Origin of the sequence: Agromyces sp. Marseille-Q5079 (assembly GCF_051016555.1) — a bacterium.
Taxonomy (GTDB): Bacteria; Actinomycetota; Actinomycetes; order Actinomycetales; family Microbacteriaceae; genus Agromyces.
Map to the genome: position 1 here is coordinate 1 of NZ_JBPEJF010000013.1, position 56,178 is coordinate 56,178.

The following is a 56,178-nucleotide window of genomic DNA, read 5'->3' on the forward strand; positions in this document are numbered from 1 at the left end:
CGCGGGGTGCGGGCACGCCTGGGGGTGCGGACGGCGGGGGGCGGATGGGTGGCGGGCGGTGGCGCGGCGTCGGCCGCGGCATCCGGTTCTCTGGTCATCGTCATCGTCTGGTCCATCGTCGGGGGGGGGCGAACGGGTGATGCAGGGTGGTGGTCTCGATACGCCGCGCCTCCCGACCGCCGCGGGGAGGTCGACGGCCGGGCGGCGCGAGCGTATCGAGACCGGGCGACTACTGGTCGAGCAGCGCCTGCGCGTCGACGTCGGCCTTCTCGAGGAGGGCGTCGATGTCGGCGTTCTCATCGGTGAGCACGGCCTGCACGACGGTGTCGAGCAGGGCGTAGACCTCCTGCGTCTTGCCCTTCGGCTCGCCCACGGGGGTCTGGTCCCACACGCCCTCGATGAAGGGGGTCATCTGGTCGCGCGGCACGTTGATGTACGGCTCGATCCAGGTGAGCGACTCCTCGTAGGTCTCGCGGTCGAGCACCGGCAGCACGGGGGTCCCGACGGCCTGGTCGCTCTCGGAGAGCGTCTTCGCGTCGAGCACCGCGGCGTCCTCGTCGAGGAGCTTCTGCATGTAGTACCAGTCGATCCAGGTGACCGCCGCGGCCTTCGTCTCGTCGTCGACCGTGGGGCTCACGACCGCGATGTCGCCGCCGCCGAGCGTGCCTCCGCCGTTCTCGACGGGCACGACGGTGAGGCCGTAGTCGTCGGGGTTCAGCGAGAAGTCGCGCACGAGCGCCGTGTAGACGTCGGAGCCCGAGGAGTACATGCCGATGTTGCCGGCGGCGAACTCCTGGTTGATGGTGCCCCAGTCGAGCAGCATGTTCGAGCCGAGCGAGTCGTCCTCCCAGCGCAGGTCGTGGAGGAACTGCAGCGCCGACTTCGTGCCGTCGTTCGCGATGGTCGACGTGTACGTGCCGTCGCCGTTGTCCTCCTGGATGGCGCCGCCGCGCGCGACGGTGGCCGCGGTGAGCTGCCATCCGCCCGTGTTGTTCTGCGTCATCTCCATGAAGCCCGCCTTGCCGGTCTTCTCGGAGATCGTCTTGGCGGCCTCGCGGACCTCGTCCCACGTGGTGGGCGGGTTCTCGGGATCGAGCCCGGCCGCCTCGAAGAGCGTGCGGTTGTAGTGCAGGCCCATCGCGTAGGCCTGGCGCGGGAAGCCGAAGATGCGTCCGTCGGCGTCCGTGACCTCGTTGAGGATGATCGGGTTGAACTTGTCGGTGTAGCCGAGCTCCTCGATCTCATCGGTCAGGTCCGTGAGCTGCCCGTTCTCGAGCAGCGTCTTCGAATCGGTGAACGGGACCGTGAACACGTCGGGGAGGCTTCCGCCGGCGAGCTGCACGGCGAAGGTCGGGCCCTCCCATTCGTACTCGACGCCGATGATGTCGATGTCGGGGTGTTCCTTCTCGAACTGCTTCTCCTGGTCGGCGAAGGCCGTGTACGCGGCCTCGTCGGCCCCGGGCGGGAACGTCGCGACGCGCAGCTCGGTCTTGCCGCTGTCGTCGCCACCTCCCGCACTGCAGGCGGCGAGTGCGCCCACCATCGCGAATGCGGCGAGGCCGGCGATCGCGACTGTTCTTGGTGACTTCATTGTCCAGTCCTTTCGGTGCTGTGTGGTGCGGTGTGGTGAGGGATGCCGCGGCAGGTGGATGCCGGCGGCCTCGACGGTCAGGCTGGTCGGTGGAGCCAGGCCGTGGAGTCTGGGGGCAGGAGCCCGCCGACGAGCGGCGCACTGCTGAGGAGGATGCGGTCGTGGTCGGGAAGCGCGACCGCTGCGCCGGACAGGTTCGTCACGTTCACGATGTCGTCGCCGCGCCGGAACGCGAGCACGCCCGGCTCGCTCGGGAGCCACGCCATCGAGCCGTCGCCGAGCGAGCGCTCGCGCTTGCGGATGCGCAGCGCCAGCCGGTAGAGCCAGAGCATCGAGCCCGGGTCGGCCTCCTGGGCCTGCACGGTGAGCGTCGACCAGTCCGCCGGCTGCGGCAGCCACGGTGAGACGGATGCCGCTCCCGCGACGGCCGGCGGGCTGAAGCCGAACGGCGCCTCGGTGCCGCGCCATGGCAGCGGCACGCGGCATCCGTCGCGCCCGGGGTCGACGCCGCCCGAGCGGAAGTGCATCGGGTCCTCGAGCACGTCGCGAGGGAGGTCGACCTCGGGCAGTCCGAGCTCGTCGCCCTGGTAGAGGTAGAGCGACCCCGGCAGGGCGGCCGTGAGCAGGGCGGCCGCGCGGGCGCGCCGACGGCCGAGCTCGACGTCGGTCGGGGTGTCGAACCGCTTCTTCGCGAACGCGAAGCTGGAGTCCTCGCGGCCGTACCTCGTGACCGGTCGGGTCACGTCGTGGTTGGAGAGCACCCACGTGCTCGGCGCGCCCACGGGGGCGTGCGCCGCGAGCATGAGGTCGATCGAGGCGCGGAGCTCGTCGGCGCGCCACGGACGTGTCATGAAGTCGAAGTTGAACGCGGTGTGCATCTCGTCGGGGCGGAGGTAGGCCGCGAAGCGGGCGGCATCCGGAACCCAGACCTCGCCGACGAGCACGCGCGTGCCCTCGTAGGAGTCGGCGATGCGACGCCAGGCGCGGTAGACGTCGTGCACCTCGTCGCGGTCCTCGGTGGGGTGCTGGCCGGGTGCGACCTGCTCGGGCACCTCGGGCAACTCGGGGTCCTTGATGAGCAGGCCCGCGGAGTCGATGCGCACGCCCGCGACGCCGCGGTCGAACCAGAACCGCAGCACGTCCTCGTGCTCGGCGCGCACGTCGGGGTGGTTCCAGTTGAGGTCGGGCTGCTCGGGCGTGAACAGGTGCAGGTACCACTCCCCCGGCGTGCCGTCGGGGTTCGTGGTGCGGGTCCACGTGTCGCCCTGGAAGTTCGAGATCCAGCTCGTCGGCATCTCGTCGCCGTTCGGACCCTTGCCCGGGTGGAACCAGAAGCGCTCCCGCTCCGGCGACCCCGGACCGGCGGCGAGTGCGGCCTGGAACCAGGCGTGCTCGCTCGAGATGTGGTTGGGGACGATGTCGATGATCGTGCGGATGCCGAGGTCGAGCGCCTCGCTGATGAGCTGCTCCGCGTCCTCGAGGGTGCCGAACGCGGGGTGGATGTCGCGGTAGTCGGAGACGTCGTACCCGCCGTCGGCGAGGGGCGACGGGTACCAGGGGTTGAACCAGAGCGCGTCGACGCCGAGTTCCTTGAGGTACCCGAGGCGGCTGCGCACGCCCCGGAGGTCGCCGGTACCGTCGCCGTCGGAGTCCGCGAAGCTCCGCACGTACACCTGGTAGATGACGGCGCTGCGCCACCACAGCGGGTCGTCGCCCGGCAGCGACGGGGCTGCCGGTCCGTGTTCCGTGAGTGGCGTGGTCACGCTGGTGGTCTCCTCTGCGACGGGCGATGTGACGGCGAGCGCCGCGTCGGGGAGACGACGGCGTCCATGTCCGTCAACGTATTGAGAGCAACAGAATGATGCAACTATTCAACAACTGAACAAAAATTTGCGATGATTTGCGCTCAATTGCGACACAGGCTTGCGAGATCCGCGCAAGCGACGGTCGAGCGCGACGCAGGAGCTCATCGAGACCCGTCGGCGCCGCTCAGCTCGAGACGGCCCGGCGGCCGCCTCGACCGACGCGGGTCTACGCGACGGGCGCCGTGCGGGGCGCGGGCGCCGTCGAGGCGCGCACCACGAGCTCGGGCGCGAAGAACACCTCGTCGCCGATGCTGCGCTCGCTCGACATCTGCCGCATGAGCAGCTCGATGATCATCTTGCCCATGGCCTCGATCGGCTGGCGCACGGTCGTCAGCGGCGGCTCCGTGCAGTTCATGAGCGCCGAGTCGTCGTAGCCGATCACCGAGACGTCCTCGGGCACCCGCAGGCCCGCGCGCCGAACGGCGCGCACCGCGCCGAGCGCCATCGGATCGCTCGCGCAGACGATGCCCGTGACGCCCGCGGCGATGAGCTTCGTCGCCGCCGTCTGGCCGGACTCGAGCGAGTAGAGCGAGTGCACGATGCGATCGTCGCCGAGCTCGATGCCGTGGCGCTCGGCCATGCGCAGGGCGGCCGCGTGCTTGCGCTGCGACGGGATGTGGTCGCGCGGCCCGAGCAGGATGCCGATGCGCTGGTGCCCGAGCTGGAGCAGGTGCCCGAAGGCCTGCTCCATCGACGTGGCGTCGTCGCACGAGACCGTGGCGAAGCCGAGGTCGTCGATGGGCGCGTTCACGAGCACGGTCGGCAGGTTGAGCTCGCGGAGCCGTTCGTAGTGGTCGTGGTTGACGTCGGCCTGCGCGTAGGCGCCGCCCGCGAAGATCACGCCGGACACCTGCTGGTGCAGGAGCAGCTCGACGTAGTCGGCCTCGGAGATGCCGCCGGCCGTCTGGATGCAGAGCACCGGCGTGTACCCGTTCTGCGCGAGCCCGCCGCCGATCGACTCCGCGAGCGCGGGGAAGATCGGGTTCTGGAGTTCGGGCATCACGAGGCCGACGAGCCTGGCGCGCTCCCCGCGCAGCTTGGTGGGACGTTCGTACCCCAGCACGTCGAGCGCGGTCAGCACGGCGTCACGGGTCGAGGCCGAGACGCCCGGCTTTCCGTTCAGCACCCGGCTGACGGTGGCTTCGCTGACTCCGACCTTGCGCGCGACATCCGCGAGTCTCCTCGACATGGCGCCATGCTATCCGCACAGCGCAAGAACTCGACAGTGTCGTGGGGCGCACCGATGTCGGTTACAGTCTCGTCATGGGCAAGCTCATCTACAACTCGTCCCCCCGCGAGCTCGATATCGACGACCGAGTCCTCGCGCACCTCCGCGTCGCGATCCTGAACAAGCTGCGCCGCAGCGAGAGCTTCTCGATGACGTGGGAGCACGGACTCGTGAACGGCAGCGGCCGCACCACGTTCTGGATCCACGAGTCGATCCCGCTGCAGTTCGTCTTCAGCGGCAATCGGTCGCCGAAGCTCAACCGGCTCTGGATCGAGCAGTTGCTCCTCACGGCCAACAGCACGTCGGGCCTGCAGTACGTTCCGGAGCCCGACGAGGACGACCCGATCGACGCCGACTAGCCGTCGACGTCAGGCTGGCGACGTCAGGCCGCCGGCTCAGGCGGAGTCGCCCTCCAGGGTCGTGTCGACCTCCTGGACGTCGACGCCCACCTGCACCGGCTGGTCGGCGATCGTCGGGATCGGGTTGGTGTCGAGGTGCTCGGGCACGAGGCGGATGCCGCCCGTGCTGTTCGCCGAGCGCATGAGCTCCTCGATCCAGTCGCGGCTGAGTTCGGGCGACTCGGGCTCGTCGAAGACGAAGCGGAGCGGGATCGACGGATGCAGCCAGAGCGTGCTGCGCCCGCGCGGCTGGTCGTCGGCGTGCTGCCACGAGAGCGTGAAGCTCTCACCCCGACGGAGCTTCGTCGTGATTGCGACCTTGACGTGCGCGAGTGCACGATCCTCGATGCCGATCGGGGTGCCTGAATCGCCGTAGTAGAGGGTTCCCACACCAGAATCATAGATCGGCGCACACCCGGCCGCGTCATTCCTCGGGGACGTCTCGTCCGGGTTGCTCCCGAACTCCGGACACACGACGGCGCGGGCACCCCGAAGGGGGCCCGCGCCCGTCAAGTTCTCGCGTCTATCAGACGGTCTTCTTGCCGCCGAGGAAACGCAGCAGCCACACGATGAGTGCGATGACCAGCAGAACGATGCCGACCCACAGCAGGAAGTTCAGCGACTGCACGAATCCGCCCGTGAACAGCAGGATGATGGCGACGATGGCGATGATGGCGACGAGGATGTTCATGATCTCTCCTTCTCATGATCCGCAGCCCGGGTAATGGCTTGCGGACGGTCGGCCTCCACCTGATCTGCGATCGGCGGAACCTCGGGGCGGATGCGCTCCGTGGACTCCACGTTAGGGCGGGCGACGGATTCGCCGCTCGGGGTTGACCACTGTCCGATCGACCTGCTAGTCGGGCGGGTCTCGCGTTCGCGCCCACGCGCCATCCATCGTTGTCAACCCCGGGCACAGGTCCGGTCGATCGACGTAGCGTGGGCACGGATCGCAGGGAGATCCGACCATGCTGAATACGAGACTGATCGATCCGACCACGAAGCACACGACAGATCCGTTCCCCCGGCAGGAACAGGATCCGCCGGGCCTGACCGCCAGGATGGCGCCGCAACCCGACCATGGGGAGCAGAGCTATCGGGGCAGCGGACGGCTGCACGGGCGCAGAGCGCTCATCACCGGCGGGGACTCCGGCATCGGTCGCGCGGTCGCGATCGCCTTCGCCCGCGAGGGCGCGCAGGTCGCCATCTCGTACCTGCCGAGCGAGCAGGCCGACGCGGACGACACCGCGACCTGGATCGCCGACGCCGGCCGCGATCCGCTGCTGCTGCCCGGCGACCTCCAGAGCGAGCAGCACTGCATCGACCTCGTGCGTGAGACGGATGCCGCGTTCGGGGGCATCGACCTGCTCGTGCTGAACGCCGCGCACCAGCGCGACCGCGGCGGCATCGAGCACATCCCGACCGACGACTTCGAGCGCGTCATGCGGGTGAACCTCTTCGCACCGGTGTTCCTCGCGCGGGCCGCCGTGCCGCACATGGAGGCCGGCTCGTCGATCATCACGACGTCGTCGATCCAGGGCTTCGACCCGTCGTCCGAGCTCGTCGACTACGCCATGACGAAGGCGGCCCTCGTCGCGTTCACGAAGGCGCTCGCCGAGGAACTCGGGCCGCGCGGCATCCGCGTGAACGCCGTCGCGCCCGGGCCGATCTGGACCCCGCTGATCCCGGCGACGGGGTGGCCCGACCACCTGCCCGACTTCGGGCACGACACGCCGCTCGGCCGCGCGGGCCAGCCCGCCGAGCTCGCCGGCGCCTACGTCTACCTCGCCTCGGACGACGCGTCGTACGTCTCGGGTGCGGTGCTGCCCGTCACGGGCGGCCGAGGACTCTGAGCACGAGAGCCGTCACCGAGGGAGAGGGGAACCGGACATGCCAGGGCGCGGGAACGCATCGCTGAAGGATCCAGAGCTCTACGAGGAACTTCGCGACGACGGGGCTTCGAAGGAGAAGGCCGCACGCATCTCGAACGCGGCGGCCGCGCAGGGCCGCAGCGCCATCGGACGCAAGGGCGGCAGGAGCAGCGACTACGAGGACTGGACCGTCGCCGACCTGAGGACGCGTGCGAAGGAACTCGGACTCACGGGCTACAGCGGCAAGCGCAAGGCCGAGCTCATCTCGGCCCTGCGCGAGCACTGAGTCGGATGCCGCGGCTGCGGCACGTCGAGCCGTACGTCGCACCCGGGTACGCCCGGGTGCGACGCGGTCGCGGGTTCGGATACGTGCACGCCGACGGCGGCTCCGCCGGTCCTGTCGAGCGTGCGCGGATCGCGGACCTCGCCATCCCGCCGGCCTGGAGCGACGTCTGGATCGCGGATGCCCCGAACGCCCACATCCTGGCTGTGGGAGTCGATGCCGCCGGGCGACGCCAGTACCTCTACCACCCGGCCTGGCGCGAGGCGCAGGACGCCCTGAAGTTCGATCGCATGCTCGAGCTCGCCCGAGTGCTGCCCGAGGCGCGACGCCTGGTCGAGCGCGACCTCGCCCTCCCGGAGCTCCCGCGCGAGCGGGTCCTCGCGGCGGCGTTCCGCACCCTCGACGCCGGCGCGATCCGGGTGGGCTCGGAGGAATCGCTCGCGGGCTTCCGCAGCCGCGGCCTCACGACGCTGCTCGTGCGCAACGCGGCGGTCGACGGGGAGGCGGTGCGTCTCCGCTTCCGGGCGAAGGGCGGCATCCGGCAGGATCTCAGCATCCCCGATGCCGGGCTCGTCGCCTTCGTCGATCGAACCCGTGAACGCGCCGCGGCGGCGCGGCTGTTCGCGTGGCTCGAAGGGCGCAGGGCTCGCGCGCTCGGCCCCGCCGACGTGAACGAGCACGTGCGCGAGCGCACCGGCGGGGACTTCACCGCGAAGGACTTCCGCACCCTGCGCGGCACCGTTGCAGCGGCCGAGCGCCTCGCCGAGCTCGGGCCGACCACCACCGCCAGGGCTCGACGCGACGCGGAGCGCGAGGCGATCGAGCGCGCGAGCGAGGTGCTCGGGAACACGCCCACGATCGCGAAGGGCAGCTACGTCGATCCGCGCGTGGTCGCGGCGTACGAGCAAGGTCGGACGCTCTCGCTGCGGGGTTCGCGGGAGCGGGCGCTGCTCGACCTGCTCGGCGACGACGGATGACCGGCTGACGGGGTCGGGTCGCGCCGACGCGCGGCATCCGACCGTCACGCCTCCCGCGCGACCTCGTCGGGCGACTTGTCGGGCCGCAGCCCCCGCCAGCGCGGATGCCGCGCGACGCCCGTGCTCGTCCACTCGGCGAGCTCGATCTCGCCGACGATCGCGGGATCGACCCAGACGGCGTCGGCGGCATCCGCGTCGGGCACGGCGACGAACGGCGACGTGTCGCGCCGAGCCGCATCGAGGCGCACGAGGAGGCGTTCCGTCTCGAGTTCGCGCAGCCCGCTGCCGACCCGCCCGGCGTACTCGAGGCCGTGCGCGCCGGGGATGCCGACGAGCAGCGAGCGGATGCGACCGGTGCGCGATCCGGAGCCCTTGCGGTACCCGCCGACGACGACCTCCTGCGTGCGCGTGAGCTTGAGCTTCAGCCACTGCTCCGACCGGGTCCCGGGCTGGTAGGTCGACTCGGGCCGCTTCGCGACGAGCCCCTCGAGGCCGAGGCGCCGCGCCTCCTCGAGCGCCGCCTCGGGCGTCCCCTCGGCGAGCGCGGGCACCTCGACCGGCACGCCGCTGCCGGGGCGGATGAGACGTTCGAGCCGGCGTCTCCGCTCGCGGTACGGGGCATCCGTCACGTCGTCGCCCGCGATCTCGAGCACGTCGAACAGCAGTAGGCGCACCGGCGCGGATGCCGCGAGTCGCTGCGCCTCGCGGGTGCGGGTGAGGTTCATGCGGGACTGCAGCAGCTCGAAGCTCGGCCGCCCGTCGTCGTCGAGCGCGACGACCTCGCCGTCGACGAGCGCGTCGCCGCGGAGGGCGCCCGGCAGCCCCGCGAGCTCGGGATACCGCGCGGTCACGTCGTTGCCGTTCCGGCTGATGATGCGGAGGCCCCCGCCGTCGACCCGGGCGAGCACCCGGATGCCGTCCCACTTGTGCTCGAGCGCCCAGTCGCCGCGGGCGAGGAGGCCGAGCGTGCCCGGCGAGGCCAGCATCGGGCGAACGGTGATGGACTCGACGTCGGCGGGTGGGACCGCCGCCGGTCGAGGAGGCGCCCCGGCGCCGTCTCGAGGCCCAGCGTCCGATGGTCTCGATGCGCTCGCTTCGCTCTCTCCTCGACCGACTGATTCGACCTCCGCCGGCGGCCGCTGGTCCTTCATGCGATGCATGAGCCAGGTGCTCTTCTCGCCCTCGCCGTCGGTGCGGATCAGCGCCAGCCGCACCGCGCCCAACGGGCCGCCGGGCCGCCCCTGCACGTCGACGATGACCTCGTCGTCACGCCACTTCTCGACCGCGAACGTGCCCGAGTCCCAGATGGTCACCGAGCCGGCGCCGTACTCCCCCGCCGGGATGGTGCCCTCGAACCCGCCGTACTCCATGGGATGGTCCTCGGTCTGCACCGCGAGGTGGTTCACACCGGGATCGTCGGGAACGCCCTTCGGCACCGCCCAGCTCTTCAGCACGCCGTCGCGCTCGAGGCGGAAGTCGAAGTGCAGGCGCCTCGCGTGATGCTCCTGGATCACGAACCGCGGCGCTCCCCCGCTGGACTCGCCCCAGCTGGAGCCCGGCATGGGTTCCGGGGTCGCACCGTGGGTGCGCATCGACAGGTAGGTCGCCAACGGACCGGCCGCAGCGGCACCCGAGTCCGCGAGCTCGGCGATCGGGTCGAGGCCGGATGCCACGCGCTCAAGCACCTCGTGCGCCTCGAGGTGGCGCAGCCCCGGGTCCTCGAGCTCCTCCCACGTGCGCGGTGCCGCGACCGTCGGCCGCGCACGACCGCGGAGCGAGTACGGCGCGATCGTCGTCTTCTTGCCGTTGTTCTGGCTCCAGTCGATGAGCACGCGGCCCGACCGCACGATCTTGCTCATGCTCGACACGACGAGCCCGCCGTGATCGGCCTCGAGGGCGCGAGCGAGCTCGCGCGCGACATCCGAGATCTGCGCCGAGGTCTGCGCGCCGTCGAGCGGCGCGTACAGGTGGATGCCCTTGCTGCCGCTCGTGACGGGGTACGGCGTGAGGCCCATGCCCGCGATGAGGTCGCGCACGAGCCGGGCGACCTCCGCGCAGTCGGCGAGGCCCATGCCCTCGCCCGGGTCGAGGTCGAACACGATGCGGTCGGGATTCGCGGGCCGCCCGTCGGGGGCGAACCGCCACTGCGGCACGTGCACCTCGAGCGACGCCTGTTGCGCGAGCCAGACGAGCGAGGGCCGGTCGCCCGCGATCGGGTACGGCTTGTCGCCGTCGGAATGGCGGATGACGCCCCGGCGCAGCCACTCGGGCGCGTGCTCGTCGAGCGTCTTCTCGAAGAACGGCTGCTGCGGGGCATCCGCCGTTCCGACGCCGTGGACCCAGCGGAGGCGCGTGACCGGCCGCCCCGCGACGAGCGGCACCATGACCGGCGCCACCTCGGCGTAGTACGCGATGACCTCGCCCTTGGTCATGCCCGTCTCGGGATACATGACCTTGTCGAGGTTCGTCAGCCGGAGCCTCCGGCCGTCGACCTCCACCACCTGCCGCGCACCCTCGGCCATGCCCCCATCCTGCCATCGGGGGTTCCGCCCGTGCGGGAACAGGTGTTCACTGGAGGGATGCGAGCCGTGTGGAAGGGGGCGGTCACATTCGGCCTGGTCAATGTGCCCGTCAAGCTGTACAGCGCGACCGAGGACCACGACGTGTCACTCCACCAGGTGCACGACGCCGACGGCGGACGCATCCGGTACCAGCGCATCTGCGAGATCGACGGGCAGGTCGTCGAGTACAAGAACATCGACAAGGCCTACGACGACGGCGAGCGCACGGTCGTCATCACCGATGAGGACCTGAAGTCGCTGCCCGCCGAACGCAGTCGCGAGATCGAGGTCGTCGAGTTCGTGCCCACCGACCAGATCGACCCGATCATGTTCGACCGCAGCTACTACCTCGAGCCCGACTCGGCCTCCTCGAAGGCCTACGTGCTGCTGCGCGAGACGCTCGAGTCCACCGATCGCACCGCCATCGTGCGCATGGCACTGCGGCAGAAGACCCGGCTCGCGGCGCTGCGCGTGCACGGCAACGTGCTCATGGTGCAGACGCTGCTCTGGAGCGACGAGGTGCGCCAGGCGGCGTTCCCCTCGCTCGACGAGGAGGTCAAGGTCACCGCGAAGGAGCTCGACCTGTCGAAGCAGCTCGTCGAGAGCCTCGTCGCCGAGTTCAAGCCCGACGAGTACGTCGACGAGTACCAGCAGGAGCTGCGAACCCTCATCGCCGCGAAGCTCGAGCAGGGCGACGCCCTCGACACCGCGGCGACGTTCGGCGAGCAGGAGGAGGACGAGGGCGGCGAGGTCATCGACCTCATGGAGGCCCTGCGCCGCTCGATCGCGTCCAAGCGCGGTGGGGCGGATGCCGCGGGCGAGACGTCCTCGTCCGCCGAGTCGTCCGCCGCCACGTCGTCGTCCGCCTCGTCGTCGAAGAAGACGAAGGGCGGTGCGACCAAGGCGAAGACGAAGGCGTCGTCGTCGAAGGCCGAGAAGCCGGAGAAGTCCGAGAAGCCGAAGGCCCGCAAGGCCGCATCATGAGAATGGAGCTCACCCCATGACCGATTTCGTCGACCCCCTCGAGGAACCGTTCGACCGCAATCCCCGGTACGGCGAGGACTGGGCCGCCCAGGACGCGGAGGCCGCACGCTTCGACGCCGAGCGTCGCGAGCACGAGAACGCCGACGCGGCTGAAGAGGCCGAAGACTCCGAGTAGCGCGCCGACGACGTCAGCCGGTCGCCGACATCATCAGGCGGCCGGCTCCGTCGCGGCATCCGGGCGCTCCACCGGTTCGGCGTCCGCCTCCTCGCGCCGGCCCGACCCCAGCGAGAGCGTCGCGAAGAAGCCGATCATCAGGAATCCGGCGGCCGAGTACGCCGCGTAGCGGGTGCCGGTGCTGAACGCCTCCGCCGCATCCGCGCCGATGTCGGCGGTCTTCGGGTTCGCCTCGAGTCCGGCGATCGCCGCGCCAGCGCTGTCGACGACGGCCGAGACCGTCTGCTCGCGCTGCGCCTCCGGCAGGCCGCGTTCGTCGAGGCTGGCGTCGAGCACGTTCGCGGTCGTGGTGAACAGCACCGTGCCGAGGATCGCGATGCCGAGTGCCGAGCCGAGCTGCCGTGAGGTCGACTGCGTGCCCGATCCGGCGCCGCTCTCGGCCACGGGCACGTCCTGCAGCACCACGCCGGTGAGCTGGGCGGTCGCGAGCCCCACGCCGAACCCGTAGACGAAGAGCGCCGGCAGCAGCCACTGCCACGTGGCATCCGGCGCGACGACCAGGCCGACCCACACCACGCCGATGATCTCGAGCGCGATGCCGAGGCGGACGATGAACACGGCCGGGAGGCGCCCCGACATCGCGCCGGCGAACCCGCTCGCGCCGAACGAGCCGACGGCGAGCGCGAGCAGCACGAACCCGGTCTGCAGGGCGTCGAAGCCGAGCACGAACTGCAGCCAGAGCGGCAGCGAGAGGATGATGCCGAACTCGCCGAGCGACACGATGAGCGCGGCGATGTTGCCGTTGCGGAACGACGGGATCGCGAACAGCGCGAACGGCAGCATCGTGGGCTTGCCGAGGCGCATGCGCCTGCGGCCCCAGAGCACGAACGAGACGAGCCCGAGCAGCGCGATCGCGAACGCGAACGGGATCGGCGAGATCGCCCATGGCCACGCCCAGTCACCGAACGAGATGTCGTCCTCTGCGAGCCACCAGCCGTAGGTGCGACCCTCGATGAGCGCGAACACGAGCGCGCCGCTCGTGATCACCGAGAGCACCGCGCCGACGACGTCGATGCGCCGCGGCTCGCCGGGGGCACGCGACTCGTCGATCGTGAGCAGCACGCCGATGATGATGATGATCGCGAACGGGATGTTGATGCCGAACGCCCAGCGCCACGAGAACTCCGTGGTCAGCCAGCCGCCGAGCAGCGGACCGAGCGCCGCCATGCCGCCGATCGTCGACCCCCAGACCGCGAACGCGATGCCGCGCTCGCGCCCGCGGAACGTCGCGTTGATGAGCGAGAGCGTCGTCGGCAGGATCATCGCCCCGCCGACGCCCTGCACGAGGCGCGCGAGGATCAGCAGGTCGCCGGTCGCCGCGAACGCCGCTGCGACCGACGACAGCGCGAAGATCACGACGCCGATGAGCAGCATCCGCCGGCGCCCGAAGCGGTCGGCGAGCGTGCCGAACACGAGGAGCAGCGCGGCGAACACGAGCGTGTACGACTCCTGCACCCACTGCACCTGCGTCGAGGTGATGCCGAGGTCGTCGACGATCGCGGGGATCGCGACGTTCACGATCGTCGAGTCGACGATGATCAGCGAGACGGCGATGCTGATGAAGACGAGGCCGAACCAGCGGCGGCGCGGGGAAGTGCTCACGTGGGAACCCTAACCCGCTCAGTAGGCTCGGCCCATGACATGGCCCGGTGAGCTCCTCCCGACCCTGGTCGGGGTGTTCGCCCTCGTCGTGCTCACGACGGTCGTGCTGAGCATGGCCCGCGTGCCGCACCGGTGGGCGCCGGCGCTGGCGATCCTGCGCGGCGCCGCGCAGCTCGCCGCGATCAGCCTCGTGCTCACGGGCGTGATCTCGAACCCGGTGTGGGTCGCGCTCGCGCTGGTCGTCATGTTCGGGGTCGCCGCCGCGACCGCGACCCGGCGCATCGGCTGGTCGACCAGGCACGCCGCGCTGGTCGCGGGCGGCATGGCCGTGGGCGTCGTCGTCACGCTCGTGATCGTCTTCGCGACGGGCGCGCTCGAGCTCTCGGCCCGGTACGCGCTGGCCATCGGCGGCATCGTCATCGGCAACGCGATGAGCATCGCGACCCTGGCCGGGCGGCGGCTCACCGAGGCGACGATCGATCGCTGGGACGAGGTCGAGGGGTGGATGGCCCTCGGCGCCACCCCGCGGCAGTCCACGATCGACATCGCCCGGAACGCGATCTTCAGCGCCCTCATCCCGTCGACCGACCAGACGAAGACGACCGGGCTCGTCACCCTGCCCGGCGCGTTCGTCGGCGCCATCTTCGGCGGGGTGTCGCCGCTCGAGGCCGGCCGGTTCCAGATCGTCGTGCTCGCCTCGATCATGGCCGCGGGCTCGATCACCGCCGTGCTGCTCGTGCGGTGGCTCGCGCCCGTGACCCGCAGGCCGGTGCCGCTCCGCTGAGCGGGCGGCACCGGACTCGCCGGCTGCGTCGGCGTCGCGGGCGGCACCGGCACGGGCCGGGTCGCCTCGCCGTGTCTCGAGGCTCGCGCCTCAGTGCACCGGGAGCGCGCGCATCGCACCGGTGTCGGCGCCGCCGTCGGCGTCGTACGCCATCTCGCGCAGACGCGGCCCGCGCACCATCCCGATCGCGATGGCGGATGCCACGACCATGCCGATCGCGGCGGCGATGAACGTCGCCCCGTAGCCGTCGGTGAACGCGGTCGCCGGGTCGGCGCCGGCCGCCCCGCTCGACGCGGAGACGGCCACGTAGACCGCAGTGAAGATCGAGACGCCGATCGAGCCGCCGATCTGCATCGCCGTGTTGGTCGTGGCGGATGCCGCGCCCGCGTCGTGGGCGGCGACGCCGAGCAGCGCGAGGTTCTGCAGCGGCACGAAGACGAAGGCCATGCCGATCCCCATGAGGACCATGCCCGGCAGCACCTGCACGGCGTAGTCGCCGTCGGCCGTGATGAAGCTCAACCACACGAGTCCGGCGGCGACCACGAGCGGCCCGGCGATCATGAGGTACCTGGGCCCGAAGCGTGCGAGCAGGCGGGTCACGACGGGCGCGGCGAGCGTGATGGCGAACGGCAGCGGCAGGCTCGCGAGCCCGGCGCTGAGCGGCGACATCCCGAGCACGATCTGCAGGTGGAAGGTGAGGTACAGCGTCGCGCCGATCATGACGCTGCCCCCCACGGCCTGGATGAGGAACGCGCCGCCGCGGATCCGGTCGGCGACCACGCGCATCGGGAGCAGCGGCTGGGCGACCTTCGTCTCGATCCAGACGAAGAGCGCGAGCAGCACGACGCCGAGCGCGAGGAACGTGATGGTCGAGGGCTGCCCCCAGCCGCCCTCGGCGAGGCTGAACCCGTAGACGAGCGAGCCGAGCCCGAGCGCGACCGTGACCGCGCCGAGCAGGTCGTACCGGTTCTCGCCGTCGGCCCTGCTCTCGGAGAGGAAGAACAGTCCGCCGATGAACCCGACCGCGATGAAGCCGAGGTTCACGAGCAGGCACCAGCGCCAGTCGGCGAACTCGGTGAGCAGGCCTCCCAGCACCATGCCGACCGCCGCGCCCGCCCCCGCGATGGTGCCGAAGACGGCGAAGGCCACGTTGCGGTCGCGCCCCGAGGTGAAGGTCACGGTCAGCAGCGCGAGGGCGGCCGGTGCGAGCAGCGCCGCGAACGCGCCCTGCAGGCCGCGCGCGATGATGAGCTCGGTGGCCGACTGGGCGAGACCGCCGTAGAGGGATGCCGCACCGAAGCCGAGCATGCCCACGAGGAGGGTGCGCTTGCGCCCCCAGTAGTCGGCGACCCGGCCGCCGAGCAGCAGGAGTGCGCCGAAGGCGAGCGCGTACGCGGTCACCACCCACTGGCGCAGGCCGTCGGACAGGCCGAGTTCGACCTGCGCCTGCGGCAGTGCGATGTTCACGATCGTGCCGTCGAGCACGACCATCAACTGCGTCAGCGAGAGCACGACGAGCCCCAGCCAGCGGTTCGGGATTCGGGCGCGTGAGGACATGGAAAAACCTCCGGGTGTCTTATGAGGATGCCGGAGGTTTCAAGCCTCGGACCACGCGCGAAACGCGGCGTGACCACTCTGGCCGGGGGCCAGACAGGTCTTCGAGTGTACCGGATGCCGCTGGGCGGCAGCCGCGGCGCGGCCCAGGGGCAGCGCAGTGCGGCCCAGCGAAGGGGCCGATCGGCGGGTGGCGTCACCGCGATCATCGAGCAGGAAGTGCGAGAGCGGAGACGAGGGGATTTGAACCCCTGGTCCCCTTACGGGGACTCCACCTTAGCAGGGTGGTGCACTCGGCCGGACTATGCGACGTCTCCTCGCAGCGGCGCTTGCGCGCATGCGACTGCCATCATAACCCGCAGATGCCGCGAAACACGATTCGGGCGGGCGAGGGCGTCGAGAGGGCACCGCGGCGCCGCCGAGAGGGCGGCTCAGCGGCGGCATCCGAGCGTGCCGACCCGGTTACTGGTCTTCGAGCGTGCGGCCCGCGGAGCAGCGGGTGTCGGCCGCGGTCTGGCCGGTCACGTCGCTCGGGAGGGCCTCGGCGGTCGGCGCGGGCGCCGGGGCCGCCGGGTCTGCTGCGGGGGCCTCCTCGGCGGGCGCCTCCTCGACGGGGGCCTCCTCGACGGGCACCTCCTCAGCCGGGACCTCGGCCGCGGCGTTCGGATCGGCCGGGACCGCCGACGGGTCGGACGCGGACGCGAACGAGGCCTCGTCGGCCGTGGGGTCGAACACGACGGGGATATCCTGCTGGAGCGCCTGGTTCACGATGTCGGCCGAGTAGGCCGGCTCGACGCCACCCTCGACCGAGGCGGTCGGGTACTGGATGAAGGCGATCTTCGAGAGGTCGACGTCTTTCATGGCCACCGCGATCGACACCATGGTCGTGGGGTTCACGAGCGTGTCGGAGAGCTGCATGTTGGCGAGCGCCGCCTTCGCGATGCCGAACAGGGCCACGGGGTCGGAGAGCGTTCCGCCCTCCTGCAGCTTGCGCGTGAGCGCCGACAGGAAGACCTGCTGGTTCGAGATGCGGCCGAGGTCGCTGCCGTCGCCCACGCCGTGGCGGGTGCGGAGGAACTGCAGGGCCTGCATGCCGGCGAGCTCGACGTTGCCGGCGGGGAGGTAGAGGTCGGTGTGCTCGTCCTCGATGGGCTCGGCGATGCAGACGCTCACGCCGCCCACGGCCTCGGAGAGTCCGGCCACGCCGAGGAACTGCACGACGCCCGCGAACGGGATCGTGACGCCGGTGAGCTGCTCGACGGTCTTGACCACGCAGGCCATGCCGCCGTAGTCGAGGACGGAGTTGATCTTGACGCCGTACTGCTCGTAGAGCGGGTCGCCCGTGGGATCTTCGGGGTCGGTGCACGCGGGCACGTCCACGAACATGTCGCGCGGGAAGCTGATGACCTCGACGTGCGAGTGGTCCTCGGAGATGTGCAGGAGCATCGTCACGTCGTTGAGGACGGCGGTCTCCTCAGTCGGATCGCCGAAGGCGTCGCCCTGGCCCTCACGGCTGTCGCTGCCGATGACGAGCACGTTCACGCCGCCCTCCATCGCTCCCACGTCGGGCACGCCCTCGAGCACGCTCGCATTGCCGAGCGAGACGGTGGGCTGCGCGGTGGACGCGAGGTCCCACGCCGCGTAGGCGGCGACGGCCGAGCCGGAGACGAGCGCGACGGCCACCACGGAGGCCGTGATCTTGGCGATCGAGCGCCAGACGCTGTGGCGCTTCAGTCGCCCATGACGGGCGATGGCGGGGTTCTTCGCGGCGGTTCGGGAACTGAACTGGCGTTCGTCGGTCACGGTCACCTCTCTCGGGGTCTTCGCGGCTGGCGCTGGGGTTCGGGTCGGCTGGTGGTCATCGACACGAGCGGAGGGCGTGGGATTCGAACCCACGAGACATTTCTGCCCACTGGTTTTCAAGACCAGCTCCATCGGCCGCTCGGACAGCCCTCCTTGCCGCTTCGGGGCGATGGAACGTGCTCCGGGGCGGACAGGCCACGATTCTAGCCGACTCGTGTCCCGGCAAGCCTTGCAGTGGAGCCTGTGAACGCCCTGAGGCGGCATCCGGCGTCGAGCGGATGCCGCGGCCCCGCGCTGCACCGAACGTCAGTCGTCATCCCTCGTTCGCGCTCGAGCAGCGCACCTCGGCCGCGGTCTGACCGGTGACGTCCGACGGCAGCGCGGCGCCCGGGGTCGCGCCGGGATCCGTCGCGACCTCCGTCGCCGGGTCCGCCGCCGGGTCCGTCGGCGCCACGGTCGCGGCAGGGTCCGCAGGGTCCGCCGGGGGCGTCGTCGGGTCTGCGTCGGTGCCGAACTCGGCGTCGGTCGTGGCGTTCGGGTCGATCACGAACGGCTGGTCGGCCTGGAGTGCCGCGTTCACCGCGACCGCCGAGTCGGACGGCTCGACGGCGCCGAAGTCCTCCGTGTAGACCGTCGGGTACTGCACGAAGGCGATCTTCGAGAGGTCGATGTCCTGCACGGCGCGCGCGATCGAGATGAGCGCCGTGGGGTTCTGCAACGCGCTCGAGAGGCTCATGTTCGACAGCGCGGCCTTCGCGATCGCGTACAGCTTCACCGGGTCGCCGAGCGTTCCGGACGACTGCAGGGTGCGCATGAGCGCCGACAGGAACACCTGCTGGTTCGAGATGCGACCGAGGTCGCTGCCGTCGCCCACGCCGTGGCGGGTGCGCAGGAACTGCAGCGCGGCCATGCCCGTCAGGGTGTGCATCCCGGGTTCGAGGTACGTGTCGGTGTACTCGTCGGCGATCGCCTCGGCCACGCAGACCTCGACGCCGCCGACGGCCTCGGCGAGCGCGGCCACGCCGTAGAACTCGACGATGCCGCCGACCGGGATGACGATGCCCGTGAGCTGTTCGACGGTGGCCGCGACGCAGCCGAAGCCGCCGTACGAGAGCACCGTGTTGATCTTCACCGACGAGAGCGCCGATAACGGCTCCCCGGCCGGATCCGCCGGATCGGGGCACTCGGGCACCTCGACGAGCAAGTCCCTCGGAAAGCTCACGACCTCGACGTGCGAGTGGTCCTGGGCGATGTGCACGAGCATGGTGACGTCGTTCAGGATCGCGGAGTCCTCCTCCGGGTCGCCGAACGCACCGTCGGGCGGGCGCTTGTCGCTGCCGACGAGCAGGAAGTTCAACCCGCCGTCCATCGCGCCGATGTCGGGCACGCCCTCGAGGACCTCCTCGTTCGCGAGAGTCAGCGTCGGCTTCGAGACGGCGGTCGTGACGAGGTCGGCGGCGGCGAACGCCGTGACGGCGACGCCGCTGACCGCGACGATCGCGACGACGGATGCCACGAGCTTGCCGGCCGAGACCCATCCGCCGTGTCGCGGCATCCGCCCGTGACGTGGGGGCGCCGGCGGCGGCGCGACCGTGGGCGGCAGGTCGGCGGGTGCGGGTGCGCTCGGTTCGTGCTCGTGCGTCTCGGACGGCTCAGCCGACTCAGGCGTCTCAAGCGTCTCGGGTTCCGTCGGCTCTCCGGCGTGCGGCTCGTCCTCGTGCGGCTCGTCGCTGCCAGCCTCCTCCGCGGCCTCGGCGGGCCCGGGCTCGGGCTCGGGCTCCGGCTCTGGGGACGTCTCCTGCTCAGCGGGCGCGTCCTGATCGGAGGGCGCGTCCTGCCCGCCCGGAGCGACCGGCTCCCCCGCCTCGGGTGTTTCGCCGTCGTCGTTCACGAGACCCCCTCCCCAACTGCCGAGTGTAACTCCGCAGCCCGGTGATGCGCCGGAAGAGGGGCCGGGTCAGGGCAGCGAGTCGAGCACTCCCGCGAGGCCTGCCTCGTCGACGGTGCCGGTGACCTCGTTCGCGGCCGCCTTCACCTCGTCGGGCGCCTGGCCCATCGCGACCGCCCGCCCGGCCGCGCCGGCCCACGTGAACATCTCGATGTCGTTGCGTCCGTCGCCCACGGCGATGACCCGGTTCAGCTCATGGCCCTGCCAGCCGCGCACGCGCTCGAGCGCGGTCGCCTTGCTCACGCCGTCGGGTGCGATGTCGAGCCACGCCGTCCAGCCGATGGCGTAGCTGACCTGATGCAGGCCCATGCCCGCCACGAGGTCCATGAACTCGTCGGCTCCGTGCTCGGGCGAGACCACGACGACACGCGTCGCGCTGGGCACGAAGAGCTCCTCGAACTCGACCTGCCTGGCCGAGTCGAGGTTCCAGGTGTCCATGCCCGCGGTGTAGATGCGCTCGCCGTCGGGCAGTTCGACCATGAAGCGGCCGTCGGGCAGGAAGGTCCGGATGCGCTCGAGCGCCGACGACGGGTCGAAGGTCTCGATGTGCTCGCGCACGTATCCGTCGGATGCCGCCTCGTCGCGCTTCATCGTCACGGCGCCGTTGGCGCACACGACGTACTCGGGCCGCAGGTCGAGGTGCTCGAGCACGGATGCGGTGCCCGACCACGAGCGCCCGGTGGCGATGGTCACCTCGTGTCCGCGATCGCGGGCGGATGCCACGGCCGAGACGACGACGGGGTCGATCGTCTCGTCTTCGTGCATGATCGTGCCGTCGACGTCGAGCGCGACGAACCACGGGTCGTCCGTGGCGTCGGCCCGCGGCATCCGCTCGCTCATCGCGCGACGGGCTCGAGCACCTCGAGGCCGCCGAGGTAGCCGCGCAGCGCCTCGGGCACCACGACCGAGCCGTCGGCCTGCTGGTGCGTCTCGAGGATCGCGACGATCCAGCGCGTGGTGGCGAGCGTGCCGTTGAGCGTGGAGACCGGCGCCGTCTTGCCCGACTCGGTGCGGTGGCGGATGTCGAGGCGACGGGCCTGGTACGTCGTGCAATTGGAGGTCGACGTGAGCTCGCGGTAGGCGCCCTGCGTGGGGACCCACGCCTCGACGTCGTACTTTCGCGCCGCACTCGAGCCGAGGTCGCCGGCCGCCGTGTCGATGACGCGGTACGTGAGCCCGAGGTCTTGGAGCATGCCCTCCTGCCAGGCGAGCAGGCGCTCGTGCTCGGCCTCGGCGTCGGCCGGGTCGATGTAGCTGAACATCTCGAGCTTGTTGAACTGGTGCACGCGGATGATGCCGCGGGTGTCGCGACCGGCCGAACCCGCCTCGCGGCGGTAGCACGTGGACCAGCCCGCGTAGCGGATGGGCCCGTTCGACACGTCGATGATCTCGTCGGCGTGGTAGCCGGCCAGCGCGACCTCGCTCGTGCCTGTGAGGTAGAGGTCGTCGGCGGGCAGGTGGTAGATCTCGTCGGCGTGGGCGCCGAGGAACCCGGTGCCCTGCATGATCTCGGGGCGCACGAGCGTGGGCGTGATGAGCGGCGTGAAGCCGGCAGCGAGGGCCCGGTCGAGGCCCATGTTCATGATCGCGAGCTCGAGGCGCGCGCCGATGCCCTTGAGGTAGTGGAACCGGGCGCCCGCGACCTTGGCCCCGCGCTGCATGTCGATCGCGTCGAGCAGCTCGCCGATCTCGAGGTGGTCGCGGGGCTCGAAGTCGAAGGTCGGCCGCTCGCCGACCTCGCGGAGCAGCACGAAGTCGTCTTCGCCGCCGGCCGGCACCCCGTCGATGACGACGTTGCCGATGCGCCGCACGGCCGCGGTGAACGCCTCCTCGGCGACCACCGTCTCGGCGTGGGCGTGCTTGACCCGCGCCGCGAGGTCTTGGGCCTGCGCGACGAGCGCGGCCTTCTCCTCCTTCGGCGCCTGGGCGACCTGCTTGCCGAAGGCGTTCTGCTCGGCGCGCAGCGTCTCGTACGCGGTGATCGCGTGCCGGCGTGCGGAGTCGGCTGCGACGGCATCGTCGACCAAGGCGGGAGACTCCCCACGGAGCTCCTGCGAATGCTTGATCAGGTCGGGGTTCTCGCGAAGCAGCACGGGGTCGATCACGCGTGCCAGTCTAGCCGCGGCCCTCCGATGGAATACCGTTGGCTCCGTGGCGAGGGGCGAGAAGCAGCGGGGCGCGGAAGCGGCGCACTCCCGCCAGCGCGTCGCCGTCATCTACAACCCGTCCAAGCAGGGCGTCCAGACGCTCCGCACGACGATCGTCAGGGTCGCCGAGCTGCAGGGATTCGCGACCCCGATCTGGCTCGAGACGACGGTCGAGGACCCGGGCAAGGGCATGGCCGTCGAGGCGCGCGAGGCGGGCGTCGACCTCGTGATCGCGGCGGGCGGCGACGGCACCGTGCGATCGGTCGCCGCGGGGCTCCGCGACAGCGGGCTGCCGGTGGGCATCGTCCCGCTCGGCACGGGCAACCTCTTCGCCCGCAACCTCGACATCCCGGTGAACGACATCTCCGATGCCGTCGTGCTCGCGTTCTCGGGCTTCGCGCGCGCCGTCGACGTCCTGGCGATCGACCTGACCCGTCCGAACGGCGACACCGAGAGCCACACGTCCCTCGTCATGTCGGGCATCGGCATCGACGCGGCGATGATCTCGAGCACCAACCCCGAGCTGAAGAAGCGCGTCGGCTGGCTCGCCTACGTCGATGCGGGTCTGCGCGCCCTGCCGGCGTCGAAGCCCTACCGCGCCGTGTACCGCACCGACGCGGGCCGCCTGCACCACTCCAAGGTGTCGACCATCCTCGTCGCGAACCTCGGCTACCTGCCCGGCAACATCGAGCTCATCCCCGACGCCGAGCTCGACGACGGACGGCTCGACGTCGCCGTGCTGCAGCCGCGCAACTGGATCGGCTGGCTGTTCATCTGGCGCAAGGTCGCCTGGGAGAACCGCGTGCTCAGCAAGAGCGACCTCGGCCGTCAGATCATCGACCTGACGGGCGGCAAGCGCCGGCGCGAGATCGTCTACTCGCGCGGACGCTCGGTCGAGATCGAGATCGTCGAGGGCGCCGAGGAGTTCGAGATCGACGGCGACGAGTTCGGCACCATCGTGTCGGCGAGGTTCACGGTCGACCCGGCCGCGCTCATCGTGCGCGTGCCCTCGCTCGACTGACCTTCGATCGCCCTCGGCGACGAGAAGCACCACACGAACACGAGCGCCAGGGCGGATGCCGCGGCGAGGGCCCCGAGCGCCTGCATCGCCTGGTAGCCCATGTTCTGCCAGGCGTAGAACAGGTTCATCTCCTCGGCCGGCATGTCGGGGCTGCTCATGACCTCCCACGATGAGGTGATCGCCCTCGCGATCGACTGGAGGGCGAACAGCGACGCGACGAGCAGCACGATGAGGGAGATCGTCGCCGGACGCCGGGCCGGGGACACGGCCGGCCTCATGCACGCCCCCGGGAGCCGGAGCGCACGGCCCAGATGGCGAGCACGACGACGATGCCCAGGACGCCCGCCTGCATCATGCCGGTGGCGAGCGCCATGCCGGCCTGCAGCAGGACCTGCCCATCGCTCGAGGTGACGTTCATCGGTCGCATCTGCTCGTAGTTGAGGTTCCAGTAGAGCGCCACGCCGCCGAGGACGAATGCGACGCTCGCGCCCAGCGCGATCCAGAATCCACGCCGCGGCAGGACGGTCGGCGTCGACACCGGCAGGCCCGCACCGGGCTGGCGAGGCGCGGGCGACGGTGCCGTCGTCGAGGGCGGGCCAGGGGGTATGCCCTGATCGGCATGCGCCTCGGCGCCGGCGAACCCGATCTGGGTCAGCAGGTCCACGTGGTCGTCGTTCCGGTGCGCCGTCGCAGCCACGGAAGGCGGCACGATCGCCGTCGCCGGTCGCGCGTCGGGCGCCGCGCGCGAGGCCGGCTGCGCGGGGGTGCCGCGCACGACCGGCACGGGATCGGCGGCGACCGGCGCGGCATCCGGGCGCATCGGCTCGGCGGCATCCGGCGTATACCCGCGTTGGAATCTCGGGTCGAACCTCGGGTCGATGCCCCGCGCGGCGTCCTTGCTCATCGGGTGTCCTTCGTGCTCGGGGCGCCTGCGACGCCGACCTCGGGGCGATCGGTCAGTCGGGCTCGCCGCTCAGCAGCCCGCGCAGCCAATCCCTCGCCTCGATGAAGATCTCGTCATCGTACTTCGCGTGGTATTCGATCTCCTGCTTGTCGGCGCGCGGATACGAGCCGAGGAAGATCACGTTCGGGCTCGTGCGGCGAAGGCCGAGCAGGGCGTCGGCGACGCGCTCATCGGAGATGTGGCCGTCGAGGTCGACCACGAAACGGTAGCGGCCGAGCGCGTCGCCGATGGGCCGCGACTCGAGCAGCGAGAGGTTGACGCCTCGCGTGGAGAACTGCTCGAGCATCGCGAGCAGGGCGCCCGGCTCGTCGCTCGGCAGTTCGACGATGAGGCTCGTCTTGTCGGCGCCGGTGGGCTCGGGCAGCGCCCGTGAGCGCGACACCAGCACGAAGCGGGTGACGGCGTTGGGGTTGTCGCCGAGGTCGCGGGCCAGCACATCCACGTCGTAGTGATCGGTGATGCCGGGCGGGGCGACCGCGGCATCCGCCGTGCTGTCGGGGTCGAGGAGGGATGCCGCGGCCTGCACGTTGCTCGAGGCGGGGATGTGCCCGTGCTCGGGCAGGTTCCGCTCGAGCCAGCCGCGCGACTGCGCGTAGGCGACCGGGTGGGCGTTGACGACCTGCACGGACTCGAGCGCGGTGCCGGGCCGTGCGACGAGCACGAAGTTCACCGGCACGAGCACCTCGCTCACGATGCGCAGGCCCGGCACCGTCGCGAGCGCGTCCTGCGTCGCCGAGACGCCGCCCTCGATGGAGTTCTCGATCGCGATCATCGCGGCGACCGAGCGGCCGGTCGTGACATCCGCCAGGGCCTCGCCCACGTTGTTGACCGAGCGCCAGGCCTTGCCCGCCGCCTCGGGCACCTGCTTCAGCGCCGCCTCGGTGAAGGTGCCGGCCGGCCCGAGGTACGAGTAGGTCTCGTCGGGGGGCGTTGCTGCGGCATCCGTCATGCCGCAAGCCTAGCCACCGCGTGCACGTCGAAGGGCTAGCGTCGAGACCGTCCGCAACCACGACCCGTCACCCGGAGGATGCGATGACCACGACCCTCGAGCGCCCCGTCCGCCCGCCCGTCCCGACCGACGCCGAGCGCCTCATCGCGCTGCGGCGCATGAAGCGGCTCGCGGCGAGCCTGCTCGTCATCGCCGCGCTCGTGTTCGCGGTCTCGTTCGCGCTGCAGGAGCAATATCCGTGGCTGGGCTACGTGCGCGCCGCCGCCGAGGGCGCGATGGTGGGCGCGATCGCCGACTGGTTCGCGGTCACCGCGCTGTTCCGGCATCCGCTCGGCATCCCGATCCCGCACACGGCGATCATCCCGACGCGCAAGGACGAGATCGGCGCGAGCCTCGGCGCGTTCGTCGAGCACGAGTTCCTCTCCGACGACGTCGTGCTCGGCAAGCTCCGCTCGATCGGCATCTCCCGGCGGCTCGGCGGCTGGCTCGCGACGCCCGCCAACGCGGAGCGCGTCACCGCCGAGGCCTCCGTCGCCGGCCGCGGCATCCTCTCGCTCCTGGGCGACGACGACGTCGAGGACGTCATCGAGCGCCTCGCGCGCCGCCACCTCTTCGAGCCCGACTGGGCACCGTCGATCGGCCGCGTCGGCGCACGGCTCGTGGCCGCCGACCAGCAGCGCGCCGCCGTCGACACGCTGCTCGAGAAGGCCGAGGACTGGCTCCTGACCCACCCCGAGGCGTTCGGCAGCATGGTCTCCGACCGCCTGCCCCGATGGGTCCCCGGCTTCGTCGACCGGCTCGTCGACGACAAGGCGTCGCGCGAGGTGCTCGCGTTCGTGCGCGCGGTGCGCGGCGATCCGCGGCATCCGCTGCGCGAGGCGATCGACCGCTACCTCGCCGACCTCGCCGAGTCGCTGCAGCACGACCCGCACACGATCGCGCGGGTCGAGGCGCTGAAGTCGGAGCTGCTCGCGAGCCCGAGGCTGCGCGAGTTCGCGGGCGAGGCGTGGGCGAGCGTGAAGGAGAGCCTCGAGGCGGCCCTCGCCGACCCCGGCAGCGAGCTCCGGGCGAGCCTGCGCTCGGCGGTGACCGAGGTCGGCACCCGCCTCGTCGTCGACGAGGGGCTCGCGGCCAAGGTCGACACCTGGATGACGGATGCCGCCGCCTACGTCGTGCGCACGTACCGCCACGAGGTGGCGGGCGTGATCACCGAGACCGTGGAGCGCTGGGACGCGGAGGAGACCACCCGGAAGCTCGAGCTGCAGGTCGGCCGCGACCTCCAGTTCATCCGCATCAACGGCACGGTCGTCGGCGCCCTCGCGGGCCTCGCGATCTACGCCGTGGCGACCGGGATCCACGCGCTCTTCTGACCGATCACCCGGTGACGCGGGCGCCCGCCGCTGCCAGACTGGAGGGCATGCACGCACGCGCGGGAACCCCGGCCACCGAATCCGACCTCATCGACGTCGAAGCCCTCGTGAGGGCCTACTACGAGCAGACACCGGATGCCGCGGTGCCCGAGCAGCGCGTCGCGTTCGGCACGTCGGGCCACCGCGGCTCCTCGTTCTCGACGAGCTTCAACGAGCACCACATCCTCGCGATCACCCAGGCGATCGTCGAGTACCGCACGGCGCAGGGCATCACCGGGCCGCTGTTCATCGGCTCCGACACGCACGCGCTGAGCGCGCCCGCCCAGACCACCGCGCTCGACGTGCTCGTCGGCAACGGGGTGCGCGTGCTCGTCGACGAGTTCGACGACTACGTGCCGACGCCTGCGCTCTCGCACGCGATCCTGTCGTGGAACAACGACCCGGCCAGGCGCGCCGAGGGCGAGGCCGACGGCATCGTCATCACGCCGTCGCACAACCCGCCGCAGGACGGCGGCTTCAAGTACAACCCGCCGCACGGCGGCCCGGCCGACTCCGACGCCACGGGCTGGATCGCGAACCGCGCCAACGAGCTCATCGCCGGCGGCCTCCGCGAGGTCAAGCAGGCCGAGCCGAGCGCGGTCGAGACCTACGACTTCCGCACCGCCTACGTCGCCGACCTCGCGAACATCATCGACATCGAGGCCATCAAGCGCAGCGGCATCAAGATCGGCGCCGACCCGCTGGGCGGGGCATCCGTCAACTACTGGGCCGCCATCCGCGACACGTACGGGCTCGACCTCACGGTCGTCAACGAGCGCGTCGACCCCGCGTGGTCGTTCATGACGCTCGACTGGGACGGCAAGATCCGCATGGACCCGTCGTCGCCGAGCGCCATGGCGTCGGTGCTCGAGCACGGCAGCAGCTTCGACATCCTCACGGGCAACGACGCCGACGCCGACCGGCACGGCATCGTCACGCCCGACGGCGGCCTCATGAACCCCAACCACTACCTCGCGGTCGCCATCGAGTACCTGTTCGCCCACCGTCCCGAATGGCGGGCGGATGCCGCGATCGGCAAGACCCTCGTCTCGAGCTCCATGATCGACCGGGTCGCCGCGGCCCTCGACCGGCGGCTCTGGGAGGTGCCGGTCGGGTTCAAGTGGTTCGTGTCCGGACTCGTCGACGGCTCGGTCGGCTTCGGCGGCGAAGAGAGCGCGGGCGCCTCGTTCCTGAGATTCGACGGCACGGTCTGGACCACCGACAAGGACGGCATCCTGCTGTGCCTGCTCGCCTCCGAGATCCGCGCGGTCACCGGACGCTCCCCCTCCGAGCTCTACGCCGACCTCGTCGAGCGGTTCGGCGACCCCGCCTACGAGCGCAAGGACGCCGCGGCCACCCCCGCGCAGAAGGCGGCCCTCGGCAAGCTCACGGGCGACGCGATCTCCGCGACCGAGCTCGCCGGGCAGCCCATCACCGCGAAGCTCTCGCACGCACCGGGCAACGATGCGGCGATCGGCGGCGTCAAGGTCGAGACGGCCGATGCGTGGTTCGCGGCCCGCCCCAGCGGCACCGAAGACGTGTACAAGATCTACGCCGAGTCGTTCAAGGGCGCCGAGCACCTCGCCCAGGTGCAGGAGGAGGCCAAGCGCGTCGTCGACGCCGCCCTCGGCGGCTGATCGCTCGCCGCACCGACGAGGAACGCCCGGCCGAGCGAGGCTCGACCGGGCGTTCCGCGCGTGCACGCGGCATCCGGATCAGTGGATTGAGAAGTACGTGACCGACCCGCCGCCCGAGGCCAGCGCCTCGTCGACATCCCAGTAGTCGATGTCCTTCGTGTGCCCGCCGACCCACACCTTGGTGCCGGCGTCGGTCTGCTCCACGCGGGTGACGACGGCCGTGTGGTCGCGATCGCCCGAGTTGTCCCAGTCGAACTGCGCGATGTCGCCGACCTTGACCTGGGCGCGCTGCGAGTCGTCGAGCGCGGTGGCCCGGGCGGGCTGGCTCAGGAGGTAGTCGCGGAGCGCGGTCGAGCTCGACCAGCTCGAGGACATGGTGCCGGTCGACCCGTCGTAGAACCAGCCGCCGTCCATCGCCCAGCCGCGGGCGATGAGCGACTGGCTCGCGAAGTTCGCACAGTCGACGCCGCTGAACACCGGGTACTGGGCGGAGTTGTAGCTGCTCCAGTACGTGGCGACGTAGGCCAGCTGCGCGTCGATGCCGGGGTCGCTCGTGTACGTGAAGGTCAGCGGATCCGCCGCCTTCTCGCCGACGGCCTGGCCGTCCTTCCCGTCGATCGCCGCGACCTCCGAGATCAGGCCGGCCACCGAGGACGCGGGCGCCTCGGTCGTGACGACGTCGACCGGGTCGCCCTCGGCGTCGGTCATCGTGATGTCGACGGCCGCGCCGGTCGAGGCCTGCGCGACCGCGGGCACCTGGAACGTGATCTGCGTGTCGTCCGCGGCGACGATGGTCGCGGGCGTCGCACCGACCGCGACGGAGGCCACCTCGTCGAGCGCGCGGCCCTGCACGGTGACCTGGGCACCGCCGGTGAAGGGCGCGGCCGCCGTGGAGAGCCCGCTCGTGATCGCGGGGCCGGGGTCGGCGACGACGGCCGGCGTGATCGAGTCCTTGGTGGCCGCCTTCGTCGCCTCCGTGATGGTCGCGATGCTGTCGCTGCTCAGCTCGGAGGAGCTCTGCGCGACGGTGTCCGCGGTCTCCGCATCCGCGGGGATGAGCGCGCCGAACGCGCTGAGCCCGATGAACGCCGCCGCCGTCCCGAACGCAGCCGTACGCCGAGCCGCGACGCCGGCCCCCTTGCCCGCGCCCTTCCCGCTCGGGTTCACGGATGCCGCGCGCCGGTTGCGCACTCGCTCGGCGCGGTGACGCGGGACATGCGAGCCGCGCTGCTCCGCGGTCGCCTCGGTCGCGGCCTCCGCCTCGGAGGCGTCGCCGGCCTCGGCCTCGGGGACCGACTCGGGCTCGGAAGCGAGCTCGAACTCGAACTCCGCGGCGGACTCGACCTCGGCGACGGGCTCGACCTCGACGACGAACTCGGGTTCCGCGGCCGACTCGAGCGGCGCGACCGCGTCGATCTCGGATTCAGCCGTCGACTCGAGCGTCGGCGCGGTCGTCCGGCCACCGCTGGAGCGCTTGGAGCGCGAGCGCCGTCGGCGCTTCGAGGCGTCGTGATCGGGTTCGGTTTCGAGGACGGGCGCCCGGAAGGTGGCGCGCCGGAGGACGGGGAGATCGGAGGGATTGAGCAAACCGTGACATTTCGGGTCGGCGTGAAGGGGGACGTCCAGCCCAACACGCCAGTTTGTGAGGATCCCTCTTGAACGCTGGGAGAGCTATGAGAGCGTTCACACGGACTCGGCGCGACGCTGCACCATCAAGCGCAATCCGACGACCGCGAGCGGCACCAGCACGAGGAGCGCGACCATGTTCACGCCCGCGAACCCGAACGCCCCGAGGACCACTCCCGAGAGCGCGGCGGAGAGCGCCGCGGCGAGGTTCATCGCGGCATCCGTCGCCCCCTGCAGGGGCACCCTGATGCGCGCCTCGACCGACGTCGTCACGAGGGTCGACCCGCCGATCATGCCCGCCGACCAGCCGAGCCCGAGCAGCCCGAGCGCGAGCGGGATGAGCAGCATGTCGCCGCCGGGCGCGAGGATGCCGATCACCGCGGCGACCACGAGGATCCCGGCGCCGAGGAGGATCACGCGCACCGACCCGACGCGGTCGACGAGCCAGCCCATCAGCGGGCTCGCGCCGTACATGCCCAGGATGTGGATGCTGATCACGAGTCCGACGAGGTTCAGCGAGAGCCCGTGCTCGATCATGTGCACGGGCGTCATCACCATGACGCCGACCATCACCGTCTGCGAGCACACGATGGCGAGGATCGCGAACAGCGCCAGCGGCTCCCGCACGGCGATGCGCAACGCCATCAGCGAACCGACGGATGCCGCGGGCGCGGCGCCCGTGGCATCGGCGTCGACCGCGTCGATGGCGTCGACCGGGTCGACGTCGGTCGGATCGGCATCGCCCGCGACGTCGCTGCCTCTCGCCGCGACGGCCTCGCTCGCGAGCACGCCGGCCTTCGGCATCCGGAGCAGGGTCGCGACCAGCAGCGTCGAGATCGCGAACGCGAACGCCGAGAAGATGAACGGGCCGACCAGGGGCGGCAGGCCGAGCGCGGTGCCGACCCGGTCACCGGTCTCCGAGAGGAGCGGGCCCGCGACCGACCCGATGGTGGTCGCCCAGAGCACGAGCGACATCGATCGCGCCTCGAAGCCCGGGGCGGCGACCTCGGTGGCGGCGAACCGCGCCTGCAGGCCCGCGGCGGATCCGGCGCCGAACGCCGCCAGGCCGAGGAACACCAGCGGGGCGATGGCGCTCGTCGCCGCCGCGATCACGAGCAGCGCGCCGACGGCCGCGAGCGCGTAGCCGACGGCGAGTGCGACGTGACGGCCCGAACGGACGGCGAGCTTCGCGAGCGGGATCGCGACGATCGCGGCGCCGAGCACGCTCGAGGACTGCGCGAGGCCGCCCATGGCGAGCACGTCGGTCAGGTCTGCGACGAGGATCGCCGCGAGCGCCATGCCCGAGGCGACGCCGATGCCCGCCAGCAACTGGTTGACGATGAGGATGCCGAGCGCCAGGCCCCGACGGCGTTCGCGCGGGACTCGGCGGCCGGCCCGCGGCATCCGCTCGCTCCTCGGGCCGTCGTTCATCATTCGGCGTCGAGCGGCACGTTCGGGAGGCCGAAGAACTCCTCGAGCGTCGTGTACCCGGTGTCGTGCATGCGGGTCGCGAGGTCGACGCCGATGTAGCGGTAGTGCCATGCCTCGTGCGGGTACCCCGTGACGTCGACCTTGTCGGCCGGGTAGCGCAGCAGGAAGCCGAACCGGTAGGCGTTCGCGCGCAGCCACTCGCCCTCGGGGCTCGTCGCGAGGCACTCGAAGGTGCAGCCGTTCTCGGCGCCGATGTCGATCGCGAGGCCGGTCTGGTGCTCGCTGGCGCCGGGCGGCGCGGTCGTCGGATCGCTGCCGTCGCCGTAGAGGTCGACCTGCGTCGAGTAGCTCCGGTAGGCGCTGTTCGACGCGAGGTACAGGCCCGCCTCGTCGGCCGCGGCCTGGAACATCGCGACGGCGGCGTCGGAGGCCTCCTGCCGCATGAGCGGCTCCCACGTGTGGGCGACGGGCACCGCGACGAGGTCGGCGGGCTCGTAGTCCTGCGGGTTCAGGGGGCGGAGCTTGTTGACGACGACCCAGATGCTCGCGGGGTCGTCGATCGACCGGGCGGCCTTGTCGAACGTGTCGACCGCCGCCGCGCTCGCGGGCGCCTCGGGCTCGGGGCGCGGCGACTGCGTCGTGGCGTCGGTTGCCCCATCGGTCGTGCCGGTCGCCCCCGTCGCGCCGGTCGCCGATGCGGATGGACCGGCCGCACCGGTGACCGCGCCGATCACGACCACGGCGACGGCGATGAGCACGAGGCTCAGCCAGCCCGCGACGATCAGGCGTCGTCGCTGCACACCCTCGGAGAGGGGTTCGCGGTCATCTGCAGGCACCGTACGAGTCTACGTGGGCGCTCCCTGAGCGTCTCGGGCGCAAGGCGAGCAGATCACGGTTCGGTAACGAACAGTGTCCGTGAGAGCGCTCTCTTGACAAGCCGTGTTTCGGGCACGTAAAGTCTCCGACGAAACGTGAGAGCGCTCTCACGCCGCTGGTTTGAGAGCGCTCTCTCGGCCACATTCCGTCCCACGCACACAAAGGAGTGACCGTGAAGCTTTCACGACGCACCAGGGTTGCCGCAGCCGTCGCGGGTGCCGCATCCATCGCCCTCCTCGCATCCGCCTGTTCTTCCGGCGGCAGCGATGAAGGCAGCAGCGACGAGCCCATCACGCTGACCGTCACCACGTTCGGCACCCAGGGCCTCGACGACCTCTACGCACAGTACGAGGCCGACCACCCCAACGTCACCATCAAGGCGACGAACATCGACACCGGCGGAAACGCCCTCACCGACTGGCAGACCAAGCAGGCCGCCGGTGCGGGTCTGCCCGACGTCCAGGCCGTCGAAGAGGGCTGGCTCAGCAAGGTCATGCAGGTGAGCGACTCGTTCACCGACCTCAGCGAGTACGGCGCCGAGGACACCGCCGACCAGTGGGTCGACTGGAAGGTCAAGCAGGCCACCGACGCCAACGGCCGCATCATCGGCTACGGCACCGACATCGGCCCGGAGGGCCTCTGCTACAACGGTGCGCTGTTCGAGGCCGCCGGCCTCCCCAGCGACCGCGAGAGCGTCGCCGAGCTCTTCGGAGGCGACGACGCGACCTGGGAGAAGTTCTTCGAGGTCGGCAACCAGTACAAGGCCGCAACCGGCAAGGCGTTCTACGACCAGTCCGGCTTCGTCTGGAACTCGATGGTCAACCAGCTCCCCGAGGGCTACTACACCTCCGACGGTGAGCTGAACGTCGAGGGCAACAAGGACCTCGAAGAGCGCTGGGCCCTGCTCGCCCAGGGTGCGGCCGACGGCCTCTCCTCGGCGCAGACGCAGTGGGACTGGGGTGGAGGCAAGGCCTTCACCGACGGCTCGTTCGCGACCTTCGTCTGCCCGGGCTGGATGCTCGGCGTGGTCAAGGGCCAGGTCGAGGCCGGCGGCGGCGACGCCACCACCGGTTGGGACTTCGCCGACGTCTTCCCCGGCGGCGCAGCGAACTGGGGCGGCGCGTTCCTGACCGTCCCGACCACCTCGAAGCACCCGAAGGAAGCAGCCGACCTGGCCGCCTTCCTGACGAACGCCGAGTCGCAGGTCGCCGCCTTCCAGGCAGCCGGCACCTTCCCGAGCAACATCGAGGCGCAGAGCGACGCCGGAGTCACCGGCGAGAGCGACCTCACGGCCTTCTTCAACGACGCACCCGTCGGTGAGATCCTCGCCGCCCGCGCCGAGGGCGTCGTCGCCCAGTACAAGGGCCCGGACGACTCCGTGATCCAGGAGCAGGTCTTCGGCCCGTCCGTGCAGGAGCTCGACTCCGGCAAGGCCGACGGCCCGACCGCGTGGAACCACGCGATCGACCTGCTGCACGAACTGGTCTCCGAGTAAGTCTCACTCGGACCACACGACCGGGCCCGGCGGATCCGTCCGCCGGGCCCGGTCCCCGGAACACCCCCACCAGACAGGCGAGAAGATGACCTCGACACTCACCCCATCGGCCGAGACGCCGACGCCGTCGGCCCGCCCGACGATGCCGGCGAAGGAACGCTCGGCATTCCGCCGGAAGCTCTCGCGCTTCGACGTGAAGTACTCCCCGTACTTCTACGTGGCGCCGTTCTTCGTGCTCTTCGGGCTCATCGGCCTCTTCCCGCTGGTCTACACGTTCGTCGTCTCCCTGAACGACTGGAACCTGCTCACCGGCCCCGGCGAATGGGTCGGCCTCGAGAACTTCGCGACCGAGCTCTCGAGCCCGCTCTTCTGGAACTCGCTCTTCAACACCTTCAGCATCTTCCTGCTGTCGGCGGTGCCCCAGCTCATCGCCGCGGTCGTCATCGCCGCGGTGCTCGACCAGAACCTTCGCGCGAAGACCTTCTGGCGACTGTCGGTGATCCTGCCCTACATCGTCACGCCCGTGGCCGTGACCCTCATCTTCAGCAACATCTTCGGCGAGAAGTACGGTCTCGTGAACAACATCCTCGACGTGATCGGGCTCGACCCGGTCATGTGGAAGACCGAGACGCTGCCCTCGCACATCGCGATCGCGACCATGGTCAACTGGCGCTGGACCGGCTACAACGCCCTCATCCTCCTCGCGGCCATGCAGGCCGTGCCGCGGGACGTCCACGAGTCCGCCGCCCTCGACGGCGCCGGCGCCGCCCGCCGCTTCTTCTCCATCACCATCCCGAGCATCCGCCCCACGCTGATCTTCGTCATCATCACCGCCACGATCGGCGGTCTCCAGATCTTCACCGAGCCGAAGCTCTTCAACGCCACGAGCTCGATCCCCGGCGGACCGCAACGCCAGTACCAGACCACCGTGCTCTACCTCTGGGACCTCGCGTTCAACCGCCAGGAGTTCGGCCGCGCCTCGGCCGTCGCCTGGATCCTCTTCCTCATCATCGTCACGTTCGGCCTGCTGAACTTCTGGCTCTCGCGTCGCATCGCCTCGACCGAGGCCCGCACGATCAAGAAGCGGAGCTCGAAGCGCCTCGCCCGCTACCGCTCCGAGCGCGAGGCCGAGATCGACACGCTCGTGGCCGTTCCCGGCGCCTTCGCCCCGGGCGAGACCCCGATCCCGCTCGAGCGGGACGACGACCCGAACGACCGCCCCGGCACGACCGACAAGGAGGGCGCACGATGAGCGCCGCGACCGAGACCCGCCCCGACCGCAAGCTCCGGTACGGGCGCGGCATGGGCATCGAGCGCCGTCCCGGCTGGCTCGCGTACACCCTCATCGGCGTCATCTTCGTCGGCGGCGCCTACCCCCTCTGGTGGTCGTTCATCATCGGCTCGTCCGACAAGTCGGCCCTGGCCGACACGTGGCCGCCGCTGCTGCCCGGTGGGCAGTTCTGGAACAACGTCGCCGAGGTCTTCGACACGATCCCGTTCTGGCTCGCGCTCGGCAACAGCATCATCGTCTCGAGCGTCATCACCATCTCGGTGATCCTGTTCTCGACGCTGGCCGGCTACGCGTTCGCGAAGCTCCGCTTCCGCGGCCGCGAGGGCCTCATGGTCTTCGTCATCGCGACGCTCGCGGTGCCGACCCAGCTCGGCATCATCCCCCTCTTCATGCTCATGAAGCAGTTCGGCTGGACCGGCACGCTCGGCGCGGTCATCATCCCGACCCTCGTCACGGCCTTCGGCGTGTTCTTCATGCGCCAGTACCTCGTCGACGTCATCCCCGACGAGCTCATCGAAGCGGCCCGCATGGACGGCGCGAGCATGATCAGCACCTTCTGGCACGTCGGCGTTCCCGCCGCCCGCCCGGCAATGGCGATCCTCGGCCTGTTCACCTTCATGACGGCGTGGACCGACTACCTCTGGCCGCTGCTCGTCGTGCCGCAGAACCCGACGCTCCAGGTGGCCCTCAGCCAGCTGCAGTCGGCGCGCTACGTCGACTACTCGGTCGTCCTCGCGGGCGCAGTGCTCGCAACGCTTCCCCTGCTGGTGCTCTTCGTACTGGCCGGCAAGCAACTCGTTTCGGGAATCATGGCAGGAGCAGTGAAGGGTTGAACGTGAACACCTTCCCCAAGGACTTCATCTGGGGCTCGGCGACCGCCGCAGCCCAGATCGAGGGCGCGGCCCACGAGGGCGGCAAAGAGGATTCGATCTGGGACGCGTACGCGCGCCTCCCCCAGGCCGTGGCCGGTGGCGACACCCCCGAGCGGGGCGTCGACCACTACCACCGCATGCCCGACGACGTCGCGCTCATGCAGCGGCTCGGCCTCGACTCCTACCGGTTCTCCACGTCGTGGGCGCGTGTCGTGCCCGGCGGGCGCTCCGTCAACCAGGAGGGCCTCGACTTCTACTCGCGGCTCGTCGACGAGCTGCTCGGCGCGGGCGTGCTGCCCTGGCTCACCCTGTACCACTGGGACCTCCCGCAGGCGCTCCAGGAGCAGGGCGGCTGGACCAACCGCGACACCGCCTTCCGGTTCGCCGACTACGCCGAGGCCGTCTACGGCGCCCTCGGCGACCGGGTCTCGCACTGGACGACGTTCAACGAGCCGCTCTGCTCCTCGCTCATCGCCTACGTCGGCGGCGAGCACGCGCCCGGCCTCACCGACCCCGACGCGGGCCTGGCCGCGGTGCACCACCAGCACCTCGCGCACGGCCTCGCCGTGCAGCGGCTTCGCGGGCTCGCGGATGCCGCGGGGCGCGAGATCGAGGTCGGCATCACGCTGAACCTCACCAACGCCGTGCCGAACGACCCGACCGATCCGGTCGACCTCGAGGCCGCGCGGCGCATCGACGCCCTCTGGAACCGGATGTACCTGGAGCCGATGCTCCTCGGCGCCTACCCGACCGACCTCCTCGAGGACGTGCGCGACTACGGCCTCGAGGCGCGGATCCTCGACGGCGACCTCGAGCAGATCGCGCAGCCCATCGACTTCCTCGGCGTGAACCACTACCACGACGACAACGTGTCGGGGCATTCGCTCCCGGCCGACGAGCCCGCGGGGCTGCGGCCCACGCAGAAGCCGGGCCGGTCGCCGTTCCCGGGCAGCGAGTACGTCACCATGCCCTCGCGCGGGCTACCCCGCACGGCGATGGACTGGGAGGTGCACCCCGAGGGACTGCACACCCTGCTCGTGCGCTTGGGCGCGGAGTACCCGAACCTGCCGCCGCTCTACGTCACCGAGAACGGGGCCGCCTACGACGGCGACGTCGTCACGCCCGAGGGCGCGGTGCACGATCCCGAGCGCACGCGGTACATCCTCGCCCACGTCGACGCCGTCGGGCGTGCCATCGAGGACGGCGCCGACGTCCGCGGCTACTTCGTCTGGTCGCTGCTCGACAACTTCGAGTGGGCGTGGGGGTACGAGAAGCGCTTCGGCATCGTGCACGTCGACTACGACACGATGGTGCGCACCCCGAAGGACAGCGCCCTCGCGTTCGCGAAGCTCATCGCCGACACGAAGGCCGCGGCATCCGCTGCGGCTATCGTGGGGTGAGTCGACCGCACCGAGGGGGAACGCGATGAGCACAGGCGGCATCTCCGGCCAGGCGCCGACCCTCGAAATGGTCGCCGCCCGTGCCGGGGTCTCGAGGGCCACGGTCTCGCGCGTCGTCAACGGCTCGCCCAAGGTGAGCCCCGACGTCGCCGAGGTCGTCCGCGAGGCCATCGCCGCGCTCAACTACGTGCCCAATCGAGCGGCGCGCTCCCTGGCGAGCCGGCGCACGCAGGCGATCGCGCTCGTCGTGCCCGAGTCGACGTCGCGCGTGTTCAACGACCCGTTCTTCGCCACGCTCGTGCAGGGCGTCGGCCTGGCGCTCGCACCCACCGAGTACACGCTGTCGATGCTCATCGAGTCCGAGACGGGCAGCGAGAAGACCCGGCGCTACCTGCTCGGCGGCAACGTCGACGGCGCGCTCGTCGCCTCGCACCACACCGGGGACCACTCGTACGCGCACGTCAGCCGTTCGCTGCCGGTGGTGTTCGGCGGACGCCCGCTGGACCCGACCGAGAGCGTCACCCACACGGTCGACGTCGACAACACGCACGGTGCCGAGATCGCCACCCAGCACCTCATCGACCGCGGCCGCCGACGCATCGCGACCATCGCCGGCCCGCAGGACATGCCCCCGGGCGTCGACCGCAAGCGCGGGTGGGCGATCGCCCTCGAGCGGGCCGGGCTGCCCGACGACGCCGTCGAGTACGGCGACTTCAGCCCCGCATCGGGCGCGATCGCCATGCGACGCCTGCTCGAACGCCACCCCGACCTCGACGCGGTGTTCGCCGCGAACGACCAGATGGCCATCGGCGCCTACTCGGCGATCGCCGACGCCGGACGCAGCATCCCCGGCGACGTCGCGATCGTCGGCTTCGACGACGACCGCTACGCGTCCACGTCGATGCCCCCGCTGACGACCGTGCACCAGCCCTCGCTCGAGATGGGCGCCGAGATGGCCCGCACGCTCGTGCGCATCATCGAGGGCGAGGAGGTCGCGTCGAGCACCCTGCTGCCGACGAGCCTCGTCATCCGCCAGTCCACCTGATCGAGCGGATGCCGCGATCGCGGCCTCGTCGGGCGCGTCGGCGCCCGACCGTCAGCGCCCCTTCGGCAGGTCGTCCGCGTCGATGACGTGGAGCGCGCCCGTGGTCGTGGGCTCGATCGGCGACCCCGCGAGTCGCGCGGCCCGGTGGGCCACCTCCTCGATGTCCTCCTCGTCGCCGGGCGCTCCGGCCATGGCATGTCGGCCGGCCGCGGCATCCGTGAGCTCCCTCGCCTCGTCGAGCTCCTCGGCGACGCCGATCTGCGCGACCGCCAGCGCCTCGGCCGCACTGGCATCCGCCTCCTCCTGCATGGCGGAGACCTGGCGCAGCGGCAGCCCCGGCACGAACCACGCGACGACGAACGCAGCGAGCGCGACGACGAAGCCCAGCCAGTAGACCGAGACGGTCGCGTCGTTGAACCCGACGAGGAACGGCTCGGCCAGTCGCGGATCGGCGCCCAGGAGGAACGAGCTGTCGGTGTCGAGTGCGGCGCCGATCTTCGCGGGATCCTGGGTGGCGAGCAGGGCGAGGATCTCGGCGTTCGCGGGGTCGGCCTGCACGGCCGGATCCTGCATGGCCTCGGTCATCGGCCCGGTGAGGGCGGGGTCGCTGAACGCGGCCGTGAGGGTCTCGGCGAGCCGCGAGAACAGGAGCGAGAAGAAGACCGCCGTGCCGAGCGTGCCGCCGATCTGGCGGAAGAAGGTCGAGGCGCTCGTCGCGACGCCCATGTCGCGCGCGGTCACGGCATTCTGGCTGGCGATCGTGAGCGTCTGCATGAGCTGCCCGAGGCCGAGGCCCACGATGCCCATGCCCACCATGATGAACCAGATGTCCCGGTCGGCCGTGAGGAAGGTCAGCCACAGGTAGCCGAGCGCCATGCACGCGGTGCCGAGGATCGGGAACACCCGGTACCGCCCGGTGCGCGCGATGATCTGGCCGCTCGCGATCGACGAGATCATGAGGCCCACGATCATCGGCAGCATCAGCAGGCCGCTCTGGGCCGGCGTCGCGCCCTCGACGAGCTGCAGGTAGAGCGGGATGGTCATCATCGCGCCGAACATCGCGAAGCCGACGAGCAGGCCGAGGCCCGCGACCACGGAGAACGTCGGGATGCGGAAGAGCTTCATCGGCAGCAGGGCGTCCTGCTTCATCCGGACCTCGATGAGGATGAACGCGACGATGCCGATGACGCCGACGACGTAGCATCCGATCGCCCACGCGGAGTCCCAGCCCCATTCGCTGCCCTGCTCGGCCACGATCAGGAGTGGCACGAGCGCGACGATCACGAAGGTCGCACCCCACCAGTCGATGCGCACCTTGCGATCCGAGTGGTAGCGCGGCACGTGCAGGTAGCGGATGACCATGAACAGGGCCAGCGCGCCGACCGGCAGGTTCACGAGGAAGACCCACCGCCAGCCCGCCACGCCGAGGATCTCCTCGGTGCCCGAGAGGAGGCCCCCGATGAGCGGCCCGATCACGCTCGAGATGCCGAACACCGCGAGGAAGTAGCCCTGGTACTTCGCGCGTTCGCGCGGCGCGAGGATGTCGCCCATGATCGCGAGCGGCAGCGCCATGAGGCCGCCGGCGCCGATGCCCTGGACGGCCCGGAAGATCGCGAGCTCGTACATCGACGTCGACATGCCCGAGAGCAGCGAGCCGAGCAGGAAGATCGCGATCGCGATGATGAAGAGCGGACGCCGGCCGAACAGGTCGCTGAGCTTGCCGTAGATCGGCGTCGTGATCGTGGCCGTGATGAGGTACGCGGTCGTCACCCAGGCCTGAAGTTCGAGGCCGCCGAGGTCGTCGGCGATCGTGCGCATCGACGTGCCCACGATGGTCTGGTCGAGGGCCGACAGGAACATGGCGGACATGAGTCCGAAGATCACCAGCAGGATCTGCCGGTGCGTCATGAGCGGTGCCGGTGCGTGCTGCGCGTTCTGGTCAGGAGCCGTCACCATGCCGACGCTACCCCCGACGAGGGGGTTACCGACAGGGCGGATCGCCGCGTCGCCTACTCGACCGCCCGGGTCGGGGCGACGCCCGCCTGGAACTCGACGCCCTCGATGTTCGCGAACCGGGCCCGCATGACGGCGATCGCCTCGGGGTTCTCGTCGACGAGCACGAACCGGCGCCCGAGCGTCGCCGCGACCGCACCGGTCGTGCCCGAGCCCGCGAAGAAGTCGAGCACCCAGTCGCCCTCGCGGGTCGACGCCTGCACGATGCGACGGAGGATCCCCTCGGGCTTCTGCGTCGGGTACCCCGTCTTCTCGCGGCCCGTGGGCGAGACGATCGTGTGCCACCAGACATCCGTCGGCAGCTTGCCGAGCTCGGCCTTCTCGGGGGTCACGAGCCCGGGCGCCATATACGGCTCGCGGTCGACCGTGGTCGAGTCGAACCAGTACGTCGACGGGTTCTTCACGTAGACGAGGATCGTGTCGTGCTTCGTCGGCCACTTGCGCTTGGCCTTCGCCCCGTAGTCGTAGGCCCAGATGAGCTCGTTCAGGAAGCACTCGCGCCCGAACAGCGCGTCGAGCAGCACCTTCGCGTAGTGCGCCTCGCGGTAGTCGAGGTGCAGGTAGAGCGTGCCGTCGTCGGCGAGCAGGCGCCAGGCCTCGACGAGTCGGGGTTCGAGGAACGCCCAGTAGTCGTCGAAGCGGTCGTCGTAGCGCAGCAGGTCGCCGCGGATGCGCTCGTACCGCTTGCCCGCGAACCCCGTGATGGTGCCGGCACCGACGGAAGCCGACGCCTGCGTCGCGTCATCCGTCGCCGCGACGCGCACGTGGCGCGTCGCCTGCCGCTGCTGCGCCCGACCCGTGTTGAACGGCGGATCGAGGTAGATGAGCGTGAATCCGCCATCGGGCAGGGTCGGCAGCACCGCGAGGTTGTCCGCGTGGATGATGCGGTCGGGCTCGTCGGGGGTCACGCGCTCCAGTCTGGCAGTGGCCGAGTGGCTCGCGCGCGGATCAGCGCTCGACGTCGAGGCGGATGCGGCCCTTGAACCGGTCGGGGTCGTCGTCGTCGGCATCGGCCGCGGCGTACGAGATGCCCTTGTCGCCGTCGCCGGGGATCGGCGCCGGGACGGGCAGCCTGGCCTGGCGGTCCTGTTCGACCTGCGCCTCGTACTTGCGCGGCGCGAACACCTCGTCGCCGATCATCATGACGCCGCCGGAGCCCGAGCCGCCGCGCTTCGTCTTGTCGGACAGGTCGACCCATCCGCGCTTGATCGCGAGGGTCAGCACGGCGACGGCGAGCACGCCGATGCCGAGCCACATCCACCAATCCATCCGACGATCCTACCGGTGGCGGTGAGCCATCCTCACACGCAGGTCGCAGGTACGGCCGCAGCTGCGGCCGCGGCGCACGGCTCGGGGCCGCGCCGTGCGGGCGCTACGGCACGCGCTGCAGCCACTCCTCGGTCGCGAACTTCGACTCGACGAGCGCCTCGGCCTCGGCGAGCTCGTCGGGGGCGACCGTGCCGGGCGTCGCACCGTAGAGCGAGGTGAACGTCTGGATGAGCGCCTCGATGATCGCGGCACGGCTGAGCCCGGTCTGCGACCGGAGCGGGTCGACGCGCTTGGCCGCCGACGCGATGCCCTTGTCGCTGATCTTCTCGCGGCCGATGCGGAGCACCTCGAGCATCTTGTCGTTGTCGAGGTCGTAGGCCATGGTCACGTGGTGCAGCACGCCGCCGGAGCCGAGGCGCTTCTGCGCGGCGCCGCCGATCTTGCCGAGCGGGCTCGCGATGTCGTTCAGCGGCTGGTACGTCGCCTCGATGCCGATCGCGCGCAGCCCCTGCAGCACCCAGTCGTCGAGGAACGCGTACGAGTCGGCGAAGCTCATGCCCTGCACGAGCTCGGCGGGCACGTAGAGCGAGTACGTGACGACGTTGCCCTTCTCCATCATCATCGCCCCGCCGCCCGAGATGCGGCGCACGACGTCGAAGCCGTTGCGCTCGGCGCCCTCGGGGTCGACCTCGTTCTTCACGGACTGGAAGCTGCCGATGACCACGGCCGACTCCTCCCACTCCCAGAAGCGCAGGGTCGGCTTGCGGCGGCCGTCGCCGACGCGGGTGGCGAGCACCTCGTCGAGCGCGAGGTGCAGGCGCGGCGACACGGCGGGGTCGTGGATGACCTCCCACTCGTAGTTCGACCAGCTCGTGGCATCCGTCAGCGCCCGCCGGACCGCGACGGCGACCGCCTCGGGCGAGAAGCCGAGCAGCACCGCGTCGGGCCGGAGTGCCGCGGAGATCGCCGCCGCGATGGTCTTGGCGTCGGATGCAGCGGCCAGGCCGTCGAGCGCGCCGTCGATGTCGCCGAGCGCCTCGTCGGGCTCGAGGAAGAAGTCGCCCGCGACGCGGGGCGAGCGGATGACGCCGTCGACGACGTCGAAGTCGACGACCACGAGCTTGCCGCCGGGGACCTTGTACTCACCGTGCATCTGGGGCATGACGGACAGCCTACGACCGTCGGGCGTCACCACGGGCGGCGAACCCGAGCCTCGGATACGCGGGCAGGTCGAGGTCGGTCGCGAACGCGTCGGTGAGCTTCATCATCCCCGCGAACAGGATCCGGTTCCTGAACGTCGAGTTGCGCATGGCGATGCGCATCCTGCTGGGTGGCGCGAGGAACGGGCCCGCGTTGCCGGTGCGGGCCACCTTGGAGTATCGGAGCATCCGCTCGTCGTAGCGGGCGAACGCGGTTCGATGGTCGCCGTCTGCCTCGGCGAGTTCGCCGGCGAGCACGAAGGCGCCGACGATCGCGAGCCCCGTGCCGAAGCCGCCGAGCGTGTTCGCGTAGCCGGCGTCGCCGACGAGCGCGACGCGGCCTCGCGTGAAGCGGTCCATGTGCACGCGGTTGAGGCCGTCGAACGAGAAGTCGTCGGCCGCCTCGATGCGCTCGAGCACCTCGGGAACCCGCCAGCCGACGTTCGCGTACGCATCGGCGACGATCCGCTTCTGCTGCGCGACGTCACGTCGGTCGTAGTCGAGCCGCGGTGACGCGAAGACGACGAGCGCCGGCGCCTTCGAGCCGCCGACGACCACGAGACGGCCGGGTTCGTTGTACCAGGGCGCGGACGGCCGCACGGCTGACGGTGCGTCGGCATGCCGAGCGCCGATCGGCTGCGCGCCGGCGACGGCGTAGTAGTGGCCGAGGAACCTCACGTACTCCTCCTCTGGGCCGAATGCGAGCCGGCGCACGCCGGAGTGCACGCCGTCGGCGCCCACGACGAGGTCGAACTCGCCCGTGCGCCCGCCTGCGAACGCCACCTCGACCGCATCGGGGCGTTCGTGCAAGGTCTCGATGCGATCGCCGAAGACGTACTCGACGTCATCGACCGTGCGCTCGAAGAGCAGCGTCGCGAGGTCGCCGCGCGCGATCTCGACGTCGCCGCCCGAGAACTCGTGCGGCATGACGGCGAGCACGCGGCCGTCGGCATCGACGAAGTGGGCGTCGACGGGCTCGGCACGGAGGTCGTGGACGGCCTCCCACAGGCCCATGCGCTCGAGCACCGCGCGATGGGTCGCGCCCTTGAAGTCGACGGCCTGCCCTCCCGGGCGGAGCGACGCCGCCTGCTCGACGACGGTCACCTCGTGACCGGCCCGGCTCAGCCAGAACGCCGTTGCCGGGCCTGCGATGCTCGCGCCCGAGATCAGTGCCTTCATGCGTCCTCCTCGAAAACTGTTTCTGCCAGACACATATTAGTATCTGGTAGACACAGAAAGTCAAGACCCGTGATGGAAGCCGAGGCAAGGATGTCCGAACCCAGCACGACGAGCCTGCTCTGGGCGTCGCCGACACGACCGCGACGCGGCCCCCGCCCCCGCGTCAGCCTCGACGAGATCGTCGCCACCGGCGTGCGGATCGCCGACGCCGAGGGGCTCGATGCCGCCTCGATGCAACGCGTCGCCGACGAACTCGGGCTCACGAAGATGGCCCTCTACCGATACGTGCCGGGCAGGGCCGAACTCGTCGAGCTCATGATCGACTCCGCGATGGGCTCCGCCCCCACGACACTCGAGGGCCTGTGGCGCGGGCGGCTCGAGGCCTGGGCGATCGCGATGCGCGACGTCTTCTCGGCCCACCGCTGGCTCCTCGTCGCCGCCGTCGGGCCGCGCCCGTTCGGCCCGAACGAGCTCGGCTGGTCGGAGGCGGGGCTCGGTGCGATCGCGGGGCTCCCGCTCAGCGCCGCCGAGCAGCTCGACACGCTCGCCGTGATCGGCGCCCAGGTGCGCGGACTCGTCGCGCAGACGGTGGAGGACGACGTCGAGGCCCGTCTCGGCGCCGCCCTCGCCGAGACCCTCGCCGCGCATGCCGCGACGTACCCGCGCGCCGCGGCCGCGTTCGGCGCTGTCGGCGCGACGGAGGGCGGCGAACGCGAGCGGGCGCCCGAGTTCGGACTGGACCGGATCCTCGACGGGATCGAGGCGTTCCTCGCGCGACGACTCGCGGACGAGTAGCCGGTCGCGCGGCATCCCTCACCGACGACGTCGCCCGATCACCCGGCGGATGCCCCGCCGTCGACGTACGCTGGCGGAATGACGACGTTCTTCCTGGCACGGCACGGCGAGACGGTCTGGCACGCGGAGCACCGGTACGCGGGCAACTCGGATGTCGCGCTCACGCGGCATGGACTCGGCCAGGCCGCCGCCCTCGGCGCCTGGGCGGTCGACGCGGAGCTCGACGCGATCGTCGCGTCGCCGCTGAGCCGGGCGCAGCGGTCCGCTGCGCCGTCGGTCGAGACCTCGGGCCTGCCGCTGCGCACCGACGACCGGCTCGTCGAGATCGACTTCGGCGACGCCGAGGGCCTCACGCCCGACGAGCTCGTCGCACGGTACCCCGAGGAGTGGGCCGCCTTCACGAAGGCGCCGGCGTCGAACCCGTTCCCCGGGGGCGAGACCGGCCGCGCGGGCATCGCCAGAGCCGTTCCGGTGTTCGACGAACTCGTCGAGGAGTTCCCCGACGGCCGCGTGCTGATCGTGGCGCACGCGACCCTCATCCGCCTGCTGTTCTGCGAGCTGGCGGGCATGGACCCCGACGGCTACCGCGACCTGCTGCCGGTGCTCGGAAACTGCCACGTCACGACGATCGTCTACCCCTGGGCGACGGAATCGGATGCCGCGCACCATCCGCGCATCCGCCTGCTCGGCTACGATGTGCCGCCGTGGCACGCGCAGATGTAGCGGTCGGCCTGCTCACGCGGCGCCCGGGTCAGTCCGTGGCGAACCGCTCGTCGAGCCACCTGATGAGGTCGGCGCGCACCTCGTCGCGGTTCGTCTCGTTGAACACCTCGTGCCGGGCCCCGTCGTACACGACCAGGGTCACGTCGACCATGCCCGATCGGCGCGCGTACGCCTTCGCGAGCTTCACGGCGCTCCTCTCGCCGCCGAGCGTGTCGTCGGAGCCGACCATGATGAGCAGCGGCAGCTCGGCGGGAAGCCCGCGCGCCGGGCGCCCCAGCAGCCGCATGGCGTCGCGGGTGCCGAACAGCTTCCGCAGCGGGACCTCGGTCGTGTACGGGTCGGCCATGAAGTCCGGCGCGACCTCGGGGTGACGGCTCAGCCACTCGACCGGCGTCGGACCGAGGTGCTTGTGCCGGGCGTTCAGGTCGCCGCCGTTCATGTCGAACAGCGTGCGGTACGCGGTGCCCGTGAGCACGACCGCGTCGTACTCGTACGGGTACCGGTTCAGGATGATCTGGGACATGAGCGAGCCCCACGAGTGCCCGAGCAGCACGAGCGGCACCTCGCCGCCCTCGGTCTCGCGGATGACGCCGGTGAACTGGTGCACGGCGTCGATCGTGGCGCGCAGGCCCCCCGGTCCGAGCCGGCCCAGGCGGTCGAGGTCGCCGCCGTGCTGCTCGAACCCGGTCTGTCCGTGCCCGCGGTGGTCGTCGGCCCACACCGAGTAGCCGGCCGCGTTCAGGGCCTGGACGAGCTCGGAGTAGCGCCCGATGTGCTCGCCGACGCCGTGCGCGAGCTGCACCACCGCGGTCGGCTCGGGGACCCGCCACGACTGGTAGTGGATGTGGACCCCGTGGGCGTCGGTGAACGTCGGCATGGGCACATCATGGCAGGCGCGGCATCCGCTGGACAGCACCGGGGCGACGGATCGTCGGCGCGCCGCCCCGCACGGGTCACGCGACGCGCGTGATCTCCACCGACACGAACAGCTCGGATGCCCCGGGGCCCGCGTACACGCCACGGAGCGGCGGCACGTCGCTGTAGTCGCGACCGCGTCCGACGAGCACGTGCCGGTCGCCGATCTCGACGAGGTTCGTCGGGTCGTAGCCGCGCCACTCCCCCGCGAACCACTCGACCCAGGCGTGCGACTCGCCCACGACGGTATCGCCGACGGATGCCTCGGGGTCGGGGTGCAGGTAGCCCGAGACGTAGCGCGCCGGGATGCCCGCCGAGCGCAGCGCGCCGAGCGCGACGTGCGCGATGTCCTGGCAGACGCCCTTGCGCTCGTCCCACGCCTCGGCGGCGGTCGAGTGCACCCCCGTGACGCCGCGCATGTACTCCATCGACCCGCCGACCGCGCGGCAGATCTCCAGCGCGGTCTCGCCGACCCCGCCGCCCTCGGCCTTGATGTCGGCGGCGAGCGTGCGCACCTCGGCGGGCGGCTCGGTGGCGGGCGAGCGTCCGCTCGCCTCGACGAGGCCCACGGTCGAGGTCGCGGCGGCCGCGAGCTCGCTCCAGCCGAGCTCGACGCGCGGCTGCGGGCGCGGGTGCACCTCGACGAGGCTCGTGGCCGTGACCGAGAGCTCCTGGTGGGGCGTCAGCACCTCGAACGTCGACACGCGCGTGCCCCAGTAGTCGAGGTAGGAGTGCTGGCTCGCCGTCGGGCGGATGTCGAGGCCCGCCTGCATGACGAACTGGTGGCCGTCGGAGTGCGGCAGCATGCGCGCCTCGTTGTACGACGCGGTCGCGGGCTCCGCGTAGGTGAAGCCCGTGCGGTGCACGATGCGGATGCGACTCATGAGACCTCTCCGATCCAGACGGGGACGACGCTCGTCGGGAAGTACCTGGCCCGGATGGCCTCGCTCGCCGACGAGGTCACCGCCTGCAGGTGCTCCATGTTGCCGGTGAGGTCGACGAGGATGTCGGCGATCGGCCGGTACTCGAGCTCGGAGCGGATCTGGCCGAGGAGGCGCCGCGCCTGGTCGGTCACGCCGACGCGCCCGGCGCGCGGGTCGATCTCGCGCAGCGACTCCTCGGCGCGGATGACGCTCGAGATGATCGAGCGCGGGAAGAGCCGGTCGAGCAGCAGGAACTCCGCCGCGGACTCGCTCGAGGGCACGCCGCGATAGCTGCGGAGGTAGGCCTCGTACCCGCCGCAGCTGCGGAGGATCGTGGTCCAGCTGGGTCCGCTCGCCTCGGTGAGCGAGCGCGTGGCGAGCAGGCGTGCGGTCATGTCGGCCCGCTCGATCGCGCGCCCGAGGGAGAAGAAGTGCCAGGCCTCGTCGCGGCTCGTGGCGGAGTCGACGACGCCGATCGCGAGCGCGGATCGATCACGCACCCACCGGAAGAACTCGTGGGTCTTGTCATGGGCGACGCGTCGCGGCATGCGGGCGTTCGTGTGGTTCAGCGCCTCCCACAGCTCGGTCGAGACGATCTCGCGAGCACGACGGGCGTTCTCGCGCGCGGCCCCTACCGAGTGCGCGATCGACGCCGGATGCTTCGGGTCGACCGCGAGCAGGGCGATGACGTCCTCGCGCCCGAGCGGCTCCTCGGACTGGGCCTCGCTCCCCATGACCGAGAGCAGTGCGCGGCACGCGGTGTCCTCGTCGATCCACGGATCCTCGAGAAGCAGTTGCAGGTGCACGTCGAGGATGCGGGCGGTGCCGTCGCTGCGCTCGATGTAGCGCCCGATCCAGAACAGCGATTCGGCGATGCGGCTCAGCATGATGCGCTCTCCCCGTCTGCGACGAGCGGATGCCGCGGCATCCGCTGCTGCTGTTGCTGTTGCTGCTGCTGCTGCTGTTGCTGGCGCACGGGCGCCTCCTCGTCCTGCGGCGACGCGGTGACCGGCGACGCCCGGTGCTGCGGTTCGGCGGAGGTCGCGACGACGGATGCCGCGGCACCGTGCAGGCCGACGGCCGGCGGCGTGTTCGGCGAGGCCTGATCGGCCACGAGCGCGCCGACGTTGCGGCTCGCCGCCGGCACGGTCGGCAGTCGCAGTCCGCCCGTGTCGGTGCGCGCCGAGGCGGACTCGAGCACCCAGGTGTCCTTCGACCCGCCGCCCTGGCTGGAGTTGACCACCAGGCGCCCCTCGGGCAGTGCGACGCGCGTGAGCCCGCCTGGCAGCACCCACACCTCGGTGCCGTCGTTGACCGCGAACGGCCGCAGGTCGGCGTGCCGCGGACGCAGGCCGTCCTCGACGAGGGTCGGGATCGTCGAGAGCTGCACCACGGGCTGCGCGATCCAGCCGCGCGGATCGGCCATCAGCCGCATCCGCAGTTCGTCGAGCTCGGCCTTCGAGGCATCCGGCCCGATGACCAGGCCCTTGCCGCCCGAGCCGTCGACCGGCTTCACGACGAGTTCGTCGAGGCGGTCGAGCACCTCGGCGAGCGCGTCGGGCTCCTCGAGGCGCCAGGTGTCGACGTTCGGGAGGATGGGGTCCTCGCCCAGGTAGTAGCGGATGAGGTCGGGCACGTACGTGTAGACGAGCTTGTCGTCGGCGACGCCGTTGCCCACCGCGTTCGCGATGGTGACGTGTCCGAGCCGCGCGGCGAGCATGAGCCCGGGCGCGCCGAGCACCGAATCGGGGCGGAACTGCTGCGGGTCGAGGAACTCGTCGTCGACCCGGCGGTAGATGACGTCGACCCTCGTCGGGCCGGCGGTGGTGTGCATCCACACGCGCCCGCCCGAGGTGAAGAGGTCGCGCCCCTCGACCAGCTCGACGCCCATGAGCCGCGCGAGCAGCGTGTGCTCGTAGTAGGCGGAGTTGTGCACGCCGGGGGTGAGCACGACGACGGTGGGATCCTCGATGCCCTCCGGGGCGCTCGCGCGCAGCGCCTGCAGGAGCTTGTTCGGGTACTCGCCGACCGGGCGCACGCGCATCGACGTGAAGAGCTCGGGCAGCGTCTGGGCCATCACGCGTCGGTTCGAGATGACGTAGCTGACGCCGCTCGGCACGCGCACGTTGTCCTCGAGCACGCGCCAGTCGCCCTGCTCGTCGCGGATCAGGTCGATGCCCGCGACGTGGATGCGCACGCCGTTGGCGCCCACGATGCCGGCTGCCTGCCGGTGGTAGTGCGTCGACGAGCTGATCAGGGCCGCCGGGATCACGCCGTCGCGCACGGCGAGCTGCGGGCCGTAGACGTCGGCGAGGAACCGCTCGAGCGCCCGCACCCGCTGCGCGACACCGGCCTCGGCGCGCACCCAGTCGTCGGCCGCGATCACGCGCGGCACGGCGTCGAGCGGGAACGGCCGCTCCTCCCCCGCGAAGTCGAACGTGACGCCCTGGGCGAGGTACGAGCTCGCGAGCGCCTCCGTCCGGCCGCGGAGCTCGTCCTGCGACATCCGGGCGAGGGCCGGGTAGAGCTCGCGATAGGGCTCGCGGACGGTGGTCGTGCCGTCGGGGAACATCTCGTCCCATGGGCGTCCCGCACGCCGTCGGCGCGCCTGGTTCCTGCCGCCCGTGGCGTATCCGTCGAAAAGGGTTGCCATGACCAGAGAATTCCACTCCGCGGTTTCCGGGCGGTTTCCATCGTGCGTCGCGCGCGCGGCATCCGCTCCGGCCCGGCCGTCGCGCCGCGGCATCCGCTCGCGCATTTGATTAGCAACACTAATGAGCTAGGCTAAGCATTCGTGACCACGATCTCAGAACAGGCGACCCAGGTGCGCCTCGCCGTCGTCCGGCTCAGCCGGCGCATCCGAGCCGAGAAGGCCGACGACCGCGTGACCGACAGCCAGATGACCGTGCTCATGCACCTGACGAAGCACGGGTCGATGACCCTCTCCGAGCTCGCCGAGGCCGAGCGCATCAGCGCCCCCTCGATGAACCGCACGGTCGACTGCCTCGAGACCGACGGCCACATCACACGCACGCCCGACGAGGGCGACCGCCGCAAGACGAACATCACCCTCACCCCGACGGGCGAGGGCATCGTCACCGCGACCGTCGGCGTGCGCAATGCCTGGCTCACCGAGCACCTGCGACACCTGACCGCCGACGAGCGCGCGACGCTCGTGGCGGCCGCCGAAATCATGGGGAGGCTCGTCACCGCGTGAGTGCGATGTTCCGATCCCTCTCGGGATTCAACTACCGCGTCTGGTTCATCGGCGCCCTCGTCTCGAACGTGGGCGGCTGGATGCAGGCGACGACCCAGGACTGGGTCGTCCTGACCGAGCTGACCCACAACAACGCCGCGGCCGTCGGCGCGACCATGGCGCTGCAGTTCGGTCCGCAGCTCGTGCTCGTGCCCATCACCGGCGCCGTGATCGACCGATTCGACCGACGCAAGGTGCTCCTCGTCACGCAGACGGTGCTCATGCTCCTCGCCGTCGGCCTCGGGCTGCTGCTGCTCGGCGGGCACGCGCAGCTCTGGCACGTCTACGGCTTCGCCCTCGCGCTCGGCATCACCAACGCCTTCGACGCGCCCGCGCGGCAGACCTTCGTCTCCGACCTCGTCAGCGGCCCCAACGCCTCGAACGCGGTGGCCCTGAACGCGGCCTCGTTCAACGCGGCCCGGCTCATCGGCCCCGCCGTCGCGGGCGGGCTCATCGTGCTCGTCGGCTCCGGCTGGGTCTTCATGATCAACGCCCTCACCTTCGTCGCCATGATCGCCGCGCTGCTCGTGATGCGCCGACGCGAGCTCATCGTGCACCCGAGAGCGCCACGCGCGGGCAACCCGCTCGTGCAGGGATTCCGCTACGTCGGCGGCCGCTCCGACCTGGTCATCGTCTTCGTCATCGTGTTCCTCGTGGGCGCGTTCTGCATGAACTTCCCGATCTTCTCCTCGACCATGGCCGTCCTGTTCGGCAAGGGCGCGGGCGAGTACGGCATCCTCTCCTCGATCCTCGCGATCGGCTCGCTCACGGCCGCGCTCCTCGCCGCACGGCGCGCACGGGCGAGGCTCCGCGTCGTGTTCATCAGCGCCGGCGCACTCGGCGTCGCCTCGCTCATCGCGTCGCTCATGCCCACCTACGCCACGTTCGCGGCCTCGACCATCCTCATCGGGTTCAGCACCGTGACGCTGCTGACCACCGCCAACGGGTACGTGCAGACGACCACCGATCCCGCGGTGCGCGGTCGCGTCATGTCCCTCTACGTCGCGATCCTCATGGGCGGCACGCTCATCGGGGCGCCGACCGTCGGCTGGGTCGCGGATGCCGCGGGTCCGCGCTGGGCGCTCGGCGTCGCCGCCGTCGCCGCCTTCATCGCGCTCGCGGTCGGCGTCGTGTGGCTCATGGTCGCCCGCGGCCTGCGCGTGACGCACATGCCGCAGCGGCGCTGGCGGTTCGGACTCGCGTGGGCCGCCTCCGCGGAGGCCATCGCCGAGGGCGACCGCGTGCAGGCGCCCGCGACGGGCTCCATCGGCTCGATCTCCGACCGCAACGACCCCGAGGACTTCTCCGACGAGGTCGCGATGACCTCGCCCATCCGACTGCCGAAGCTCTCGGGCCCCCGGGCGGATGCCGCGGGGCGGGCGGATGCGCCGGGCAGAGCGGCTGACGCGCACCAAGCCGATGCCTCGCGTCGAGCGGATGCCCCGGACCGGGAGTACGACGAACCTGCGGCCCGCCCTCGCTGAGGCCCGACCGCACTCCCGACTGGGCGGCGTCCCGGGCGCCCATCCGTCGCGGATGCACGATTCCCTGCCCTCGAAGGGTGCATCTGCGACGGATCGACCCACTCGGTCATCGGCCCGGGCCGCGGCGCAGCGTCAGATGACGCCGAGCGCCAGCATCGCGTCGGCCACGCGCGTGAAGCCGGCGATGTTCGCGCCGACCACGTAGTCGCCGGGCGCCCCGTACTCGTCGGCGGTCGCCGCAGTGCGCTCGTGGATGCCCGCCATGATCTCGGAGAGGCGATCCTCGGTGTGCTCGAAGCTCCAGGAGTCGCGCGACGCATTCTGCTGCATCTCGAGCGCGGAGGTCGCGACTCCGCCGGCGTTCGCGGCCTTGCCGGGGGCGAAGAGCACGCCCGCCTCGCGCAGCACCCGGATGGCCCCGGGCGTCGTGGGCATGTTCGCACCCTCGGCGACGGCGACGACACCGGCCGCGACGAGCTTCACGGCGTGCGCCTCGGAGAGCTCGTTCTGGGTCGCGCACGGCAGCGCCACGTCGATGCGCTCGTCACTCTCGATGTCCCAGACGGATGCCCCGGGCAGGAACCTCGCCCGACCGCCGCGCTCGTCGGCGTAGACCGAGATGCGCTCGCGGCGACGTTCCTTGATGTCGCGCAGCAGGTCGAGGTCGATGCCGGCGGGGTCGTGGATCGCCCCGGACGAGTCGGACGCGCCGACCACCCGCCCGCCGAGGGCGTGCACCTTCTCGATCGCGTAGACGGCGACGTTGCCCGAGCCCGACACGAGCACGCGCGCCCCGTCGAACGACCGCCCGCGGGTCGCCAGCATGTGCTCGGTGAAGTAGACGGCGCCGTACCCCGTGGCCTCCGTGCGCACGAGCGAGCCGCCCCACGTGACGCCCTTCCCCGTGAGCACCCCGGACTCGTACCGGTTGGTGATGCGCTTGTACTGGCCGAAGAGGAAGCCGATCTCGCGTGCGCCGACGCCGATGTCGCCAGCCGGGACATCCGTGTACTCGCCGACGTGGCGGTAGGCCTCGGTCATGAACGACTGGCAGAAGCGCATGATCTCGCCGTCGGACCGGCCCTTGGGGTCGAAGTCGCTGCCGCCCTTGCCGCCGCCGATAGGCATGCCGGTGAGCGCGTTCTTGAAGACCTGCTCGAAGCCGAGGAACTTCACGGTGCCGAGCAGCACGGTCGGGTGGAAGCGGAGGCCGCCCTTGTACGGGCCGAGCGCCGAGTTGAACTGCACGCGGAACCCGCGGTTGATGCGCACACGCCCGGCGTCGTCGACCCACGGCACGCGGAAGATGATCTGCCGCTCAGGCTCGCAGATGCGCTCGAGGATCGACGCCTGCACGTACTGCGGGTGTTTGTCGAGCACGCGACCGAGGGAGTCGAAGACCTCGCGCACGGCTTGGTGGAACTCCACCTCGCCCGGGTTGCGCTGCAGCGTCGCCGTGTAGACGTCTTCAATGGCAGTGCGGTTCTGCAACGCGCGCCCTCCTGTCGAACGGATGCCACGTGGTGCCTGTCGCGCGCGGCCCTCACCACACTATCCGGCCTCGCCGAGGGGCCCTCCCGTGTGACGGCCGGCCCGGATCGCGGACGTCAGGCGGTGCCGCGCGTGGACTCCCGCACCACGAGCTCGGGCTGGAAGACGACGTGCTCGTGCAGGTGGTCTTCGGCTCCGGATGCCACGGCGGCGGCCTCCTTGAGCAGCAGGTCGACCGCGGTGTAGCCGATGAGCGTCGCCGGCTGGCGGATCGACGAGAGCGGCACGACTGCCGCCGACGCGAAGTCGATGTCGTCGTAGCCGATGAGGGCGATCTCCTCGGGCACGCGCACCCCGCCCCGCATCGTCAGCGCCTGCAGCACGCCCATGGCGAGCAGGTCGTTGGCGGCGAAGATCGCATCCGGGCGATCGGATGCCGCCCGCTCGCGCACGATCTCGCCGGCGGCACGGCCCTGCAGCACCGTGAGCGAGTCGGTCGGGATGACCTCGAGCGTGGCATCCGACACCCGGTCGACCGCGCGCCGGGCGCCCTCGAGGCGGTCGGCGACCTGCTGCAACCCGGCCGGCCCGCCGACGAAGGCGATGCGCCGACGCCCGGTGTCGAGCAGGTGCGACACCGCGAGCTCCCCGCCGACGACGTCGTCGACCGCGACCGAGGAGAAGGCCCGGTCGGGCGACTCCCGGTCGACGAGGACGACCGGGGTGCCGCGCTCGCGCAGCCTGGCGAGGCGGGGCATGTCGTCGGCGAGCGGCGAGATGAGCACCCCGTGCACGCGCTGCTCCTCGAACAAGTCGAGGTACGCGCCCTCGCGCGTGGAGTTCTCGTCGCTGTTGCCGAGCAGCACGGTCATGTGCTCCTCGGCGGCGCGATCCTCCGCGCCGCGGGCGACATCCGTGAAGAAGGGGTTGCGCACGTCGAGCACGACGAGGCCGATGCTGCGACTGCGACCGGCCCGCAGCTGACGCGCGGCGTCGTTGCGCACGAACCCGAGCCGCTCGATCGCGGCCTGCACGCGCTCGACGGTCGCGGGCGCGACGATGTCGGGCCGGTTGAGCACGTTCGAGACGGTTCCGACCGAGACGGATGCCGCGGCCGCGACATCCTTCACACTGACGGCCACCGGACGCCCCTTCTGTTCGCTGCCGCGCCGTGTGCCGGCGCTCCGGCCATGATGTCAGGAATCCGTCGGAATGCGACGGAAGCGGACGCCCGACGACGGCGTGCATGCAGTGCGCGTCGTTCGCGGCCCCACCTGCGCGATCGGCGCTCGATCCCGCCGTGTTCGACCGGCAGCGAGTTCACAAGACCGATACATCCCCGAAAACCGGAGGGGTACCCGGGCCCGAGAGGATCGGTTTCTATCAACCGACAGAAACTCTCATCCCCTTTGGAGCCCCATGATCATCCTCGGAGTGGGCATCACCGTTCTCGCCGTCCTCGGCGTCGGCATCATCGTCGCCAAGAAGGTCGACGGAGACAGCGAGAACTTCCTCGTGGCCGGACGCAGACTCGGAGTGCCGCTGGTCGCGGTGTCGCTGACGGCCGCCGCCGTCGATGCGAACGCCACCGTCGGCAACACCGACCTCACCGCTGACTTCGGCTTCTGGTCGGGCGCGTCGCTCGCGATCGGCCTCGCGATCTGCCTCCTGCTCGCCGGCCTGTTCCTCGCCCGGCCGCTGAACGCGATGCGCCTCTACACGCTCGGCGACTTCTTCCGGGTCAGGTACGGGCGGGGCACCGAGGTGACGGCGAGCATCATCATGTCGTTCGCCTTCACGATCCTCCTCGCGGGCAACCTCGTCGCCTGCGGGTTCCTCATGGAACGGTTCGCGAACATCCCCTACGCGTGGGGCATCGTCCTCGTCGCCGCACTCGTCGTCGCCTACACGATCGCCGGCGGGCTCTTCTCCGACGCGTACACCGCCGCGATCCAGACGACGATCACCGTCGTCGCCGCCCTGGCCCTGCTCGGCTGGACGGCCCTCACGTTCGGCATCGTCATCCCCGAGGGCAAGGGGCCGCTCGACCTCGGCCAACTCACCGATCCGGCCCAGGGCGCCGCGATCAACTGGGCGACCCTCGTCGCGCTCGGCATCGGCGACCTCGTCGCCATCGACTTCATGCAGCGCATCTTCGGCGCACGCTCACCCGAGGTCGCGCGTCGTTCGTGCTTCACCGCAGCCGCCCTCACGGCCGGAATCGGCACGATCTTCGCGCTCGTGGCCCTCACCGCCTCGGCCGTGCTCGGACTCACCGCGGCGGACGGCCCCGTGCTGTACCAGCTCCTCGACGGCTGGGCGCCGCCACTGATCTCGATCCTCGTGCTCTCCGGCATCGTGGCGGCATCCTTCTCGACCGCGTCGGGCGCGATCCTGGCGACCTCGGCGGTCATCGTCCGCAACATCTTCAAGCTGCGCCGCACGACCATCCAGGGCGCACGGGATCCCCTGCTGACCTGGACCCGACTGGCGATGATCCCCATCGTCGTCGTCGGCGGGTTCGTGGCGATCAACGTCAGCCAGACGGGCGTCCTGCTCACCCTCGCCTTCGACCTCATGCTGGCGTGCCTCGCGGCGCCCTTCATCGCGGGCGTCTTCTGGCGACGTCCCGGCCGGGTCGCGACGCTCGTGTCGGCGGCGCTGGGTCTCGTCGTGCGCCTGACGCTGCTCGTGCTGCAGCCGACGATCTACGGCGTGCCGAACGACATCCTCTACGTGCCGAACGACCTGGTGACCTCGGACCTCGACGGCTGGGTGACCCTGATCGCGTTCGGCGTCAGCCTCGCCGCGTTCTTCCTCATCAGCTGGCTGAGCCCGCGCACCGAGGCCGAACTCGCCGACGAGCTCGCGGCCATCGAGTCGCTGCACGCTGAGCAGGCCGAGGCTCCGAGCGGCCGCGCCGAGGTGCCCGTGCCGGCCTGACACGCGCGACACGAGGCGGGGCGGGGCGGGGGTTTGTCCCCGCCCCCCCCGCCGGTCCGCCCCCGGCCCGCCCGCGGGCGGCATCCCTCCCCCCCGCCCCCCCGGCCCCCCCGCAGGGCCCGGCGGGGGGCGCGGGCGGGG

At 71.0% G+C, this 56,178-nt stretch carries 48 protein-coding genes and 2 tRNA genes; 20 read left to right on the plus strand and 30 right to left on the minus strand.

The window, feature by feature from the left end; all coding sequences use genetic code 11:
- Positions 1-229: 229 nt before the first annotated feature.
- From ACR3IO_RS19110 to ACR3IO_RS19120, 3 genes are all read right to left on the minus strand, one after another.
- Positions 230-1,591 (minus strand): ABC transporter substrate-binding protein, encoded by a 1,362-nt coding sequence (locus tag ACR3IO_RS19110; protein WP_434072813.1) that lies wholly within the window; start codon positions 1,589-1,591, stop codon positions 230-232.
- Between the two features lie 77 nt (positions 1,592-1,668).
- Positions 1,669-3,354, minus strand: a complete 1,686-nt coding sequence (locus ACR3IO_RS19115) for a glycoside hydrolase family 13 protein (protein WP_434072814.1) — start codon at positions 3,352-3,354, stop codon at positions 1,669-1,671.
- 268 nt (positions 3,355-3,622) lie between these two features.
- On the minus strand, positions 3,623-4,645 hold the full coding sequence (locus ACR3IO_RS19120; protein WP_434072815.1) for a LacI family DNA-binding transcriptional regulator: 1,023 nt from the start codon (positions 4,643-4,645) through the stop codon (positions 3,623-3,625).
- 74 nt (positions 4,646-4,719) lie between these two features.
- On the opposite strand from ACR3IO_RS19120, the gene ACR3IO_RS19125 reads away from it, so the two are divergent.
- Positions 4,720-5,043, plus strand: coding sequence for an ATP-dependent DNA ligase (locus ACR3IO_RS19125; protein WP_434072816.1), 324 nt, complete (start codon positions 4,720-4,722; stop codon positions 5,041-5,043).
- A 36-nt stretch (positions 5,044-5,079) separates the two neighbouring features.
- Here ACR3IO_RS19125 and ACR3IO_RS19130 read toward each other — a convergent pair whose 3' ends face one another.
- Positions 5,080-5,472 carry a hypothetical protein gene (locus tag ACR3IO_RS19130; RefSeq protein ID WP_434072817.1) on the minus strand — a complete coding sequence of 131 codons (393 nt, stop codon included), beginning with the start codon at positions 5,470-5,472 and terminating at the stop codon, positions 5,080-5,082.
- A 136-nt stretch (positions 5,473-5,608) separates the two neighbouring features.
- Complete coding sequence (locus ACR3IO_RS19135; protein ID WP_434072818.1) at positions 5,609-5,773, minus strand: hypothetical protein; 165 nt, start codon at positions 5,771-5,773, stop codon at positions 5,609-5,611.
- A gap of 277 nt (positions 5,774-6,050) precedes the next feature.
- Here ACR3IO_RS19135 and ACR3IO_RS19140 point away from each other — a divergent pair, with 277 nt between their 5' ends.
- The 3 genes from ACR3IO_RS19140 to ACR3IO_RS19150 are packed head-to-tail and all read left to right on the plus strand — an operon-like array spanning position 6,051 to position 8,213.
- The gene (locus tag ACR3IO_RS19140) at positions 6,051-6,935 is read left to right on the plus strand and encodes an SDR family oxidoreductase (RefSeq protein ID WP_434072819.1); all 885 of its coding nucleotides are present in this window, start codon (positions 6,051-6,053) and stop codon (positions 6,933-6,935) included.
- A 37-nt stretch (positions 6,936-6,972) separates the two neighbouring features.
- A complete protein-coding gene (locus tag ACR3IO_RS19145) occupies positions 6,973-7,239 on the plus strand; it encodes a DUF7218 family protein (protein WP_434072820.1) in 267 nt (88 codons plus the stop codon).
- A gap of 5 nt (positions 7,240-7,244) precedes the next feature.
- Positions 7,245-8,213 carry a DNA topoisomerase IB gene (locus tag ACR3IO_RS19150; RefSeq protein WP_434072821.1) on the plus strand — a complete coding sequence of 323 codons (969 nt, stop codon included), beginning with the start codon at positions 7,245-7,247 and terminating at the stop codon, positions 8,211-8,213.
- Positions 8,214-8,257: 44 nt separating this feature from the next.
- Here ACR3IO_RS19150 and ACR3IO_RS19155 read toward each other — a convergent pair whose 3' ends face one another.
- Positions 8,258-10,735, minus strand: coding sequence for an ATP-dependent DNA ligase (locus ACR3IO_RS19155; RefSeq protein WP_434072822.1), 2,478 nt, complete (start codon positions 10,733-10,735; stop codon positions 8,258-8,260).
- Positions 10,736-10,792: 57 nt separating this feature from the next.
- Here ACR3IO_RS19155 and ACR3IO_RS19160 point away from each other — a divergent pair, with 57 nt between their 5' ends.
- Positions 10,793-11,758 carry a Ku protein gene (locus tag ACR3IO_RS19160; protein WP_434072823.1) on the plus strand — a complete coding sequence of 322 codons (966 nt, stop codon included), beginning with the start codon at positions 10,793-10,795 and terminating at the stop codon, positions 11,756-11,758.
- A gap of 16 nt (positions 11,759-11,774) precedes the next feature.
- Positions 11,775-11,933, plus strand: coding sequence for a hypothetical protein (locus ACR3IO_RS19165; RefSeq protein ID WP_434072824.1), 159 nt, complete (start codon positions 11,775-11,777; stop codon positions 11,931-11,933).
- 33 nt (positions 11,934-11,966) lie between these two features.
- On the opposite strand, the gene ACR3IO_RS19170 is transcribed toward ACR3IO_RS19165, so the two are convergent.
- On the minus strand, positions 11,967-13,595 hold the full coding sequence (locus tag ACR3IO_RS19170) for an MFS transporter (protein ID WP_434072825.1): 1,629 nt from the start codon (positions 13,593-13,595) through the stop codon (positions 11,967-11,969).
- A 34-nt stretch (positions 13,596-13,629) separates the two neighbouring features.
- On the opposite strand from ACR3IO_RS19170, the gene ACR3IO_RS19175 reads away from it, so the two are divergent.
- On the plus strand, positions 13,630-14,379 hold the full coding sequence (locus ACR3IO_RS19175) for an ABC transporter permease (RefSeq protein ID WP_434072826.1): 750 nt from the start codon (positions 13,630-13,632) through the stop codon (positions 14,377-14,379).
- 90 nt (positions 14,380-14,469) lie between these two features.
- Here the strand turns inward: ACR3IO_RS19175 and ACR3IO_RS19180 are convergent, their stop codons facing one another.
- The 7 genes from ACR3IO_RS19180 to serS form a co-directional block, all read right to left on the minus strand.
- Positions 14,470-15,936, minus strand: coding sequence for an MFS transporter (locus ACR3IO_RS19180; RefSeq protein WP_434072827.1), 1,467 nt, complete (start codon positions 15,934-15,936; stop codon positions 14,470-14,472).
- Positions 15,937-16,161: 225 nt separating this feature from the next.
- Positions 16,162-16,250: transfer RNA gene (locus ACR3IO_RS19185), tRNA-Ser, on the minus strand.
- A gap of 145 nt (positions 16,251-16,395) precedes the next feature.
- Positions 16,396-17,736, minus strand: coding sequence for an LCP family protein (locus ACR3IO_RS19190; RefSeq protein ID WP_434072828.1), 1,341 nt, complete (start codon positions 17,734-17,736; stop codon positions 16,396-16,398).
- A 68-nt stretch (positions 17,737-17,804) separates the two neighbouring features.
- A tRNA-Ser gene (locus ACR3IO_RS19195) sits at positions 17,805-17,889 on the minus strand.
- Positions 17,890-18,049: 160 nt separating this feature from the next.
- On the minus strand, positions 18,050-19,627 hold the full coding sequence (locus ACR3IO_RS19200; RefSeq protein ID WP_434072829.1) for an LCP family protein: 1,578 nt from the start codon (positions 19,625-19,627) through the stop codon (positions 18,050-18,052).
- 66 nt (positions 19,628-19,693) lie between these two features.
- The gene (locus ACR3IO_RS19205) at positions 19,694-20,524 is read right to left on the minus strand and encodes an HAD family hydrolase (RefSeq protein WP_434072830.1); all 831 of its coding nucleotides are present in this window, start codon (positions 20,522-20,524) and stop codon (positions 19,694-19,696) included.
- Positions 20,521-21,789 (minus strand): serine--tRNA ligase, encoded by a 1,269-nt coding sequence (gene serS / locus ACR3IO_RS19210; protein WP_434072831.1) that lies wholly within the window; start codon positions 21,787-21,789, stop codon positions 20,521-20,523. Before serS ends, ACR3IO_RS19205 begins: the two co-directional genes overlap by 4 nt.
- A 46-nt stretch (positions 21,790-21,835) precedes the next feature.
- On the opposite strand from serS, the gene ACR3IO_RS19215 reads away from it, so the two are divergent.
- On the plus strand, positions 21,836-22,852 hold the full coding sequence (locus ACR3IO_RS19215) for a diacylglycerol/lipid kinase family protein (protein ID WP_434072832.1): 1,017 nt from the start codon (positions 21,836-21,838) through the stop codon (positions 22,850-22,852).
- Between the two features lie 274 nt (positions 22,853-23,126).
- Here ACR3IO_RS19215 and ACR3IO_RS19220 read toward each other — a convergent pair whose 3' ends face one another.
- Positions 23,127-23,756 carry a hypothetical protein gene (locus ACR3IO_RS19220; RefSeq protein ID WP_434072833.1) on the minus strand — a complete coding sequence of 210 codons (630 nt, stop codon included), beginning with the start codon at positions 23,754-23,756 and terminating at the stop codon, positions 23,127-23,129.
- A 52-nt stretch (positions 23,757-23,808) separates the two neighbouring features.
- Positions 23,809-24,765, minus strand: coding sequence for a prephenate dehydratase (gene pheA, locus ACR3IO_RS19225; protein WP_434072834.1), 957 nt, complete (start codon positions 24,763-24,765; stop codon positions 23,809-23,811).
- A gap of 83 nt (positions 24,766-24,848) precedes the next feature.
- On the opposite strand from pheA, the gene ACR3IO_RS19230 reads away from it, so the two are divergent.
- Together ACR3IO_RS19230 and pgm are read left to right on the plus strand one after the other, a co-directional pair.
- Positions 24,849-26,135 carry a DUF445 domain-containing protein gene (locus ACR3IO_RS19230; RefSeq protein WP_434072835.1) on the plus strand — a complete coding sequence of 429 codons (1,287 nt, stop codon included), beginning with the start codon at positions 24,849-24,851 and terminating at the stop codon, positions 26,133-26,135.
- A gap of 47 nt (positions 26,136-26,182) precedes the next feature.
- Positions 26,183-27,811 (plus strand): phosphoglucomutase (alpha-D-glucose-1,6-bisphosphate-dependent), encoded by a 1,629-nt coding sequence (gene pgm, locus ACR3IO_RS19235; RefSeq protein WP_434072836.1) that lies wholly within the window; start codon positions 26,183-26,185, stop codon positions 27,809-27,811.
- 78 nt (positions 27,812-27,889) lie between these two features.
- Here the strand turns inward: pgm and ACR3IO_RS19240 are convergent, their stop codons facing one another.
- The 3 genes from ACR3IO_RS19240 to ACR3IO_RS19250 form a co-directional block, all read right to left on the minus strand.
- Complete coding sequence (locus ACR3IO_RS19240; protein ID WP_434072837.1) at positions 27,890-29,398, minus strand: amidase domain-containing protein; 1,509 nt, start codon at positions 29,396-29,398, stop codon at positions 27,890-27,892.
- A gap of 96 nt (positions 29,399-29,494) precedes the next feature.
- Positions 29,495-30,841: an MFS transporter gene (locus tag ACR3IO_RS19245; protein ID WP_434072838.1), complete on the minus strand. Its 1,347-nt coding sequence runs from the start codon at positions 30,839-30,841 to the stop codon at positions 29,495-29,497.
- A 26-nt stretch (positions 30,842-30,867) separates the two neighbouring features.
- The gene (locus ACR3IO_RS19250) at positions 30,868-31,704 is read right to left on the minus strand and encodes a M15 family metallopeptidase (RefSeq protein ID WP_434072839.1); all 837 of its coding nucleotides are present in this window, start codon (positions 31,702-31,704) and stop codon (positions 30,868-30,870) included.
- Positions 31,705-31,916: 212 nt separating this feature from the next.
- Here ACR3IO_RS19250 and ACR3IO_RS19255 point away from each other — a divergent pair, with 212 nt between their 5' ends.
- The 5 genes from ACR3IO_RS19255 (at position 31,917) to ACR3IO_RS19275 (ending at position 37,847) form a co-directional block, all read left to right on the plus strand.
- Complete coding sequence (locus tag ACR3IO_RS19255) at positions 31,917-33,239, plus strand: ABC transporter substrate-binding protein (protein ID WP_434072840.1); 1,323 nt, start codon at positions 31,917-31,919, stop codon at positions 33,237-33,239.
- A gap of 85 nt (positions 33,240-33,324) precedes the next feature.
- Positions 33,325-34,491, plus strand: a complete 1,167-nt coding sequence (locus tag ACR3IO_RS19260) for a carbohydrate ABC transporter permease (RefSeq protein ID WP_434072841.1) — start codon at positions 33,325-33,327, stop codon at positions 34,489-34,491.
- Positions 34,492-34,541: 50 nt separating this feature from the next.
- Positions 34,542-35,363 (plus strand): carbohydrate ABC transporter permease, encoded by an 822-nt coding sequence (locus ACR3IO_RS19265; protein WP_434072857.1) that lies wholly within the window; start codon positions 34,542-34,544, stop codon positions 35,361-35,363.
- 2 nt (positions 35,364-35,365) lie between these two features.
- A complete protein-coding gene (locus tag ACR3IO_RS19270; protein WP_434072842.1) occupies positions 35,366-36,802 on the plus strand; it encodes a GH1 family beta-glucosidase in 1,437 nt (478 codons plus the stop codon).
- Positions 36,803-36,827: 25 nt separating this feature from the next.
- On the plus strand, positions 36,828-37,847 hold the full coding sequence (locus tag ACR3IO_RS19275) for a LacI family DNA-binding transcriptional regulator (protein WP_434072843.1): 1,020 nt from the start codon (positions 36,828-36,830) through the stop codon (positions 37,845-37,847).
- Positions 37,848-37,898: 51 nt separating this feature from the next.
- Here ACR3IO_RS19275 and ACR3IO_RS19280 read toward each other — a convergent pair whose 3' ends face one another.
- From ACR3IO_RS19280 to ACR3IO_RS19300, 5 genes are all read right to left on the minus strand, one after another.
- Positions 37,899-39,755 carry an MDR family MFS transporter gene (locus ACR3IO_RS19280; protein WP_434072858.1) on the minus strand — a complete coding sequence of 619 codons (1,857 nt, stop codon included), beginning with the start codon at positions 39,753-39,755 and terminating at the stop codon, positions 37,899-37,901.
- 101 nt (positions 39,756-39,856) lie between these two features.
- Entirely contained in the window at positions 39,857-40,768 is a 912-nt protein-coding gene (locus ACR3IO_RS19285) for a DNA-methyltransferase (protein ID WP_434072844.1), read from the minus strand.
- A gap of 40 nt (positions 40,769-40,808) precedes the next feature.
- Complete coding sequence (locus ACR3IO_RS19290) at positions 40,809-41,129, minus strand: hypothetical protein (protein ID WP_434072845.1); 321 nt, start codon at positions 41,127-41,129, stop codon at positions 40,809-40,811.
- 103 nt (positions 41,130-41,232) lie between these two features.
- Positions 41,233-42,282 carry a lipoate--protein ligase family protein gene (locus ACR3IO_RS19295; RefSeq protein ID WP_434072859.1) on the minus strand — a complete coding sequence of 350 codons (1,050 nt, stop codon included), beginning with the start codon at positions 42,280-42,282 and terminating at the stop codon, positions 41,233-41,235.
- 19 nt (positions 42,283-42,301) lie between these two features.
- Positions 42,302-43,507: an FAD-dependent monooxygenase gene (locus tag ACR3IO_RS19300; RefSeq protein ID WP_434072846.1), complete on the minus strand. Its 1,206-nt coding sequence runs from the start codon at positions 43,505-43,507 to the stop codon at positions 42,302-42,304.
- Between the two features lie 90 nt (positions 43,508-43,597).
- Here ACR3IO_RS19300 and ACR3IO_RS19305 point away from each other — a divergent pair, with 90 nt between their 5' ends.
- Complete coding sequence (locus tag ACR3IO_RS19305) at positions 43,598-44,302, plus strand: TetR/AcrR family transcriptional regulator (RefSeq protein ID WP_434072847.1); 705 nt, start codon at positions 43,598-43,600, stop codon at positions 44,300-44,302.
- A gap of 78 nt (positions 44,303-44,380) precedes the next feature.
- Positions 44,381-45,025, plus strand: a complete 645-nt coding sequence (locus ACR3IO_RS19310; protein ID WP_434072848.1) for a histidine phosphatase family protein — start codon at positions 44,381-44,383, stop codon at positions 45,023-45,025.
- Between the two features lie 28 nt (positions 45,026-45,053).
- Here the strand turns inward: ACR3IO_RS19310 and ACR3IO_RS19315 are convergent, their stop codons facing one another.
- From ACR3IO_RS19315 to ACR3IO_RS19330, 4 genes are all read right to left on the minus strand, one after another.
- The gene (locus ACR3IO_RS19315; RefSeq protein ID WP_434072849.1) at positions 45,054-45,902 is read right to left on the minus strand and encodes an alpha/beta hydrolase; all 849 of its coding nucleotides are present in this window, start codon (positions 45,900-45,902) and stop codon (positions 45,054-45,056) included.
- A gap of 76 nt (positions 45,903-45,978) precedes the next feature.
- Complete coding sequence (locus ACR3IO_RS19320; protein WP_434072850.1) at positions 45,979-46,824, minus strand: transglutaminase family protein; 846 nt, start codon at positions 46,822-46,824, stop codon at positions 45,979-45,981.
- Positions 46,821-47,750, minus strand: a complete 930-nt coding sequence (locus ACR3IO_RS19325) for an alpha-E domain-containing protein (RefSeq protein WP_434072851.1) — start codon at positions 47,748-47,750, stop codon at positions 46,821-46,823. The genes ACR3IO_RS19320 and ACR3IO_RS19325 overlap by 4 nt, the downstream gene beginning before the upstream one ends.
- Positions 47,744-49,516 carry a circularly permuted type 2 ATP-grasp protein gene (locus tag ACR3IO_RS19330; protein ID WP_434072852.1) on the minus strand — a complete coding sequence of 591 codons (1,773 nt, stop codon included), beginning with the start codon at positions 49,514-49,516 and terminating at the stop codon, positions 47,744-47,746. Before ACR3IO_RS19330 ends, ACR3IO_RS19325 begins: the two co-directional genes overlap by 7 nt.
- A 141-nt stretch (positions 49,517-49,657) precedes the next feature.
- Between ACR3IO_RS19330 and ACR3IO_RS19335 the strand changes: the two genes are divergently transcribed.
- Positions 49,658-50,080 carry a MarR family winged helix-turn-helix transcriptional regulator gene (locus ACR3IO_RS19335; RefSeq protein ID WP_434072853.1) on the plus strand — a complete coding sequence of 141 codons (423 nt, stop codon included), beginning with the start codon at positions 49,658-49,660 and terminating at the stop codon, positions 50,078-50,080.
- Positions 50,081-50,085: 5 nt separating this feature from the next.
- Positions 50,086-51,603 carry an MFS transporter gene (locus tag ACR3IO_RS19340; protein WP_434072860.1) on the plus strand — a complete coding sequence of 506 codons (1,518 nt, stop codon included), beginning with the start codon at positions 50,086-50,088 and terminating at the stop codon, positions 51,601-51,603.
- Positions 51,604-51,735: 132 nt separating this feature from the next.
- On the opposite strand, the gene gdhA is transcribed toward ACR3IO_RS19340, so the two are convergent.
- Positions 51,736-53,094, minus strand: a complete 1,359-nt coding sequence (gene gdhA, locus ACR3IO_RS19345; protein WP_434072854.1) for an NADP-specific glutamate dehydrogenase — start codon at positions 53,092-53,094, stop codon at positions 51,736-51,738.
- A 116-nt stretch (positions 53,095-53,210) separates the two neighbouring features.
- Positions 53,211-54,236 (minus strand): LacI family DNA-binding transcriptional regulator, encoded by a 1,026-nt coding sequence (locus tag ACR3IO_RS19350; RefSeq protein ID WP_434072855.1) that lies wholly within the window; start codon positions 54,234-54,236, stop codon positions 53,211-53,213.
- A gap of 277 nt (positions 54,237-54,513) precedes the next feature.
- Here ACR3IO_RS19350 and ACR3IO_RS19355 point away from each other — a divergent pair, with 277 nt between their 5' ends.
- A complete protein-coding gene (locus ACR3IO_RS19355) occupies positions 54,514-56,037 on the plus strand; it encodes a sodium:solute symporter family protein (RefSeq protein ID WP_434072856.1) in 1,524 nt (507 codons plus the stop codon).
- Positions 56,038-56,178: the final 141 nt, after the last annotated feature.

What these genes read in the sequence shown, in the direction of transcription:
- ACR3IO_RS19110 (WP_434072813.1), bottom strand. Translation starts at nt 1,591, where the DNA reads ATGAAGTCACCAAGAACAGTCGCGATCGCCGGCCTCGCCGCATTCGCG.
- ACR3IO_RS19120 (WP_434072815.1), bottom strand. Translation starts at nt 4,645, where the DNA reads ATGTCGAGGAGACTCGCGGATGTCGCGCGCAAGGTCGGAGTCAGCGAA.
- ACR3IO_RS19125 (WP_434072816.1), top strand. Translation starts at nt 4,720, where the DNA reads ATGGGCAAGCTCATCTACAACTCGTCCCCCCGCGAGCTCGATATCGAC.
- ACR3IO_RS19135 (WP_434072818.1), bottom strand. Translation starts at nt 5,773, where the DNA reads ATGAACATCCTCGTCGCCATCATCGCCATCGTCGCCATCATCCTGCTG.
- ACR3IO_RS19140 (WP_434072819.1), top strand. Translation starts at nt 6,051, where the DNA reads ATGCTGAATACGAGACTGATCGATCCGACCACGAAGCACACGACAGAT.
- ACR3IO_RS19145 (WP_434072820.1), top strand. Translation starts at nt 6,973, where the DNA reads ATGCCAGGGCGCGGGAACGCATCGCTGAAGGATCCAGAGCTCTACGAG.
- ACR3IO_RS19150 (WP_434072821.1), top strand. Translation starts at nt 7,245, where the DNA reads ATGCCGCGGCTGCGGCACGTCGAGCCGTACGTCGCACCCGGGTACGCC.
- ACR3IO_RS19155 (WP_434072822.1), bottom strand. Translation starts at nt 10,735, where the DNA reads ATGGCCGAGGGTGCGCGGCAGGTGGTGGAGGTCGACGGCCGGAGGCTC.
- ACR3IO_RS19160 (WP_434072823.1), top strand. Translation starts at nt 10,793, where the DNA reads ATGCGAGCCGTGTGGAAGGGGGCGGTCACATTCGGCCTGGTCAATGTG.
- ACR3IO_RS19165 (WP_434072824.1), top strand. Translation starts at nt 11,775, where the DNA reads ATGACCGATTTCGTCGACCCCCTCGAGGAACCGTTCGACCGCAATCCC.
- ACR3IO_RS19175 (WP_434072826.1), top strand. Translation starts at nt 13,630, where the DNA reads ATGACATGGCCCGGTGAGCTCCTCCCGACCCTGGTCGGGGTGTTCGCC.
- ACR3IO_RS19180 (WP_434072827.1), bottom strand. Translation starts at nt 15,936, where the DNA reads ATGTCCTCACGCGCCCGAATCCCGAACCGCTGGCTGGGGCTCGTCGTG.
- ACR3IO_RS19205 (WP_434072830.1), bottom strand. Translation starts at nt 20,524, where the DNA reads ATGAGCGAGCGGATGCCGCGGGCCGACGCCACGGACGACCCGTGGTTC.
- ACR3IO_RS19220 (WP_434072833.1), bottom strand. Translation starts at nt 23,756, where the DNA reads ATGAGCAAGGACGCCGCGCGGGGCATCGACCCGAGGTTCGACCCGAGA.
- pheA (WP_434072834.1), bottom strand. Translation starts at nt 24,765, where the DNA reads ATGACGGATGCCGCAGCAACGCCCCCCGACGAGACCTACTCGTACCTC.
- ACR3IO_RS19230 (WP_434072835.1), top strand. Translation starts at nt 24,849, where the DNA reads ATGACCACGACCCTCGAGCGCCCCGTCCGCCCGCCCGTCCCGACCGAC.
- pgm (WP_434072836.1), top strand. Translation starts at nt 26,183, where the DNA reads ATGCACGCACGCGCGGGAACCCCGGCCACCGAATCCGACCTCATCGAC.
- ACR3IO_RS19245 (WP_434072838.1), bottom strand. Translation starts at nt 30,841, where the DNA reads ATGCCGCGGGCCGGCCGCCGAGTCCCGCGCGAACGCCGTCGGGGCCTG.
- ACR3IO_RS19260 (WP_434072841.1), top strand. Translation starts at nt 33,325, where the DNA reads ATGACCTCGACACTCACCCCATCGGCCGAGACGCCGACGCCGTCGGCC.
- ACR3IO_RS19265 (WP_434072857.1), top strand. Translation starts at nt 34,542, where the DNA reads ATGGGCATCGAGCGCCGTCCCGGCTGGCTCGCGTACACCCTCATCGGC.
- ACR3IO_RS19275 (WP_434072843.1), top strand. Translation starts at nt 36,828, where the DNA reads ATGAGCACAGGCGGCATCTCCGGCCAGGCGCCGACCCTCGAAATGGTC.
- ACR3IO_RS19280 (WP_434072858.1), bottom strand. Translation starts at nt 39,755, where the DNA reads ATGACGCACCGGCAGATCCTGCTGGTGATCTTCGGACTCATGTCCGCC.
- ACR3IO_RS19290 (WP_434072845.1), bottom strand. Translation starts at nt 41,129, where the DNA reads ATGGATTGGTGGATGTGGCTCGGCATCGGCGTGCTCGCCGTCGCCGTG.
- ACR3IO_RS19295 (WP_434072859.1), bottom strand. Translation starts at nt 42,282, where the DNA reads ATGCACGGTGAGTACAAGGTCCCCGGCGGCAAGCTCGTGGTCGTCGAC.
- ACR3IO_RS19300 (WP_434072846.1), bottom strand. Translation starts at nt 43,507, where the DNA reads ATGAAGGCACTGATCTCGGGCGCGAGCATCGCAGGCCCGGCAACGGCG.
- ACR3IO_RS19305 (WP_434072847.1), top strand. Translation starts at nt 43,598, where the DNA reads ATGTCCGAACCCAGCACGACGAGCCTGCTCTGGGCGTCGCCGACACGA.
- ACR3IO_RS19310 (WP_434072848.1), top strand. Translation starts at nt 44,381, where the DNA reads ATGACGACGTTCTTCCTGGCACGGCACGGCGAGACGGTCTGGCACGCG.
- ACR3IO_RS19315 (WP_434072849.1), bottom strand. Translation starts at nt 45,902, where the DNA reads ATGCCGACGTTCACCGACGCCCACGGGGTCCACATCCACTACCAGTCG.
- ACR3IO_RS19320 (WP_434072850.1), bottom strand. Translation starts at nt 46,824, where the DNA reads ATGAGTCGCATCCGCATCGTGCACCGCACGGGCTTCACCTACGCGGAG.
- ACR3IO_RS19325 (WP_434072851.1), bottom strand. Translation starts at nt 47,750, where the DNA reads ATGCTGAGCCGCATCGCCGAATCGCTGTTCTGGATCGGGCGCTACATC.
- ACR3IO_RS19330 (WP_434072852.1), bottom strand. Translation starts at nt 49,516, where the DNA reads ATGGCAACCCTTTTCGACGGATACGCCACGGGCGGCAGGAACCAGGCG.
- ACR3IO_RS19340 (WP_434072860.1), top strand. Translation starts at nt 50,086, where the DNA reads ATGTTCCGATCCCTCTCGGGATTCAACTACCGCGTCTGGTTCATCGGC.
- ACR3IO_RS19355 (WP_434072856.1), top strand. Translation starts at nt 54,514, where the DNA reads ATGATCATCCTCGGAGTGGGCATCACCGTTCTCGCCGTCCTCGGCGTC.